Below are 44,060 nucleotides of genomic sequence, written 5' to 3'. Positions count from 1 at the left end.
GGGGCCCCCCCCCCCCCCCCCCAACACTCTTGGCGCAGGTAAACTTAGAAACCCAGTTTCCGAGTTCACCTGCATAGGGATACACAGCTTGAAGACATGAGTCCTGGAGATCGATCGCGGTTGAGATTGTAGTTCAATCCCCCAGCTTCATCCATCTGTGGAGTCAAATCTCAAATCTCAAATCGCCCAGCCTTGCACCCAAAGTGAATTTTCAACTGCATCAGGAAACCCGATATGTGCGATAAACTATCTATTTGACCAGTCCTAAAAGAGGTTTCCGATAAGATGAGTTCCCCAGCCACCGCTGCTTCCTCCGATATCGAGCCGCTATCGACTCAGCCACAAACAGTCACGAGTTTGGCTGTATCGCACAGTGCTTTGGTAGCCACTTCTCAACTGCCACAAAAATCTTGGACAATCGAAGATAGCGAGAAACTGTACCGCATTCAAGGTTGGGGCGAACCCTATTTTTCGATCAATGCCGCCGGTCACGTTACAGTATCTCCCAAGGGCGATCGCGGCGGTTCCCTCGACTTGTGCGAACTGGTAGAATCCCTGAAACAGCGAAATTTGGCTTTGCCGCTGCTGATTCGATTCTCTGATATTTTGGAAGATCGGATCGATCGCCTAAATTCCTGTTTTGCCAGAGCGATCGCCCGCTACAATTACAAAAATGTCTATCGCGGTGTCTTTCCAGTCAAATGCAACCAGCACCGACAATTAATTCAAGACTTGGTGCGTTTTGGTAAACCCCATCACTTCGGACTGGAAGCCGGCTCGAAACCAGAATTAATGATCGCTTTGGCGACCTTAAAAACCCCAGGCGCTTTGTTAATTTGCAACGGTTACAAAGACCGCGAATACATCGAAACTGCAATTTTGGCGCAGCGGCTCGGGCAAACTTCCGTGATTGTGCTGGAGCAAATTGAGGAAGTAGAACTCGCCATTGCCGCGAGCAAAGCATTAGGAATTAAGCCGATTTTGGGAGTGCGAGCCAAACTCACTACCAAAGGCGTTGGCCGCTGGGGAGGTTCCACGGGCGATCGGGCAAAATTTGGTCTGACAATTCCAGAAATTATGCGCGCAGTCAGAGAACTTGAAAAAGCTGGAATGCTCGACTGTTTGCAGTTACTGCACTTCCACATCGGCTCTCAAATTTCCTCAATCAGCGTCATCAAAGAAGCCATTCGAGAAGCCAGCCACATCTATGTAGAATTAGCTCAATTGGGAGCTAACATGAACTACTTGGACGTAGGCGGTGGGCTGGGCGTTGACTACGACGGCTCTAAAACCAACTTCCACGCTTCCAAAAACTACAATATGCAAAACTACGCAAACGACGTAGTAGCGGGAGTTAAAGATGCCTGTGACGAGCGGAAACTGCCAGTGCCAATTATCATTAGTGAAAGCGGGCGGGCGATCGCATCTCACCAATCAGTCTTAGTTTTTGACGTACTCGGGACTAGCGATGTCCCCAGAGAAATACCAGAACCTGTAGGCGAAACAGCACACCAAATTCCGCGAAATCTCTACGAAATCTACCAATCTATCACTCCCGAAAATTACCAAGAAGTCTATCACGATGCTATCCAATTCAAGGAAGAAGCAATCAGTTTATTTAACTTAGGCTATTTGGGAATTGCGGAACGGGCAAAAACCGAACAGTTGTACTGGGCTTGCTGCGATAAAATACAGGCGATCGCGCGACAAAAAGACTACGTATCGGACGATTTGGAAGACCTAGAAAAGGTGATGGCATCCATTTATTACATCAACTTATCTGTTTTCCAGTCAGTACCCGACAGTTGGGCAATTAACCAATTGTTCCCAATTATGCCAATTAACCGACTCGACGAAGAACCGACTGAGCGCGGGATTTTAGCCGATCTTACCTGCGACAGCGACGGCAAAATCGACCAATTTATAGATTTGCGAGATGTCAAGTCGGTTTTGGAGCTGCATACTCTCAAACCCGGAGAACCTTACTATTTGGCGCTATTTTTGGGAGGTGCTTATCAGGAAATTATGGGCAACCTTCACAACTTATTCGGCGATGCAAATACAGTTCACATTCAGCTAACGCCTTCTGGCTATCATATCGAACACGTTGTGAAAGGGGACACTATGAAAGAAGTCCTCAGCTACGTACAATACGATGCAGAAAGTTTGGTTGAAAGCATCCGCCGTCAGACAGAAGCAGCTTTGCAGCAAAATAAAATTACTCTTTCCGAGGCACAACTTTTGCTGCAAAATTACGAGCGGAGTCTGGGCCAATATACTTATCTTCAGTCCTAGTAAGTTGGCAGTTGGCAGTTGGCAGTTGGCAGTTGGCAGTTGGCAGTTGGAAGCAATTACCAATTACCAATTACCAATTACCAATTACCAATTACCAATTAGTCAGCATGGCCGAGAATTTCTGCGATCGCCCGCCGCTCTTCTCCCTGTACAGTTGGTAAAACTTGGCGAGCATCAGTAATCAGCCAATCGAGAGCCGCCGCTTGCAAATCGATCGACGCACCAGTTTTATCCACGCAGTAGCGCCCGAACACCAGTTTGTCAACCAACCGCACCTCCGGCCCCAAACGGGAATACTCAAAAATCACGCTGTTTTCGACTGTCGCGCCACTGCAAAGCCAACAATTCGGGCCGATCATTGTCGGGCCGACTATTTTTGCTCCGTCTTCAATAATGGTCATCCCGCCAATGTAAACAGGCCCAGTAATATCAACCTTGTCCCAGTTGACAGCTACATTCAAACCAGCGTAAATGCCGGGACGCACTTGAATTCCCGGAATCGAAACATTTTTAACTTGTCCGAGCAGCACGCTTTGAATTGCCCGCCAATAGTCAGGAACTTTGCCGATATCCACCCACTCAAAGTCCATGCTAATCCCGTAAAAAGGCGCACCTGCTGCTACTAGCGCCGGGAATAATTGGGAACCAATATCGTATTCCTCGCCCGAAGGAATGTAATTGAATATTTCCGGTTCAAAAATGTAAATACCAGTGTTGATGTCGGTACTCAGAGCTTCATCTACAGAAGGTTTTTCTTGAAATGCTTTAATTCTGCCAGACTCGTCAGTAACTACCACACCGTAACTGGGAACCTCATGGCGGGGAACCGATTTCATAATAATAGTAGCGATCGCCCCTTTTTCCCGGTGCCACTTCACAGCAGCAGTCAAGTCCAAGTCAATCAAAGCGTCGCCGCACAGCACCACAAAAGTATCGTCAAAAAACGGCGAGAAGTCCTGAATTCGCCTCATGCCCCCAGCCGAACCGACTGCTTCTCCAATCAGTTCTCCGTCCTCAATTCGCCCTTCAAAAGAATAGGCAATTTGTACCCCAAACTTTTGACCGTCGCGGAAATAGTTTTCAATCACGTCGGCCAAATGGGAAACATTGACCATAATCTGGTCAAATCCATGCTGGCGGAGCAATTCAACCAAAAATTCCATCACAGGCTTTTGCAGGATGGGAATCATCGGTTTGGGTATTGTATGAGTAATGGGACGGATGCGAGTGCCTTTACCTGCCGCCAGAATCATCGCTTTCATTATTAACTTCCTCAACCCTCTGTTAATTGATATCAACTCAACAATTAGATGCTAGCGGTTGCGATCGAATCGATCGATCGCAGCAAAATCCTGACCTGTTTATAGGCGATATCGTACCAGGCTATCAATCATTTAGCCCAATTTACCTGGATTTAAGCAACCAGGAATCAGAAATCATAAATAATCTCAAGTCCGGGTGAATGCAGCTACAATTGCCCTAGATGCCGGTTCGTCCGGCGACCTGTCAAGAGTTCCAGAGACTGGTCAACCCGCCCCGGAAGCCTATCTGATGCACATCCAAGCTCAAAGCGCCCGGATTTTGAGGTCTTGGTAGAATTCCTCTTGAAGCAACTCTACTTTAGACTGAGCCGATAGCAGCAACAACGCCCAAAAAACACCCACGCGGTCATGATGCGGCAAATGAACTTCCTCAGTCGATAGCGGGGTTTCTGGGTGAACAGAGGGGTGCAAACCGTTGTGATGCCAGAGTTCCAGCAATTTGTCCAAGTCAAGCCAACCCTCGTCAATTTCCTGACCCCGTTCTGCCAGAAATCGCTCCAGTTGGCTAGCAGTTTCCACCAAATTTTCTTGGTGAGCTAGCTCAAAGATAGCCTGGGCTGCTTGCGATCGCATTTTTGAACTCGGGCGGCGGCGGGGAGCAACTGTCTGCTCCATGGCTGCTTTCATGAGTTGCAACTGATCGATCAGCTCTGGGAGAGTCACGGGACGTTTTTGCGGTAGTTGAGCGACACCGCGGCGGCGCAATTGCCGCTCCAGATGCTGCGGCAAATGTCGCCCTCCCGAGTGTTCTGCGTCTTCGAGCGCGGCCTCGTCCGATTCTGGATTCGCCGGGGGTTCAGAGAGGACGATACTTTCTGCTTTGAGCAAAACCAGCATGGAAGCGTACAAAAACGCTTGGCCGGAGTGGGACAAATCGGAGAAATCCGTACTCTGATCGGCATCGCAGGCGTTGGTAAGCTTGCTCAAACAGCGATCGAACACTTCAATGACTTTAACGTCCCAAGGATCGATTTCTCCCCGTTCTGCTAAGTCAATTAAAATTGCGATCCCCTCAGAAATCGTTTCTAAACCATCTTGGTCTCGGGAAACAGCCATTCGATTTTAGATTTTAGATTTTAGATTTTAGATTTTTTCTCCCTCAGAAAGAGAGAGCCTCTCAATTTAATTAGTGGTTACTTCAGCAGTTTTTGTTTCAGCCACTGCTGTTTTTAGACTTGTCACTTCTGCACTTTCTAGCAAAGGTTGTTTCGCATCTACTTCTGCTTTATAGCGTTCGATATCTTGTTGTAACTCCTGAATTTGCTGCTCTTTTTCGCGAACTTGGCGCGCCTCTTGGCGGGAAGTGAGCATTCGCTGCATTCTCGACCACAGACTGAACAGCCACGCTAGAATTGCTCCAAATCCAGTTGCTATAATTAGTTCTACCGACAGTGGAGCTTTCACTTGAAAGCCTTTGATAATTTGAACGGTAGTCGGTTCTGTATTCTCAATGCTGAACAAAACTAGAGCCAAGCAAATCAGAAAGATGAAGAAGAAGTTTAATACTCGCATTTTCTCTGTTCCTAATTCTCAATTCCGGTTAAGCAAATTGTTTGCTATTTGTCAACTATTTTTTATCAGATGCTGCCAGTTTTTTTGATAAGATCAAATCTGGTCAATTAATCCTTGTATCCGGCGACTCAATTGATAAAAAAGGCGATCGCACTTTGAATCGCACTTTAAGAAATTGCAGTTGTACAACCAAATCTTGAGCCATCCAACTGCGACATCCAATCCTTTGAATGCTCTAGGTTTGGCCGATGTTTTGCGGTTTATTCCCAATTCCGAGTGCTGGCAATATTTGATATTTCAAAGCAATGCCCGCCGCCACAAATAAGGCAATAATCAGCGCCCCAATGCCTACGGGACTGGGAATCCAGAATGTCGCCTCCAAATAGTTAACTTCTCCGGGTTTCAGCTTCCAAACTAACTGCTTTCCCTGTTCGTAAATTTCGGGAACCAGCGTACCGGGGACAGTATTTTCAATACTTTTGGCGCCCCAAGGCGTGTTCAAGCTAAAGTCTAGCTCCAAAAGTGCCCCTGGACTCAGTAGCAGACTGCCGTTTGAGGAAAGCAGAGAAAGCGATCGCAAATCCAATTCCAAACTTAACCGATTTCGCAGCACCAATAACAAATTATTCTGCTTGACTCTCAGGTGAGATTCAAACTTGGGCAAATCGGTTTCTAGCGGACTTGCGGCCCGAGATTTTGCGGTTGGTGCGATCGTCGGATTGTAAAATTCGTTAAACTTGTCTTCTAACTCGGCGCCATTATTGAAAGGAATTGTCACTACAACTTCTCTCTCGGAAAGCCGTTTAGTTTTTCCATCCAGCAATCTCACCCGACTTTCTACGCTTTTCAACCAATCTGCAACAGTGTCGCTGCTGAAGCTGGTCAACCTTTCCCCCAGTTTAATGTGCTGCACGATTGCGCCGCGAGTTTGGCTGTCAAAGTTGACTCCGACATCGTACTGAACGCATCCAGTAACTAGAGTTAAAAGGCAAAAAACAAAAGGTAAAAGAAAGAAAAAGTTTTTTTTCCTCTTCCCAGTTCCATCCTTGACATTTTGCTCTTTCATTGTACCTTTTCCCTATTTTTTCCTATTTGCATGAATTAGCAAAGCCAGGTTTGTAGTGAGGACTTCAGTCCTTCTTGACTCAACTAGGATAAGAGGACTAAAGTCCTCACTACAAACCAAGACGTGAGTGTTAACATTTTGATAGCAGCAGTGTCGGAGTCACCTGAAATTAACCGCACTCAACTTATTGCCTCGAAGCTACACCCAACTGTTGAAACAGCATACTCGGCAAATATGCCGCACCGCCTACCCATTCGGCTTCGCTGCTTAAATCTGCCAAATTTTTAAAGGCTTCAAAAATGCTGCCTGCCACCATTGTATTCTTGACGCGACCGACAATTTTGCCTTTTTCTACTTTATAGCCTAAGTCTAAATTGACAGAAAATTCGCCAGCTAACTGATTGGATTGACCGGCACCTAAAACTTGCTCTACTATGAGACCTTCGTCCATGCTAGCAATCAAGTCTTGAGTGCTGGTATTTCCTGGGGAAATGCAGAAGTTAGTCAAATCTGGGCCTGGGCGAGACAATCCGCCACGAAAACCGTTGCCGGTTGATTGTACACCGGCGCGGGCGGCCCATCTACGATCCCAATAAAATCCGGTAACAGTTCCTTTGTCAATCAAGGTTTTGCGGGTGGTTGGTGTACCTTCGTCGTCAAAGGGACAAGCGGAAGGGCCCAAAGTTGGGTCTTCAAAAAATGTGAAGCGTTCGTCAAATAAGGTTTCGCCGATTTTGTCGGCTAGGGGAGAGGCTTTTTGGACTACTGTTTGACCTGACAGGATGGTATCAAACAAACTTCCTAATGTGCTGGCGGCGGCTCTGGGGGTAAATAATACTGGGTAGGAACCGCTGGTGATGCTGGCTGGATGTTCGGCGAGGCGGTATTTTTCGAGGAGTGATTGCAGGATGCTGTTGGTGTCGAGGGGGCGATCGCGCGCAACATCATAACTGTATGCTTGCATAAAGTCTTCTCCCTTGACCAAATTGCCTGCGATCGTCCCGCTGACTATTTGGCTGCACCTTTCGGCATACACGTCTCGCGTCGTGGCAATTTTTACGCGGCCGTTGCGGACGTGAAAGCCGACATCTACCATAATATCGGGATTGTAGGCGTGGACTTGCTCGATCAGGTTTTTGCCGTTTTCGACTAATTCTTGGGTTGTGGGCGGAGTGTAGGTGGTTTCCGGGCCTTTGAGGTGGAAGTCGGAGGCGAGTTCAAATTCTGCGGGATCGCCGATTTCGGCTGTTTGAATCGCTGCATCTACTAAGTCGTCTATGCGGCTTAAATCTGTGGAACTAGCAAAGCCGATTTTGCCTTTGTAAATCAGCCGGAGTGCTACGCCTTGCAGTGCTTTGGTTTGCAGGGATTTGAGGCGATTGTTCTCAAATTCGATCGGGGTGTCTTGACTCGACAGATAGTATACTTCAGCAGCATCAGCTCGCTGACTTGCCAATTTCAAAATCTGCTCTATGGTTGAATCGCTCACAATAATAATCACCTTTCAGGTTGGTCTTTTTTTTATTTTAGCTTTCTTCGCCGGCGGCCTGACGATTTGAGATTTGAGATTTGAGATTTTAGATTGATTGATTGCATAAATATTTGATTAATCAGTAAACCGCAGATACAAGGCAGATGCAACGCAGATTAACGGAGATAATTTCAAGATAATTTGTGAATGAATGCAATCTTGTCTATTCTTGCTTCTATCCTAGATAACTAAAAACTTCTTCCACCATCCGTTACATCCGTTAAATCCGTTACATAATCCGTTGCCGAACTTCCTTCTCTCGCGACGATAACTAAAAACTTTTTCTTCCACCCGTCCGTTACATCCGTGGAGCGACTTCGTTGCCGAACTTCTTTCTACTTAACTCAGCCAAGCTAAGCCTGCTAAAGTAAGAAATATCGCCATTAAGGCCACCCATACAAATTGATTGCCTTTGGTATTTACCTGACTTAAATCTACAGGTTCCTCTACGACGGGCTTTGGTTTAGCGTACTTGATATCAGCGTTGGGATTGGCTTGAAAACTGATTGATTTATTTTCATCTAAAGCTGCTAAATCGGGGATTTTTACCGTCCATTCATCAGGGATACTGAGTTTGGGGGCTTCGAGAATGAACAGCAAGCGCTTGGCTTGCTGGCGGGTTTCTTGGCGGGGATGGTGGGTGAGTTTGCGGCAAAGCTCGATCGCCCTTTCGGTATCGCCAGAGGCTTCGTAGGCTGTCACCAACCACATCTGCACCTCGCCGCCTAACCTGGAAGTGCGATCGACCAAACCGGTAGCTGTTTCTAAACTCTGGATAGCTTGAGCATACAGGCCGCTCTCAAAAGCTACTCGGCCCGCTTGATACTCAGTTTGAACTATTTCTAACTTTTCTGAAGTCACCAGCCCCCACCCAATTCACAAATATTAGTTCCCCAATTCCCCAAAAGCTAGAATTCGCTGCTGTTTTGCGACATACCGGATTCATTGTCACGCTTGGAACCCAGCAAGTCTAAGTGGTCTACTCTAATTACTGGCTTCGAGCGATTTGTTCCCGTATTGCGGTCTTGCCAGCGATCGAACTTCAAAGAGCCTGTTACTCCAATTAGAGAGCCTTTACGAACGTAGTCAGCAGCGACTTGCGCTGTTTTGCCCCAGATTTCCAGATTAAACCAGTCTGGCTGATCGCTGTTCTTGGTTCTGCGGTTGACTGCCAGCGTCAAATTACACACAACTTTACCCGACTCAAAATACTTCACGTCCGGGTCGCCGCCGACGCGGCCTACTAAAGTCACAACATTAAGACTCATAAACTTTTTCGGGAATGTGCTCGATTGGTGATGTAGTTAAACTCTCCCAGACGCGCGATCGCCTCCAAACTTAACTTGGAACAGCGCGAATCAGGGCTTCATCCTGATTTTACACCCACTTACCAGAACATATTGATTGTGGATGATTGGCGAGTCGGCGTTCAACTTATGCTCGACAATGTACAGTTCTGACTAGACTCAGGATGAAAAACGTAATAGAATCCACCTCGGTTACACTTTTGTAACAACATTATTGCACACAATACTATTTTAGTTTGGGGGGGTACAAATCAGTGGGTCTTCTCAATCGATTTTCCAGAGATATGGGTATCGACCTCGGTACTGCTAACACGCTCGTTTATGTATCCGGCAAAGGTATTGTTCTGCAAGAACCGTCCGTAGTGGCGATCGACCAAGACTTAAAAATACCGCTGGCTGTCGGAGAAGATGCTAAAAAAATGCTCGGGCGCACGCCAGGGAATGTCATAGCATTGCGCCCGCTTCGCGACGGGGTAATCGCCGACTTCGATACAGCCGAACTCATGCTCAAGACTTTTATCCGCAGGGTTCACGAAGGCCGAAGCTTAGTTTCGCCGCGGATTATTATTGGCATCCCCAGCGGTGTCACCGGAGTGGAGAGGCGGGCTGTCATTGAGGCGGCTACTCAGGCCGGTGCTAGAGAAGTGCGGTTAATTGATGAACCTATCGCTGCGGCGATCGGGGCTGGATTGCCTGTGGCTGAGGCAACTGGCAATATGATTATAGATATCGGTGGGGGTACGACGGAAGTTGCGGTTTTGAGTTTGCAAGGTACGGTGATCAGTGAGTCAGTCCGGGTGGCCGGTGATGAACTCAATGAGGCGATCGTCCAATACATGAAAAAAGTTCACAATTTGGTCATCGGCGAACGCACTGCTGAAGAAATTAAGATTCAGGTGGGTTCTGCATATCCAACCCCAGAAGATGACGATGTGATCATGGAAGTGCGCGGCTTGCACTTGCTCTCCGGTTTACCGCGAACTGTGACGATCAAAGGCCCAGAAATTCGCGAAAGTATGTCGGAACCGCTTTCAGTAATCGTGGAAGCTGTCAAGCGTACTTTGGAACGCACTCCCCCGGAATTAGCAGCAGATATTATTGACAGGGGAATTATGCTGGCCGGCGGCGGGGCGCTGATGAAAGGTTTAGATACTCTGATCAGTCACGAAACAGGAATTGTCACTCACGTGGCAGCCGATCCGCTGTGCTGCGTGGTTTTGGGAACTGGTAGGGTATTGGAAAACAAACAGTTGGAACGGGTTTTCAGCGGGCAGTCGTCGCGCAATATGTAGTTAACAAACTTGGGATTTTGGATTTAGAAATAGGTCTGCCATCTAAAATCTAAAATCCTGACATAACAATTTTACATTACTGAAATTATGCTAAAAAACACACTCCGCAGGTGGTGGGATCTGCGTCTGCCAATTGCTCTTTTAGGTTTAGCTGTAACTGCGGCTTGGGGAGTTAGACAAACACAAGGTGCTGCACTGTTTGAAGTTTACAATTGGGTAACTCGTCCGTTTCAAGCCAACGGCTCTGGACAAGAGCAACTCATCTCGGCGCGTACTCAAGAATTGCAAGCGCAGCTATTAGAATCAGAGACTCAAAATCAGAAGCTAAAAGAGCTTTTAGGTTACGTTTCTGCTAAGAAACCTAAAGGGACTGTCGCTCCAATTGTCGGTCGCAGCGCTGACCATTGGTGGCAGCAAGTAACCTTGGGGCGCGGTAGTAATGATGGCATCAAAACAGATTTTACTGTGATGGGCCCCGGTGGTTTGATAGGTCGGGTTGTCAGTGTTACTCCTAATACTAGCTTGGTGCTGTTAGCCAGCGATCCTACAAGTCAATTGGGTGTGGGAATTACTCGCAGTCGCAACATGGGTTTTATGCGCGGTAAAGGCGGTAATCAGGCTGTGATGGAGTTCTTTGATAATGTTCCCAATGTCAAGCCTGGGGATGTGGTTTCAACTTCTTCTTTTAGTCAGTTGTTCCCTGCTGGTTTGCCGGTGGGAAAAGTGGTTTCGGTGGATATGAATAAAACTCCGGCTCCTGAAGCTATTGTTGAGTTTTCTGCACCAATGAATTCTCTGGAGTGGGCCGTGGTTTACCCTCACGATAAGCAAGCGGAACTCAAGGCTGCGCCGGGTGAATCTCCTGCACCTTCGGGGGGAGCAAAGCAGCAATGAAGCGTTTATCTCGGTTGTCTTCGCGATCGCGCCAATTTCTCAACTTCAGCGTTACATTTGTTTCTGTGCTGCTGTGCATACTGATATTGCCCACTCGGTTCCCTGGAATGGAATTGTTGGGAATTGGCCCGAACTGGCTGTTAATTTGGTTGGTAGCTTGGAGTATTAAGCGGAAACGCACAGTTTGGGGAGCTGCTAGCATGGGCTTGGCTTTGGGGTTTCTTCAAGATGCGATGACTGCTCCTCATCCCACCCACGCTGTGAGTCTAGTTGTTGTAGGAGTCTTAACAGTTGTTTTGCTGAAAACCTGGTCGATTCCGGCTGATATTGTTGAGAGAGATCCGATTCCGATCGCGTTAATTGTGTTTGGGATGGCGGTGGTAGCGGAAACGGTGATGGGGCTGCAATTTTTGGCTATGGGCGATCGGGCTTTACTGGAAATTTGGAGCGATCACCAGCGAGTGGCTTTGTGTTCTGCTATTCTCAGCAGTCTGTGGGCTCCGGTGATTTATTTTCCCCTCAATCGCTTGTGGGAAATGACCAGGAATTTAGAAAAATCTTAGTCATTAGTCATTAGTTAACTGTTGACTGTTAACTGTTGACTGTTGACTGTATAGAGGTTCTCAAAAAAGTGAGGTATACGGGCGATGCCCCATGCCCCATGCCCCATGCCCTATGCCCTATGCCCAATGCCCTATAGTCATTATAATATTACTTGTTGCCCCAAACCTAATAAGTGATGAACGGCAATAATTAAGTCGCTGAGAATGAAATTAGGCTGGTGCTTTTGCAGTTGATGGCGGCTGCGAATGCCGCAGGTAACGGCAATTGTGGGTATTCCCAATGCTTGTCCTGCGAGAATATCTGCTTCGGTATCTCCGATCATCCAAGCCGAACCCAAGGATGACTCAAATTCTTCTGCAACTTCAGCCAACAATTCGGTTTTTAAGGCTGTATAGTTGTGATAGGCGGCATCCGGCATCTGAGTGCCGCGAATGCTAGTAAACAGTCTGGCTAAACCGTAATTTTGCAATAGTTGAACGGCTTGATTTCTCGGCCGCAGGGTGACTAAAATCAGCCGCACGCCACGAGAGTGCAAAAGTGCGATCGCCCATTGCACTCCCGGCTGGATGCGATCTAAGTGCAATAAGTCTGGCTGATTGACAATCCGACTCACGCATCCCAGAAAAACGTGAATTTCTTCTCCCCACAAGCCGGAACTTTTGGCTATTTCAGCATCGGGCACTCGGTTTTGTTTCATTTGCCAAAACTGCTGTTTGCTGAGGATTTGGAGGTTGAGGTTGATTCCTCGGCTGCGGTAGACTGCTTGAGTGTCGGCTAATCCCTGTTGATAGGTGGCGTAGTAGCGATCGGACACATCGACGATCGGCCCGTCTAAATCGCAAAATACCGTCATCCGGGGGGACGAGTCAGCTTCTGATGGTAGCTTGTACTGAGAGTTTTGGGAGTCCGGGGCGACAGCAGTTAACATATAACGTTAAGTAAATCAAGGGAGCCATACATTTCTTGACTTTAGCAAGATTCTATAAGCTATAATACAAAATTTTAAGTCAAATTATTAAAAAAACCTATTAAGATTTTGAGGATTGGTGTGAATAAGGGCGATCGATCGAGCAAAGTGTTCATAAAATCAAGGAAAAAGTGATTTTTGTAGCTGTTGATATGTGCTTTAGCCATTAAAGTTTAGAATTAACTTTTTAGTCTTTTGTAATCTACCCATGCTCAAACAAAGCGATTTTGTTAGGAATCCAGACACTAATCGAGTAGAGGTGCTGTCCGAAGCACTGCCTTACATCCAACACTTTGCCGGCCGCACGATTGTGGTCAAATATGGCGGTGCGGCGATGAAAGATAGCACTCTCAAAGACAAAGTAGTTCGGGATATTGTACTGCTAGCTTGCGTGGGGATGCGTCCGGTTGTGGTTCACGGCGGCGGCCCAGAAATTAATATTTGGCTGGAAAAATTAGGAATTGAGCCACAATTCAAGGATGGTTTGAGAGTGACTGATGCCGCGACGATGGAAGTCGTAGAAATGGTTTTGGTGGGCAAAGTAAATAAGGAAATTGTTTCGTTAATCAACCAAGCTGGCGGCAAAGCAGTAGGATTGTGCGGCAAGGATGCGAATCTAATTCAAGCTCGTCCAGATGGCCGGGAAGGAATTGGGTTTGTTGGTGAAGTTAGCGGCGTAAAAATCCAGATTTTGGAGTCTTTAGTAAACAGCGGTTATATTCCGGTGGTGTCGAGCGTGGCGGCGGATGAACACGGTCAATCTTACAACATTAATGCTGACACGGTGGCCGGGGAAATAGCGGCTGGTTTGGGAGCGGAAAAGTTGATTTTGATGACTGATACTGCGGGAATTTTGGAGGATTATCACAAGCCGGAGAGTCTGATTGCTAAATTGGATATTCAGGAAGCGAGAGAGTTGGTTGAGTCGGGAGTTGTGTCTGGGGGGATGATTCCGAAGGTTAATTGTTGCGTGCGGAGTTTGGCTCAGGGTGTGAAGGGCGCTCACATTATTGATGGGCGAATTCCCCATGCTTTGCTGCAAGAAATCTTTACGGATGCGGGGATTGGATCGATGATTGTTGCTTCTGAGTTTAGCGGGGCAAAGTTAAGGCATAAGTAGGGCTTAACTTTTAGCTTGGGGCGGGTAAGTGAAGGATAAATCCTTGTTTTACCCGTCCTGAGAATCGCTTTTGAGTTTGCCAGTAGGACTTGTAGGAACTATTGTTGAAGTGTATGATACGGGCAATAAATGTCAGTATTTAGTGGAGTTTGCTGATAGTCAAGGGATTGAATATGCTATGGCTATTTTGAAAGCAGATGAAATTTTAGTTCTGCAATATGAACTCGCATTTGCTTAGTAATGTGAGGGGAATAGAAGTTACATAAAGGCGATTCCCTACGGGATAGCTACAGCGCGTACTTTTGGAAGGAAAGGGATATCGCCCGCGTGAGATTTAGGATGGGATAGGGGCGATCGCGATTAAGCCGATCGCTTTTTCAGCAAGCTTTGAGCCTAAGTTATAATAAAGATCCTTTGATAAGGAGCAATTAGATGAATATTGTCCTAAAACCAGAATATGAAGAGTTTATTCAAGCGCAAATGCAAAGCGGGAAATATGGCAGTGTTGAAGAAATTATTGGAGAAGCGATCGCGCTTTTGAGAGAACGAAAACGACAGATCGAAGAACTGCGCGAGAAAATAGCAGTGGGAACTACACAAATTGCTAAGGGACAAGTGACTGATGGGGAACTTGTTTTTGCCAGACTGCAAGAAAAGATCGATCGCATAGAACAGTCAGAGGTATGAACAGTTACACATTTTCTGATGAAGCTGTGCGAGACTTGAATGAGATTTGTGACTACATTGCTCGAAATAGTTCTAAGGCTGCCAGCGAGCTTTTTGATGCCATCCGTCAAAAATGTAAACTTGTGGCAGAATTTCCCAATATGGGCAAACGTTATGAGATATTTGACCCCAATTTGCGCGGATTTATTGTTAGGGATTACTTAATTTTTTACTACCCCAGATCGGACGGGATTGATATTGCTCGCGTGGTGCGTGGCGATCGAGATTTGGTATTATTGTTTTCAGAGTTAGGGGAAGATTAATCGGCGTTGGATGGATCTGAATGGCGATCGCGCTTTTGGAATGAAAGGGATCTCGCTCGCGTGAGATTTAGGATGGGATAGGGGCGATCGCGCTGAATTTATTATAATATGAAATGACTTAAATATTATCTTTTATGAGCGATGAATTGCGAGAAAAAATTTCAGAGATAGCTAGTAAATTTAAGCTGTTTGAATGTAATACTTGTGCTTTAAGTATCCAAGAATTTTTAATTGAAAGGGGCATTTCCGCAAAAAAGGTAAAAATTTACACTGGCAGTGCCAAGGGAAAGTATGGTAATATTTATCATGATGACCTCGGACAAAATATTGCTACGAATGGAAGGCATGAAGCGATTTCAGTTAAAATTAATGGCGAGGAATTAATTTTTGATAATATCCACAATCAAGGAATTTCTAAACAAGAGTGGTTGGGAAAGTTTTATTGTTTGGCGATCGAGTTGGGCGGTGAATTTGAGATTGCGGAAATTGAATTTTAGCTAAAAGGAAATAAAAGGATGTTAGATTTGTATGATTTGCTAGGGAAAATCAAGAAAAGATCGTCTTTATACTTGGGGAATCGATCGCTTAGTCATCTTCATGTTTTTTTGGACGGTTATACCTTTGCCCGCCGTCAACTTGGCATCCCTCTCACAGAAGAAGAAAAAAAGTTTGAGGATTTTCAAGAATGGATAGAGATTCGATTTAACCAAGCAGATACTCAATCTTGGAGTCGGATTATTCTTTTCTATTCTGAGGATGAAGCAGATGCACTGAAACGTTTCTTTGATTTGTTTGAAGAATTTGTGAGTTGTGAAAAGTTGCCACAAGATGATGCAACAATAAATTACGAAATGCCGGATGAGTTGAGTGTTGTAGCTGGAAATATTTGAGTTTGATATTGATAGGGATGGGATAGGGGCGATCGCGCTTTTGGAATGAAAGGGCGATCGCCCGCGTGAGATTATAGGATGGGAGACGGGCGAGATCACTTTTGGAAGCAAAGGGCGATCGTACTGAATTTATTATAATATGAAATGGCTTAAACATTATCTTTTATGAGCGATGAATTGCGACAACAAATTTCAGAGATAGCTAATAAATTTAAGCTGTTTGAATGTAATGCTTGTGCTTTAAGTATCCAAGAGTTTTTAATTCAAAGGGGCATTTCTGGAAAAAAAGTAAAAATTTACACTGGCAGTGCCAAGGGAAAATATGGTAATATTTACCATGACGACCTCGGACAGAATATTGCTACAAATGGACGGCATGAAGGGATTGCAGTTCAAATAGATGGGGAGGAATTAATTTTTGATAATATCCATAATGAAGGAATTCCTAAACAAGAGTGGTTGGGAAAATTTTATTGTTTGGCGATCGAGTTGGGCGGTCAATTTGAAATTGCGGAAATTGAATTTTAGCTGAAAGGAAATAAAAGGATGTTAGATTTGTATGATTTGCTAGGGAAAATCAAGAAAAGATCGTCTTTGTACTTAGGGAAGCAATCGCTTAGCCATCTCCATGTTTTCTTAGATGGCTATACTTTTGGCCGCCGTCAACTTGGCATCCCTCTCACAGAAGAAGAAAAAAAGTTTGAGGATTTTCAAGAATGGATAGAGATTCGATTTAACCAAGCAGATACTCAATCTTGGAGTCGGATTATTCTTTTCTATTCTGAGGATGAAGCAGATGCACTGAAACGTTTCTTTGATTTGTTTGAAGAATTTGTGAGTTGTGAAAAGTTGCCACAAGATGATGCAACAATAAATTACGAAATGCCGGATGAGTTGAGTGTTGTAGCTGGAAATATTTGAGTTTGATATTGATAGGGATGGGAAAGAGCGATCGCACTTTTGGAATGAAAGGACGATCGCCCGCGTGAGATTTAGGATGGGATAGGGGCGATCGCGCTTTGGGAAGAAAGGACGATCGCTCGCGTGAGATTTGGGATGGGATAGGGGCGCACTTTGGGAATGAAAGGGCGATCGCTTAGCATTATTCCTCTTACCGTCGCGATTAAAAGTTGATGGGCGGCAGAGGAATCATAGGTATGGATGGGACTGGAGGTATAGTAGGCTCTAAGGATGAGGGTACAGACTGCACCCCACTACCCGCAAAGTTAGCTCTTGTGATGCTGGAACCTTCAACATTATTCAATTGAGCGAATGATTCACCTGTACTTTTCACAGTAATCACTGCATTACCATCTGTACTTTGAATGGAGATAGCATCAAAATTTAAGCCTGTTGGTAGCTGGATTAAATCAATGCCATTCTCAAAGTCGGTGATGATATCTACACCCCCACCTGTTGACAGTGCAAATGTATCTCTTCCCAGTCCGCCAGTGAGTGTATCGTTGTCCCTATCACCTGATAGAAAATCATCTCCAGCATCGCCAAAAAGTTGATCTTTGCCTCTACCACCAAATAAACTATCGTTTCCGTCTCCGCCTCTGATGGTATCGGAATCTTGATCGCCTTTGACTAAATCGTTCCCAATGCCTCCATCTACAAAATCGCTATCTTTGCCACCGCTGAGAGTGTCGTTACCAGCACCGCCTGAAATGCTATCTAGACCCTCGTTTCCTAGAATCAGTTCATTATCAGCAGAACCTATGACTGTATCGTTACCACCGCGAACCCAAACACCGTCAGGAATATTTGTTAGTGCTCCAGGTGATAGGGTAATAGATTCTGAGGTGTTATCGCCAATCAAGCGAAATAGACCATTATCATTGGTAAATCTTAATGCCATTATTATTTGTTCTTAACAGTGAATTGGACTGAGTTTGAGTGAGGAAATATTGAAGACAATCGCGTATGAGAAAGGAGGAGGATTGCACTTATACAAAAACGGATAGTATCAGCTTGTCCATGCTCGTCCATCATCTTTGAGATCGTTGAACCCACCAGTTCTGTTCACATATTCTAGACTCTGTATGATGGTTCCGTCTGACTGAGCGACTATTCTGCCTTCATTCCTCCCATTCCGAAGCTGAGCGACATTAGCATTGTCATCATAGGAGTTGGGCCTGAGATCATTGGGTAAAGCTAAGTTTTGTTCCAACTTTAAATAGTTCTTTTCCAAAGCTTTTTGGAAAATCCTGACAGGAGCAATGTGATATGATCCGGAATATTCCGTCGGCTTTAACGGATTGAAAATAGCATCAGTAAGGTCAACAACAAGAGAATCCTGAGCTCTTGCAGCTCCCTCGTTAGAACCTGCTTGACCTCCTATAGTTAGTGCACCCTCTTTGCCAACAAGTGCTATACTTCTTTTAGCAAAATCCCATTCTTTCTTCACATTTTGAATGCCTGGTGTGTTTCCGTCGATGTCATAAGCATCTATAGGATTAGCCGGATCTAGTGCAACAAAGTTCTTGATCTGCCCTAATTTTTCATTGTTTCCATTATTATCTTCATTGAATAGGCGTCCAATTTCCGTACCGACATAAGAACCTAAACTATGACCGAAAATACTGAGTTTATCGGGATTAATTCCCAGATTTATGAGTGCATTCACAGCCCATTTAGCTACTGGTGTAATTGATTGAGCAGCCCTGAATGGCACTAGACCATCTCCTATGTTTTTACGATCCGTGGAGCTTATTGCGGGAAAGCGCCAATCTAAAGCAAGCACTTGATAATTGGGATATTTCTTAGCAGCGGCTTCTCCTAACGATTTGATTGGGCTTGGGTTTCCGTCGTCATCTGTATCAGTGCTATCCTTCCAGCCATGAATGACTACAATAGTATCTTTACCAGGTTCAATAGCTAGATCGTCTTTGCGTCCATTTTGGTCAAAGCGATATAAGTTTACCCCATTGGTATAGTTTTTATCCTCCTCCCTTCTTGTAATTATCCCCCTCTCTGTAACGAAATCAGTTATCTTTACCTGAATATTTCCAGTGAGTTCAGTAATCCGCAGTTTGTAATCAGTTTGTTCTGCCTGGTAGGGAACAACTTTGACATAATAAGTCCCCGGCTGCAACTCACGGCTGATAGCGTCAAGACTTGTAAATGACCTACGAGATTCCGCTATAAAAGTGTTATCACCTCTAAATAGCGCTATATCTGCATCCGCTGTTAAGTTGTCCAACGCAATGTTAATTCGTCTAGTTTCATTGAGTGAGAACTTGTAGTAGTCAGCAGAATCCTTGCCATAGTCGTAGTTACGACCGATATTTTCAGTCTCAACAATCCCACCATTTTTACCATTACTTAGGCTTTTTCCTTGAAGAACTAAAGGTTTGGCTTTGTCAGGCGTTCCATCCGGGTCTGGGATAGGATTCGATAATTTTGCAGAACTGATTGTATAACTGCCTGTGTCACCTGGATAATAGCTGGTAGCGCGTACTATATAATTGCTATTTGGTTGTACAGTAAAGCTCAAGCGAGAGTTTCTGTTGCCACCAGCATCATCATCACCAATAACTTGACCAGTTCTTTCATCTACCAGTTGCAGATAACTATCAAAGTCATCTGATTTCAAATCGAGTTGGAATTGTTGACCTGGACTGAGAGTATCGAAACGGTAGTCATCAGCGAACGTGCCGTAACGGGTGGGATTGTTACTATCGTTTCTAGTCAGTTCTCCACCTAGAAGAATGCTTGATCCTGCCTGTACTCCCAGTATTGTTCCCTGCGATCCACCAGAGAGCTGCTGCTCTTCTATCTCAATAATCTTTCCATCTATAGTGACAGTCGCACGATCGTCCTCACTCTTCAACGCCTGAAGCTCACCCTGACTCAACTCCTTACCCTGAACAACCGCCGCAAAAATCGCTCCCTCATCACCCGGTGAATCCGTAACATTCAACCGCGCATCAACAGAATGCCCGATCTCTTCCAACAGCACATCCGCCACCGCCGCAGGATTCGCGCCATTCTGAGCTAAAAATTCCTTGGATAAATAAATCGTATCCGTCGCCGCAGCAAAAGCCCCATTCGCCCCACCAATCTCAGCAGACGAGACAACTTTCACCGGGGGAATCGCACTAAAATCGCGATTAAACCATCCTTCAGCTAAGGCTTTCCCACCCGCAGCATCCCAGTTTTCCCCAAAAGCCACATTCATCTCAGTCACGAAATCAGGTTCAGCCGCAAACTTACTCAGATCCTCATATACCTCTGACATCGCCTGACCGGTCAGCAAATCGACAGAGCTATCCTGTAAACTGGTGTTGGAGTCGGTTGTCAGCGCCTTAGCCATCAGAGTGGGCACAGCATCAGGCAAAATGATATTGTCGTAGGTGTTTGGCGTTAAAGTCGGGATATTAACCTCTTGACCAACACCCCCCGTTAGGGTGCGGTTAGGATCTAATTTTGGGATAATTCCTGGAGTTGCTTCTAGGCTGGTATTCCAAGGTGCGATCGCACTTTCGTTATTAAATTCAGGCGTTAAAAAATTAGACACGTTATTTCCTCGTGTTGAATCGGGACAAGTACAGAGACTTACCGCGTGTTTGCTTGTATTAAATAAATGATTTCTCATCAAAAACGATCGCGCCGATTGCTGACTCTGAGTATTCCTACTCCGGGCTACACCGCTTTAATAAACTCAACTATGCCTGATGTATGCAACAATACACTAAGTACAGCTAACATACAACTAACAAACGCTAGCAACTTCGGTTATGCTAACGTTAGCCACATCTCACAACACCGACAATGGCCTCAAAAGAAGACTTATTTGCCGAAGCCGCCAAACACTGGGACTTAGAAAGACTGTACCAAGCTTTCGCAGAAGCTAAACGGCAAATCTCACCCCGATCGCGCAGAGGACTCACAGACACTGAAAAGCTTTATCTCCGAGGACTACTTTCCGGTTGCAGTCCCGCTGAAATAGCTAAAAAAATGTTTCAGACTCCCAAAAGTGCAGAGGTTTATCTGTGTAAGACTTTATACCAATATGTGAAAAAACTCGCAGATTTACCGAATGAATCAGTGGGAAATTGGAGAAATGTGTGCGATCGGCTACAGGAAGCAGGATTTAAAACTCTGTCTTCTTCTGAATTTAAAATGAATAATTCTTTACCAACAGAAGCATTGGTAAAAATAGTTAATATAGGCTTTAAAGAAAGTACAGTATCAATTGATATCAACATTCGACTAGAATTCCCCTCAACTTCAGAAACTCCGAAAAAAGAAGACTTAGATAAAAACGATTAGATGTGCGATCGCACAACCCAAGCAAATACCAATCAATTCTATATTCTCTTGCGTCCGCGGAGGCGGACATCGTTTGTGTAGCGGCGGTTTCAACCGCCGAGGCTTCTTTGATATACGCTTTTATATACGCGCAATTTCAACCGCCGAGGCTTCCTTTATATAGGCGCGGTTTCAACCGCCCAGGCTTCTTTGATATACTATCCAAAACATCAAGAATCGTTCGATCGCACTTGCTCAAAATCTTCCGAATCCCCCGGCAAACCAGAACCCTCGCCATTCCTCAACCGTGGCGATTCCCCATTACCCGCAGCCGCACCATAACCCCCAGAATACCTGTCATCCAAACCCGAATCCCTCATCGCAATCGCACTTCTTTGACTCGCCGACAATCTATCTGTCGATCGGCGATTTGTCCCAGAAATCGGCGGCTTCCGAGTTAAAGTTTTCCAAGCAGCCTTAATCCCCGTCACCACGCTGCGAGTTGTCACCTGCACATTTTGCGCCTGCTTCTTCGCACTACCAAGACTGCGATCGACTTGTTTGACAACCTCCCCCGCACTTTGCACCCCATCGCTGACATCATCCGTCAACTCGCTAATTTCCAGCCCCGTCAATCGAATCGCCTCCAAAGTAGGCGGAAACTCGCGCGAAAGTGTGTCAGCCAGCTTTTCCACGCTGCGCGCTGCCCTTGCTAGCGCTTGCACCGCAGGTATTAAAGTCACTAAAACAGCAGTTAGGCTAACTGCCACTAGCAAAATCGAAAGTCCTAGCCAGAATATGGGATCACTCACTTGAATCTCGGATTTGGGGTTTGGGATTTCATAGGCTGCTGTATATCTAATTTTACAGTTAATGCGTGATGAAATTCTTGTGGGATGGGCATCTTGCCCGTCCCGAAGGCTGAATATTCTTGTGGGATGGGCATCTTGCCCGTCCCGAAAAGCAATAAGCGATGGCTGACAGTGGATGAGTTAGCGGACAGGAGGGCGCAACGGGGGACTTACTTCGACTTCAGTTTCCGACAGCGTTTGACGTTCCCGCTGAGTCGCTTCTAAACCGGCTGCGATCGCCTCTTTGAGTCTAACCAAAGTTTCGTCCCAATTGCGGATTGCAGTTTCAGAAAGTCGATCGGCTTGCAATTGGACGCTAGTCGATAAATCCTCCGCCAACTCCGGCAAAGCATCGGCCGATTTTTTCAATATCTGCCGCGTCTCCTTGCCCGTTCGCGGTGCCATCAGCAACCCAGTCACGGCCCCGATCGCAGAACCCACCAACAAACCGCCAATGAACAATCCTGAACGTTTAGTTGACATTTTTATAACTTCTCTCCATACAGTTTTAGGATAGCTTACCTCAAAGGTCGATCGCGCCTGCGCCAAAGCATCCGCCCTAAACCCAGCAATCCCAAAAGTTGCTGAACCTGTTGCAGTTGCAATTCCAGTTGTTGATAATTCCGCCGTAATTGGTGAGCACCTTGCTGCCTTTTAGCAAAAAAGTTGGGCGATTTTCCGAGGACATTGCTGCTGCGGCGCTCGATTGCTGCGATCCGCATTTCAAAACGCGCGATCGTCCGCTTGATTTTCCACACTCTAGCAGCTATATAAAAACACACCACAGATATCATTAAATTAATAATTACAACAGCCGTCAGCATTTCTCACCTGTTTTCAACTAATAACATATTCCACGTTTTGTGGCGGAAGACCGGGCGGTTAAAACCGCGTCTACACAAACAAAACCCGCCTCCGCGGGTTGAAGAACGGGCGGTTAAAATTACGTTATTTTATTCAGTCCGCGGAGGCGGACATCGTTCGTATAGACGCGGTTTCAACCGTACGTCCGATCTTCAGTCCGCGGAGGCGGACATCGTTCGTGTAGACGCGGTTTCAACCGCCATTTGATCTTCAGTCCGCGGAGGCGGACATCGTTTGTGTAGACGCGGTTTCAACCGCCGTCTTAGTGTCCGGCAAACAAACCTTAGTACCGCCCAAACCGCAATAACCATTCGGGTTTTTAGCAAGATACTGCTGGTGATAGCTTTCTGCGTAATAAAACTCAGGAGCATCAATGATTTCAGTAGTAATCTTACCGTAACGGGCCGCCGTCAAAGCTGTCTGGTAAGCATCCCGCGAAGCTTCAGCTAGCTGCATCTGGCTGGCTGAATACGTGTAAATGCCCGATCGATACTGAGTACCCGAATCATTACCCTGCTTCATTCCTTGAGTCGGATTATGGCTTTCCCAAAAAACCTTTAGCAGCGTTTCGTAACTAATTACTTTCGGATCGAACACAACCAAAACTACTTCATTGTGTCCCGTCATCCCACTGCAAACTTCGTTGTAAGTAGGATTCGGAGTAATCCCAGCCGCGTAGCCCACAGCCGTCGAAAAAACACCTTTTTCCTGCCAAAATTTGCGTTCCGCACCCCAAAAACAGCCCAGGCCAAACACGGCAGTCTCCATGCCGTTTGGAAACGGAGCTTTGAGCGGATTGCCGTTAACAAAGTGAGTTGCCGGTACCGACATCGACTCTGCCCGTCCTGGCAATGCCTCTTGGGAAGAGGGCAGGCTCGACTTTTTGCCAAATCCAAATAGCGCCATAAGTTTGTAAGGGGATCTTTGATAAACGTCTTTACCTTACTTAATAATATCAGATATTCACTGAAAATAGTGGGCCTCTTGAAGGTAGACGGTAAAGGGCACAAGGCAGAATTGTTTTTCGGAGGCTTTTTGGTGATACTGCTCACTGCAAATGCAGTTTTCAATCACATTAGGCAGTGCTATCTGTCACCAAAAAATGCCTAAAATATCACCTATTGTTGAGGTAGAAATCACGGGGATCGCAGGCAAAACAGCCGATTATTAAAGGTGTGGTGTTGTAGCAGTTATTCAAGACAAGTTATAGGGAGTGTGTAGATATGGCGGTTAAAGCTTGCAGTGAACCTTTAAAATCTAATCCGTTTATTACTTACCGCGATCCGATTACAGGTAAGTGGATGGTGGTAAATCAGAATTTGCCGAAAGCAGCGGAACAACCACAGCTAGCAGCTTGAGCTTTACTATTAATTTTACAGGAAAAATCAACAATGTTCTGTAACTTGTAGGGTGCGTCAGCTCTGAGCTTCGGGATTATTAACCAAATAACGCTCTACTGACGCACGCTACTTTTAAACATTGCTCATCTCTTTTTGTAGTTCCAAATATCGATAGAGATATTCCGAAATTATCCCGTGCAAAAACAAGTCGCGCGCTGCATTAAACGGACTGTTTGGCGCTAGCGGATGGCGGTTGACAATTACATGATTCCAGTCGCAATTTCCGGTAATCTCGCTGACGTATACTCCGAAGTTTTCATCTAACTGAAGCGACATCACTGCTCGCGCAAATTCGTCGCTAGTCAAACACAGAGAATAAAATACTTTAAACAATTCGATCGCAGATTCTAAATCCAGAATTTTCAGCCACCTGCGTCTTTCAAAATCTATTGCAACTTCCACAGGTTGAATGCTATCATAATTAATACCCCGTTTTTTAACAGCCTGCAACCAGTTGGGATTTGTCAGCATTGCCTGGTTGTAATCCCAGACAAAGTTATAGAGAATTAAGTCGTGTTCCAGAAACGCATTTTCAGCTAAATCGCTAACTGTGCGCGGATAAAGTTTTGACTTTTCAATCTGGGTGTCGGGGCCGTTATCAATCAAGAAGTTGATAATGTTGGAGCCCGCGCAGATATGTCGCACAATTAAATAACAAGCTTCTGGCGAGACAAAGTTATTTAGAAAAAATGCAGCAGATTTGTGCATTAAAGTGTAAGCGCAAAATTGAAAGGGCAACAGGCGCTTTGTGGTCATAATTACCGCCAACAACAAGTTAGCAATTACTTTGATCGGGATGAGCAAATAATTGCGAGTCCAGCTTTGCAAATCCCGGATCATGTATGCTTTTGCGACTAAATCTACGGGAATTGATCGATCGCAAAACAGCACATCCCAAACATTCGGATCGCGGCGGTTGTAGGGTTTCGTAACATAAGGGATTTTCCGCTGAGCTGGGATATTTTCGATATCTTGTTTTTGCAACTCTTGCATTAGCGGATTTCCTCCAATTGCAGCAAATATAAACGAGCAGTAACGCGAGCAGTTTTGACAATGCGGCGGGCGATATCATCCGTCATCCATTCGGCATTAATCAAATTTTCTAATTTGGCTAAATGGGACTCATCATTCGCTCCGTGGTACGCTAAAAATGATACTTGTTCGTCTTGCAAACCGAGAGTTTCCTTAATTTCTTTTGCCCACTTTCCCGCCAACCGATTTCCCAATCCTTCGATAATAAACATACTACCAATTAAATCGACCGGATTTTCTCGCGATGCTTGCTGGAAGATAAAAGCTGACAGTGCTTCGCTACCAATATTCTTATCATATTCTACGATTTTTGACAACTCACCGCCGACAGAAACATAATTTCTTTCTAGCATTTGATAGTCGCGGTGTTCGTCTTGGGCGTGGCCGATAAAAGTCGATCGCAGGCGAAAGTCAGTCATGTTAGAAGCAGCGCGCGCAATCCAGCGAGCTCCCTCGACAACTTGCGGGCGGAGATTGCACAGCAAAGCTTGATAGTCTTCTATTGTAAACTCTCCCCGGTACAATTTGCGGACAATGGGAACAGAACGAATTTCGCGATCGAACTTCAGCCAAATCCAGGCTAACTCCCGCAACAAATAAGCTTGCGGAGAGTTGGGATGTTCCGGTTTAACGTGGGCCAGAGGAGACGATTCGGGAATTTCAACGGAGTTATAACTTTGAGAAATCATTGATTTCTTGGTATTTTCCACAGCCGTTAACATGATGTACGCCGTTGTAAATCGCCCGCTTTCCGGAACAAAACAAAAGATTTTTTGTCCGGGCTGCAATTTGCCTGAATTGAACAACTCCTCTAACATTAAATAAATCGAGGCACAGCCTGTATTTCCCCGACTGTACAAGTTGGTAAACCATTTTTCTTCAGGAATCATGCAGCCTGCTTGTTCCAGAAGTTCGACAATTTGTCCCCGGAAAAAGTGAGACGAATAGTGGCACAGCAGCCAGTCGATTTCCTGCGGACAAACTCTCCCTGTTTTAATCAAGTGCAGCCAACCTTCTACGCCTAATTTCATTACATTGTCTAGCAAGCGAATGTTTTGCCGCAAGTCAAAAGCTCCGGCTGCGGCTGCATCGAGGTAGGAAGAATAGTCTAACCAGCTTTTAGTGCTGTTTTCATTTTCCAATCCTGAATACATACAAACTGGATAAGCATTGGCGTGGGAAATCAATTCAATCCATTCTATTTTTAAACTAATTCCTGTCGCGTTGGGATGGTTTTGGAGCAAAAATGCTCCCGCACCGTCAGAGAGCATCCAGCGCAGAAATTCTGTATCGAAAGGCAGGGGTTTTCCCGCTTGTACTGAAGTTTCTGCTTCAAATTTGGTGTTTTTGAACAGGCGCGAGGGAAATTCGGAAGCTACGGCGATTGCTGTTTGTTTTTTGCAGAGTTCGAGTTGAGATGCGGCGTAATTTAAGGCGGTAACTCCGGCACAGCAAACTCCTTGAGTTGAAACTATTTCTAGGGGAGATAATTCGGAAAGTTCGCCGTGTACTGTGCTGGCAAATCCCGGTACTAATAAGTCTGGTAAAGTGGTGGCGCAGGCCAGTAAGTCGATCGCCCCTGGTTCCAGATTTGCCTGGGCGATCGCGTCGCGGACAGCCAACGCTGCCATTTGGCTGTTAGAATACAGTGTTTGCTGCTGTTTGTCGATCGCGTAATATCGCTGTTGAATGCCGTTGCTGTTGAGAATTCGCTGTCTGACTCTTGAAGGGCGATCGGCAATTTTGCCCAAATACTCCTCCATCTCATCATTATTAATCGCTTCCCCCGGCAAAAACTTCCCAATCCGATTGATATAAGCGCTGTGCATACCGTCAACCTCTAAAAATGCTAATTTAGTCGAGTTCGTTGCTTTATTAAATCCAGCCAGAAAACATCTAAAATTGATTGTGCTTTGTGAAGCAGTGAACTTGCAAGGAGCAACCAGCTATATTGTAGAGTCGGGGGAAATCAGGCAAGTTGAGCAACAGCGACAACAAGTAACCTGAAGCAGGGTGAAGTTTTTTGGAAAATTGAGCCAATATGTAACTAGAGTTCCTTCGCTGCTTCCCGACTGAAATGGATATTGAAAAACTAGATGCTTGGTATTCTCAATCTCAACGCCGCGCGGCTGTTTCGCTGTTGATGAAACGAGTAGGCGTAACTCGCACTAGGGCTGAATGCTTTGTCAGGCTTTGGATTTACTTATCAGTGAAACAGCTTCAGGAAAGCCAGCCCCGCCTCAAACCGCCGCTGGCTAAACTGGAATTGCTACCAACAGAAGTCCAGTGTACTCACCGAGAAGCAGCAGAACTATTTTACTCCGATTCCGATCGCGGGAGCGATCGCGCCGCCGGAATGATGTTAGATAAATTAGCAGCACTCGGATTAATCGCAAAACACTTTGACGGTAACGCCACAGCAATTGAAATTCAACCAGTTTCCGAAATTTTAGATGTTGCACCGCCCGAAAATCCGGTAAAACTCAAATTAGATGATTTTAACCCTCGATGCGACGCAATTCCCGTAGCAAATTTACTAGCAAGCTATTATAACTGGATGAACCGCAGCACGAACGCAGTTCCGCAAAAGATTGCTAAAGTTATTCGACTTTCGGCTGCTCAATATTCAAAAGGAATACGAGTTTTGCGTCGCTGCGACAATCTCAATCCAGTCGGATTTTATTTACTTTATCCCGCCGCTAGCGAATCAGACGTTAATTTTTTTAGTGCTCCCAGCAAAAGCCTACATTTGAGTTCTGTTTCTGAGATCGATCCTTTCAACATGGCACTACCAGGAGATGTGAATTGCCAGTCAATATTTGTTCGCTGTTGGGTTATCGATCCTAAATACTTAGAAGAATACCGGATTACTTTGATTGAAGATGCACAAAAAATTCTAGTTGAAATGCAAACAGATTTTCCCAATATTTGCGACTTGTACACGCTAATTCTTCATCCCAGTTATGAAAAAATGTCTCATGCTGTGGGTTTCCAAAAGACTAATAGTGATGCTCAGTTATCTGTTTATTGGATGTATCTGGCATTGGATAGATTTTTGGCGCTGGATGTTAAGGAAGCGCTAAAAAATTTGTGAGTGAGTAAGAAAGAAACCCCGTTTGAGTCGGCGGTTGAAACCGCGTCTACACAAACAATGTCCGCCTCCGCGGACTGAAGAAGATCAAGTAATTTCAACCGCCGAATCTTCAACCCGCGGAGGCGGGTTTTGCCTGTATAGACGCGGTTTCAACCGCCGTGTCTTCCCAGTTTACAAAATTTCACGCCCGAGATAAGGTTGCAGCACTTCCGGCACTTTTACCGTCCCGTCTGGCTGCTGATAGTTCTCCAAAATAGCAGCCATTGTGCGGCCCACAGCTAAACCGGAACCATTCAGCGCGTGCACGAATTGAGTGCCTTTTTTCCCCGCTTCTTTGAAGCGAATATTCGCCCGCCGCGCTTGAAAATCTGCGACATTGGAACAACTCGAAATCTCGCGGTATTTGCCCGCAGAAGGCAGCCAAACCTCCAAATCATAAGTTTTTGCCGCCGCGAAACCTAAGTCGCCGGTACAAAGCTCGATCGCCCGATAAGGCAATTTCAGCGCCTGCAAAACTCCCTCAGCATCCTGCACAAGCTTCTCGTGCTCTGCCTCAGAGGTACTCGGATGCACGAGTTTCACCAATTCCACCTTATTAAATTGGTGCAGTCGAATCAATCCCCTCGTATCTTTGCCGTAACTGCCAGCTTCTCGGCGAAAACAAGGAGTAAAAGAACAGTGATAAATTGGCAACTGTTCTGCTGTCAATATTTCACCTCTGTACAAATTAACCACCGGAACTTCGGAAGTAGGAATTAACCACAAATCGTCTTGATCGCACTTAAAACTTTCTTCAGCAAATTTGGGAAGTTGCCCGGTAGCTGTGAGGGATTCAGTGTTAACTAAAAGTGGGGGAATTACTTCTATATAACCAGCTTTTGTGTGGCGGTCGAGCATAAATTGAATAATCGCTCTTTCCAGGGCTGCACCGGCTCCAATTAAGGTGACAAATCGGGGTGAGGCGATTTTTACTGCCCGTTCAAAGTTGATAATTCCTAATTTTTCGCCGATTTCCCAGTGCGGCAAAATATCGGGAGTTTGGGGAATGAATTCGTCTCCCCAGCGCCGGATTTCGACGTTTTCATCTTCATTTTTGCCCAGGGGCGTTGATGAGCCCGGCAAGTTCGGTAAGGGCAACAAAAGAGCTTCTATTTGAGCTTTTAGGTCTTTTTCCTCTGCTTGCAATTCGTTTGACTGCGTGCCGACTGCGTTGCCTTCTGCTTGCAAAGTCTGAATTTCGGGAGATTCGAGGGGTAAACCCGATTTTCTTTTTTGACCGATGAGTTTGGCTATTTCGTTGCTGCGGGCTTGCAGTTGCGATCGCTTGCCTTCGAGATCCCGCTGCTGTTTGTCTAATTGCAAAATCGGCTCGATTTCATAGTTGCCTCCGCGAGTGTTGAGGCTTTCTTGCACGGCTTGCGGGTTTTCTCGGATTAATTTGAGGTCTAGCACTGATTTATTCTAAATTTTAAATTTTATAGGACTGGCGATCGCAAACCCGGTTTCGTGGAAAATCTTGGCTTTCGCAAGCCTAAATCTACGCATCAAGCGGGTTTATGAGGATTCTTGCGTTTGTCTTATCTTAGGTTAACAGGGACTATATCCTCGGACATACAAGCTTTGACAATCATTGAGCGCCTCTATGATAACTTATTCTCATCAAAAAACTGCGTTGGTGTCACCCATGATGGGTGACACCCCACAAAATGATGCTATACTAAGCACATTAGTAGATGCACCCTGATAATTTTCTCCCCGAACCAGCGATGGTGAGGGGCTTTTTGTTTTTGGGGCCCACATGAAAGCCGAGAATGGGTTGTTGACACGGGCCATGCGCTTGCACCGGTGCGTCGCTGTAAGATTGTCGATATTTAGCTAGAGATTTTTCATGGCGACGCACCCTACGACTTCTGGTATTCAACCCGCGTCGGCGGGTTTTGTTTGTATAGACGCGGTTTCAACCGCCCAGTCTTCTTACCTATTCTGTTTCCTAGAGATATTTTCCAGCGAAGGCGGCATTCAATCCTACATTCAAGACATCCTGAAAGCTTACCTGTCAATAACCGCAGCACAAAAATTTCCCCCGCCAGCAGAAGTTTTGCTGTTGCGAGATGCGCCAGATTGTCAAAATCCCTTCGAGTCAAAAAATCAGGACTTACGCACCAATATTCAAGAAACCGGGTTTTTTAACCGAGTTCTAGGGTTAGAAGCCAATATTTCCCCAAAAAAACCCGGTTTCTGCACCACTCCAGATTGCCAGAATCCCTTCGAGTCAAAAAATCTCAAATTTTATTACCTAAAAACTCATCCCGCTTGGCTTGGCCGTCTTAAGTTTGCCGCCAAATTGCTAACCTGCTTGCTGCAAAAACGACCGGAACGGGTTTTCTGCGGTCACATCAAACTCGCACCGCTAATTAGAATGTTATGTCAGCCGCTGGGAATTCCCTACACTATTTTAACTTACGGCAAAGAAGTTTGGGAACCGCTGACGCCAAAATATCAAATAGCAATGACACAAGCCGATCGCATTTGGACGATTAGCAGGTACACACGCGCGCGCACTTGCGAACTGAACAATTTAAATCCCGACAAATTCCAAATAGTGCCTTGTACTGTAGATGAAAATATATTTACTATCGGCTCCAAAAAAGCGCATTTATTAGAAAAGTACGATTTGGTAGGTGCTAAAATATTGATGACCGTAGCTAGATTGCGATCGCACGATAGTTACAAAGGCGTCGATGTCACAATTCAAGCTTTGCCGCAGATAGCAAAAACCTTTGCCAATGTGAAATACTTAGTAATTGGTAGAGGAGACGATCGCCCTAGATTAGCAAAACTCGCCCAAGATTTGGGAGTTAGCGAAAGAGTGATATTTGCGGGTTTTGTACCGACAGCAGATTTAGCAGAACATTACCAGTTGGCGGATGCTTATGTAATGCCCTCCCAGGAAGGCTTCGGTATCGTTTATTTGGAAGCTCTAGCTTGCGGAATACCCGTGCTCGCGGGGGACGCGGACGGGTCGGCAGATCCGCTGCAAGATGGTAAACTGGGATGGCGAGTTCCTCACCGAGATTCGGCAGCAGTAGCGGTTGCTTGTGTGGAAATGCTGCGAGGAGAAGATAAAAAGTGCGATCGCGCTTGGTTGAGAGAACAAACTCTGACAAGATTTAGTTTTGCATCGCTTTGTCAATCCTTAGAAGGAATTTTTGAATCCTCAGACTCAGATCGACTTATGCCGTAGAGAGCGGTTGATGCGTGTACAATGGGAATATTAACTCGATCGACCGCCTGAATTTCTGAGTAGGATAGAGTTATGCCTACCTGCAAAGACACCCAAGGAGACCACCGTGAACCAAGGCACGCCCAAAATTTCTTTAAAGCTACCCCGTATTAGCAATTGGCTGATACTGTTGGGTATTGCGTGTTTGTTAGTGTCAATTGGTTTGGGTTGGGTAGTTAAATCATTTTTGATTGTAGTAGGTTTTTTGGTACTGACACCTGTGGTCGCATTTTTCGCGCTTCAGTGGTGGCTGAAACGCAATTTAATTGAAGACAAATGTCCAGTTTGTCAATACGAATTTACAGCTTTAAATCAAACTCAGTTTCAGTGTGCCAACTGCGGCGAACCTCTGAAAATAGAGCAAGGTCATTTTAGCCGCATGACGCCGCCCGGTACGATCGATGTTACCGCCGTTGAAGTATCATCAGTTCAACAGTTAGAAGAATAGTTAGTTGTTATTGGTTATTGGTTATTGGTTATTGGCTGTCGTAAAAAGAAATAGCCAAAGACTAATAACAAGTAACAACCATCAACTGCCAACCACCAACTGCCAACTGCCCACTGACAACTGCCAAAAATTACTTTTCCAAGCGCACTGCGTACCACTGCAAAAATTTTCCAGGCCCGACATCTAATTCACAATAAGTATCAATTAAATACTTAGCTTGAGCTTCCACAGAAGGAAATTTCAGCACATCGGCTGGCAAATCTTCGTGTTCCTGAGCTAAGACCGCTTTCAGCTTTTGTAATAGTTCCGCCGCAGTCAAAAACTGCTCCGGCTGGTTTGTTTCTAACACCACAAAGGTGTCTTCGTCATACAGTGACATAGTTTTAAAGGTTGAGGTTAATTATTTCTAAAGTTTCCGGCAGTTAAGCTAGCGAAAGTATAAACTCTTAATTACAATTTTCAGACCCCAGCTCGATCGTGTTACAATTAAACAACATCAGAATTCCTACCGGATTACCGTTATTAACTTAGTTGTTAACCGAGTTGTCAACAAATCCGACACAGCATTTCTGAGGAAATTTGTCAAGTGCAAATTTGTCAAGTGTCAAATTGTCAAGAAATATTCGATCGACCTTTATCTAATTATAACTGGCACTACACATTCCCATGATTACATCTACGACTTCAACCCCTGCGGCGCGCAAGCCCTCAAAATCAGAAGGTCTCAAAGAACGCAGCAACTACTTGCGAGAACCCGTTGCGACTGAACTGTTACAAGACACAACCCACTTCACCGAAGACGGGATTCAGATTCTCAAATTTCACGGCTCGTACCAGCAAGACAACCGCGACAATCGAGTTAAAGGACAAGAAAAAGACTATCAGTTCATGCTCCGCACCCGCAATCCTGGCGGCTTAGTTCCACCCCAGCTATTCTTGGCATTAGACAAGCTATCAGAAGAATACGGCAACCACACGCTCCGCGTCACAACGCGCCAAGGTTTCCAAATTCACGGCGTGCTCAAAAAAAATCTTAAAGCAGTGTTTTCCTCAATTATTCAAAATATGGGGTCAACCTTGGGAGCTTGCGGCGACTTGAACCGCAACGTCATGGCACCTCCAGCACCGTACAAAAATCGCCCAGAATACCAGTATGCGCTGCAATACGCCAACAATGTCGCCGATTTGCTGACACCGCAAACCGGTGCTTATTACGAAATTTGGCTCGACGGCGAAAAAGCTGTTTCGGCTGAGGAAGACCCCGCTGTCAAGGCCGCCAGACAGCAAAACGGCAACGGTACAATTTTTAGCGACGACAAAGAAGAACCGATTTACGGCGAGCATTATATGCCGCGTAAGTTCAAGTGTTCTGTTACCGTACCGGGAGACAATTCAATTGATTTGTACTCTCAGGATTTGAGCTTGGTGGTAATTACCAATGAAGCTGGCGAGTTGCAAGGTTTTGACGTGTTTGCCGGTGGCGGTTTGGGACGCACTCACAACAAAGAAGAGACTTTTGCGCGGCTTGCTGACGAGATTTGCTATGTTGCCAAGGATGATGTTTACAATTTGGTCAAGGCAATTGTAGCAACCCAAAGAGATTTTGGCGATCGCACAGACAGACGGCACGCCCGACTCAAGTACCTGATTAATGACAAAGGCGTCAAGTGGTTCCAAGAAAAAGTCGCAGAATATTTTGGCAAACCGCTAGAAGCGTTTAAACCGCTGCCTGATTGGAAGTATTTTGATTTCTTGGGCTGGCACGAACAAGGCGACGGCAAGCTGTTTGTCGGCATTTCCGTCGAAAATGGCCGGATTAAAGATGAAGGCTCATTTCAGCTAAAAACCGCTTTGCGCCAAATCGTGCAGAAGTACAACTTGCCGCTACTGGTGACGGCGCACCAAAACGTGATGATTTACGATATTTCGCCGGATATCAAACAGGAAATTCAGGGAATACTCTCGCGCAGCGGCATTCTGGCGGAAACGGCGATCGATCCTTTGGTGCGCTACGCTATGGCTTGTCCGGCATTCCCGACTTGCGGGCTAGCGATTACCGAGTCAGAGCGCATAATTCCCAGCATTTTAGAGCGGATTCGGGCGAGTTTGACCAAAGTTGGCTTAGAAGACGAGCATTTTGTGGTGCGGATGACGGGTTGCCCCAATGGATGCGCCCGCCCTTATATGGCAGAATTGGGGTTTGTCGGGAGTTCGCCGGAATCCTACCAGATTTGGCTGGGCGGTTCTCCCTCACAAACGCGGCTGGCAAAACCAATTGAGGAAAAGCTGCACGTCAACGATTTTGAAGCTTTTCTGGAGCCAATTTTTGTTTATTTCAAGCAAAAACGGCAAACGAGCGAGAGTTTTGGCGATTTTTGCGATCGCGTTGGGTTAGAATCTATCCGTCAATTTGTAACCAATCACCAATCTGCTGACTCGATGACAACTGAGATTAATGATTTAGCTGTTACGTCTAGTAACGACGATGAAAACGAGACTGCCACTGCTGGCGGTGGCAAAGTCCGCCGTCGCATCAGCGTCCGCGATGAAATCTACAACGAGCTCAAAGATGAAGCAGCCCGTCAAGGCAAGCCAATCACGCAGCTAGCGACAGAGGCAATTTCGACTTATTTGAAGAAGATTAAGGAGGAAGGATAAGCCGATTTTCGATTTTCGATTTTCCTTCGCATCCAATAGAGTTCAGGCAAAAGTAATATAAGGGCAGAGCATTTGCACAAAAAAACTTGGAATTTGTAAAATAATTCCGGTTGTAAATGCTTTGCCTTTAATATTTATGAACAGCTTTCTTTGTAGATAAAAACGGCGATTGAAATCGCTTCTATACAAACGATGTCCTAGATGAAAACGGCGATTGAAATCGCTTCTATACAAACGATGTCCGCCTCCGCGGACTAAGAAATAAATGGGGTAAACAGTCTATCTCCTCTCTTCCTCTCTTCCTCTCTTCCTCTGCGCTCTCTGCGCTCTCTGCGGTTCAATAAAAAAATCTAATAGAAAACGAGCAATCTAAAATTCAATGGCTCAATTACAAAGATTAGCAGTTACTGCCGCCCAAATTTTAGCTAACAAAATCGACTTAACTAAGGAACAGCAGCATTACTTAAATCGGGTGCTGCGGTTGCAAGCGGGCGATCGATTTATAGCGATGGACGGCCGAGGGCATTGGTGGTCTGCCATCCTAGAGGTGCGGGAAACCGGGTTATTTGCCTCCATAACAGAGGAGATTGCCGCTAACAGGGAGCTACCTGTTGCCGTAACTTTGATGGCTGCTTTGCCCAAGGGAAACGGCTTTGACGAGGTTGTCAGGCAGGCGACAGAGTTGGGGGTGGCAAGTATTGTGCCGGTGACGAGCGATCGCACTTTGCTCAAACCGAGTGCTCCAAAGGTCGATCGCTGGAGAAGGATTGCTGCGGAAGCGGCGGAACAGTCGGAACGTCAAATTGTGCCGACTATTTTAGAACCTGTTTCGTTTGATTTGGCTGTGAAAGATTGCAGTCAAAAGCATCGATTTATTTGTCTTGCTCGCGGGGACAATCGGCATTTGTGGGATTGTTTGATTGGTTTAGTACCCCCCCAGCCCCCCTTGCTAAGGGGGGAGCAAGAACCGGAATCGATCGCGATTGCGGTTGGCCCGGAGGGCGGCTGGACTGATGGTGAGGTGCAAAGGGCGATCGAGTTTGGTTTTGAACCTGTTTCTTTGGGTAGTAGAATCTTGAGGGCGGTGACAGCGCCGATGGTGGCTTTATCTTTGGTGGGAGCCGCTTTTGAGAAGTGCTAATTACCCAAAAATAGTTCGGAGATTTGCTATATCTGGTAAGGAAAGCTAAAATGTGAGTTAGTTATCATAAAAAAACTAAAATGTTAAAATCAGTAAAGGGTATATATCGAGATGGCAAAGTTGTGTTATTGGAAACTCCGGGTGACTTAACAGAAGGGAAAGTTATCGTTACTTTTCTGGCAGAATCAGGATTAGTAGAGCTGCAATCTCGCGGTATCGATCGGGAGCAAGCAGCAGATTTACGGGTAAGGTTGAGCAGATTTGCCGAGGATTGGGAACGACCGGAAATGGATGCTTACGATGCTTTATAGTCTAGGATGGATAAAAGTAAGAGATCAAACCTGCGAATTTGAAGTTTACAAAAATCGCGGCGGTACTGGCTATCAAGGTTTCCTCAATGAATGTTTGGAGCGCCTGACAAAAGTGCGGACTGCGGAATTAGAAAAATATTTAAAACAGACATAAAACACAATTACTCCGCGTATTGAGTACAACACCTGAAAACAATCCCTAGAGGCAAATATTTTATGAAAACCCTCCCCTTTACCATCACCCTAATCTCAGCAATTATAACCGCGATCGCACCAGCAGTCTTCGCGCAACCGCAGCCATCAGCTAACGAAATCTACATCGATAAAAATTGCCGCCGCAACCAACAACTACCGCAAATCGAAAGATACACTATCTTTAGCAGAAACGAATTTACAACTAACGGTCAAAAATATTGGTTCTACGCAGCCCGCTATCAAGATGGAGCCGCACTTTTCTGTATTTCACAACCCAATTTTAACCAACCAAAAGTTCTAAACGCAGAAAAAATACAAAGACAATTTATTGACAAAATAGCCAGAAACCCCAACAACAAAACAGCCTTTATCATCGCAGTTAGAGAAGGAAATGGCCTAGATGTACCAGTGACAAATTATGGCTTAGATTTGAGCAATGTCGATCAACCAAAAGTAACTCCCCTTTCCATCCTACAGCAGCGAGGAACCCTCAAAGACGGAGATCCCAGCCTTCCCAACGGCAGCTTTTACCGCGAACACAGCTTCCAAGGACGTGCAAATCAATCCATCACCATCGACCTCAAAAGCAGATCGTTCGAGCATTTCGTAACACTCATCGCTCCCAGCGGCGATAAAATTGTAGATATCAAAGCTGTTCGCGTGAATAATAGAGAATCCCAAATAACCGTAAAATTGCCCAGTAACGGCACTTACAAAATAGTTGTTCAAGGACTCGATCGCACCAGCAAAGGTTCATACACCTTAAGCATTAATTCCAATCAACTTTAACAAACACCAGCCAAAATATTATATAGCACTTCTCAGAAACATACTCTACACATCCGCGTTCATCCGCGTTCATCTGCGGTTAAAAAATCCAAATCTTATTTTTGGCAAAAGCCTAAAATCACACACTAACAGAAAAGCAAAAGTTGTTAACCACTGGCGGAACCCACAAAACATCAGCCAAGATAGAAACACACCCATTCTCCCAACCGCCATGACAGACATCAACCAAATAGCCGCAGCCCTCGATAGCCAAAACTACAAACAAGCCGCCCAACTCATCAAACAACTCAAACAAGAATCCCCCGAAAATCCCTGGGTGAAATACTACATGGCGCGCTACTACGAACTCACCAACAACGCCGACAAAGCCCAAACAACCTACAAACAAATACTCCGCGACATCACCAACCCCAAAATCGTCTCCCAGGCCCGCCAAGGCATTCAACGCATTGAAACCGCACAACAAAACCGACGCCAACAAGCCATCGAAACCGCCAAAAACGACCCCAGCAGCCTCGAACCCGGACTCCTGATCCTCGAACCCGTGAGTCCCGAAGACAAGCCCGCAGCCGTACAAAATATCAGCAGAATCTTCAACATCGACGCCTACACAACCCGGATGCAAATCCAAAGCCGCGGCTGGAGACTTTACAAAACCGGCCCCATCGCCGAACTGCGAATTTACGGCCAAGAACTTCTCAACGCCGGCATTCCCGTATTTTGGGCAACCCTAGCCGACATTCAAAAAATCCAAATCTTCCGAGTGCAACACTTCCAGTCTCTCTCTTCCCCAGCCGTGGTTTGCAAAGATAACCTAAATAGACTCGGTTCTATAGAATTTAACTGGTCAGAAGTCAGCCAAAGAATAGAAGGCTTGTTGCCAATTTTCATCGAAATCATGGACTACTCGCCCAACCGCAGAACCGAGCAATTTCGCCACAAAGAAATCACCCAAGATTACGCTCAAATCTGCGACTTGCACATTCCCAGCCGCAACTGCATTCTCCGAATTTGCGACCAAAGTTACGAATTTCAACAAGGCGTTGACTTCACCAAAATCTCAGCAACTAGCCCAGCTTCACCCTCCGCAAAAAACAAAACTTCCCGAGTCAAAAAATCCCCACAAATCCCTCAAAGTACCACCCGAATTAACTGGAATCACTTACTGGAAATATTTGACCAACAGCTTGACGTTACAGTTTGGTCGGAATTCACTTTCTTTGCCGAGACAGTTCTCGATTACACGCATATGTTGAGCAAAATCGAATCTCATGTAGAGGTCGATCGCAAATCCGAAACTCCTTGGGACCCAGCGTTCCAGCTATACAGCGGATTAGCCTTTCTCAGGAACCAAGGAAATAGGGAATAAAAAAAGAGTTGAAAAATTAAAAATGGCATTCGTCATTTTTAATTTTTAACCCCAGCATTTGGAATTATCCAATGCCCAATTCCCTATGACCAATTCCCAACTTCCTATTTGGTTTTCACCTGGCGGGCCATTTCCCGGAAATTGTTCATGCTTGGGCCCGGGCTGCGACGAGTTCCAGTCGGTATCGGCATTAAATTATTAGGAGCAAAAGTCCGATTCGGTTCAGCTTGACTCGGCACTTTCCCGTTAGTTGCAGCAGGTACATTAGCCGGTTCCGCAGTCTTAGCAGCAACGCTAGCGACTGGCTCTTTTTCTTTTTCTTTCTTAGACTTTTTCTCTACCTTAGCCTTCTTAGCCGGTTCAGACTTCTCAGACTTAACAGGCTCAACTTTTGCCGGTGCGGCTGCAACAGGCTCAGGCTTGGCCGGTGCAACTTTAGCAGCCTCGACCTTCGCAGGTGCAACTTTAGCGGGTTCCTTCGCCGAAGATTCCCCCAAATCTAGGAAATATTCAGACTTTTTCAAGCCCAACAGTCCGGCGAAAAAGCCGAAAATACCGCCGAAGAAATTTTTGATAAAACCAAACATTAGACTTACTCCTTTTGTTCTTTTAGAGAAATTTGTACAAGCTTGTCAACAAAGTCAGACTACGAGTTAAGGCAACCTTTGTCTACATTTATTCATCAAAATTTACATTTTTTGATGAATAACGCAGAGCTTATAGTAATTTTTACTCAGTAATGCCAGTCTTAACTTTGCACTTATTTACGATTATCTCAGAATTTATGACTGATTTCCTAATTTGCCCGCAATACCTTGATCCGATTCGCTAGCTGTCCCACCAGGGGTCAAACTCCCTAGGGGAGTGATTTATGCTGTAATCGGCAAGCAATTTTCTTTTCAAATGAACAGTTCGCTCGATCGCAATCCCGTCATCCTGATCCACGGCATCTGGGACACAAAGACTATTTTCAGCAAAATGTCCGCCCACCTCACCCAACTCGGATGGTGTGTCCACAGCCTCAACCTCACCCCCAACGACGGTAGCCTCGGCCTCGACTCACTAGCCAAGCAACTCGCAGACTACATCTCTGAAACCTTCGATCCACAACAGCCTTTAGACATAGTAGGCTACAGCATGGGTGGCATCGTCAGCCGCTACTACGTCCAGCGACTTGGAGGAATTAACCGAGTCGAGCGTTTCATCACCATATCTTCCCCTCACAAAGGAACCCTCACCGCCTATTCCCTACCTTTACCAGGATACCTGGATATGCGCCCCGATAGCGGATTGCTGCGCGATTTGAATCAAGATGTTACCGTGCTCAAACGCATAAACTTTACATCAATGTGGACGCCATTTGACATAATGATTGTACCGGCGAACAGCTCTCAAATGCCAGTAGGTAAAGAAATTAAACTCAACGTAATGCTGCACCGCCAAATGATAACAGAACCTCAAAGTATTAACGCATTAGTTGAAGAACTAAAAGCACCAATTAAAAATAAAATTCCACTTAAAAATGAATAGCAATTGCAGTCGCAACCCAGCTCCAGAACAACCTTTAGATCTAGATCGGACGTACGGTTGAAACCGCTTCTTGTCTAACGAAGTCCGAGCTCAGAGGGACTGAAGAAAAGAACGTAATACCAATTTGAAGAAATCTTGCAGAATCAGAAATTAGAGGTTTTCACCTGTAGGGAAACGGTAATGCCGTGTCCGGTCGGGAGTTATGACTTCGGACAGATAATTTCTCTACGGTTAATAACCATATCAACAATTTTTCACGCATGGTATAATTTAAACCGCCCGCTCTTCAACCCGCTCCCGTCGCGTGAGTGTTTGACAAGAAGCGGTTTCAACCGCCCGCTGTTCTTCTCAATTACTAAACTGTATCGCCGACTTCAGCGTATTCGCTGCGACCAAAAATTGCCTCAGCTTCGCAGTAATACTTGAACTCCAGTATATTGTGGAAAGGATCTTCTAAGAAGAAAGTGCGGTGCTCGGTAGGCAAACCGACAAATCGCCTTCTCGCTTCTTGATAGAAATTCAAGTTGTTTTGCTGGGCTTTTTCTAATAATCCTTCCCAGTCAGCTTCGTTCGTAAAAATTAACCCAAAATGCCGGGGATAAATGCCTCGCTGAGGCGTCAAAGGTTCGTGGCTGACGTGGGCGACAATTTGATGGCCGCACAAACCCATAATTGCCGAATTCGGCGATTCGCGACCTAGTTTGCAGCCGAGCCCGTCTACGTAGAAGGCTTTGGTTTGGGCAATATCGGTCACGGGGAAGGCAAGATGAAATAATACTTGGCTCATGGAGGTACTAATGCAGAATTCAGAATTGTTCTTTAATTATTTATCTTGGTCTAATCCTTGGTTGGTGGCGATCGCCCTCAATACATTTTTACTCGCGATCGCCACACTTGCTCCTAAAAAATTACTCACACCCGCTGGGCAATTTCACGGCTGGGCCCTGGGTGTCATCATCTGGGGCTGTTTGGGATGGCAAGGCTATGCGGTGGTGATGTTTTACTTTCTTGTCGGATCGGGAGTTACCCGCATCGGCAAAGCCCAAAAAGAAGCTGAAGGCATTGCCGAAAAGCGATCGGGCGCACGAGGCCCGGAAAATGTCTGGGGCTCGGCTTTAACCGCTACTGTTTGTGCTGTGGGAGTTTTGGCATTATCTATTTTGGGAGACACAGGCGGTATTTTAGGAGAGACAGGCGGTATTTTAGGAGAGACAGGCAAGATGCCTGTGTCACAAGATGTGATTTCCCTGTTATTGCTGGGCTATGCGGCGAGTTTTTGCACCAAACTTTCCGATACCTGCGCTAGCGAAATCGGCAAAGCTTACGGGAAGCGGACTTTTTTGATTACTACGTTACAGCCTGTACCTAGGGGTACGGAAGGGGCCGTAAGTTTGGAAGGAACGATCGCAGGTATTGTCGGCTCGATTCTGATTGCGCTTGTGAGTTGGGCTGTGGGTTTAATTGACTTGACAGGAATTATTTTTTGTGTTATGGCAGCTTTTATTGCTACCAACATCGAGAGCGTGATTGGCGCGACGGTGCAATCACAGTTTGAATGGCTGACGAATGAGGTAGTGAATTTTTTTAATACGCTGATCGGGGCGATCGCAGCGATCGTCTTAGTTTCTGTGTGGAAAGCTTTTTTAGCTTAGTCAATCCTGGACGCGATCGCGACCCAAGAAACCGGATTTTTTACGATAATTCAAGGCATTAACGCCGTATGTTCGGTAAAAAATCCGGTTTCTGCCTCCAAGACTATTAGTTATTCATCATTAGTCATTACTGTCAAGCGATCGACCAATGACCAATCACCAATGACCAATCACCAATGACTACTGACCAATCACCAATGACCAATCACCAATGACCAATCACCAATGACCAATCACCAATGACCAATCACCAATGACCAATGACCAATGACTAATAACTAATCATCGTCTTTCGGCCCAAAAACCATTTGTACAATCATTGTTGGTTCGCCCCGCTTGTGATAGCGATCGGCCCAATTGCGAATAATTTCATCTAATTCCTCAACAGCCTGTTCTACCCGTTCCGGCGGGATATCCAAAGTTTCCATAACTCGCATTACTTTCGGTTGTTTTTCCGCCCAATCCTGCATCAGCCGGAAATATCTAGCCGTATCCTCCACCATCGTAAATGTCCGTTCTTCCTGCTCTGCTGGAGAGTAAGTTGCGCGGCTGAGGGCATAAAAAGGCATTCCCCAAGGAGAATCTATGCGAGTCACCGTTCCGGAATAGATCAAGCGGCGCTTGATGTGTTCTGCTAGAGCTTCGCTCAAAGGCATTCGCCTTTCTGGAGGCATATCTTCTTGCGATCGCCTGTGCAGAAACTCGATCAGCTCCATAAACTGAAAAGAATTGATCAGTTGAGCGTCAGGCGGATTAGGAGGAATCTTGCCTTCGAGATATTTTTTTTCATCCGCAGTCAAGCTGTTTCCCGGAATCCGAGGCCGTCCCGGAACCCAAGCATATTGTTCCAGCCAGACATAGGGAAACTGAATCAAATATCTAGGTTCTTGGGAACCCAACATTTTCAGCAATTTTCCTTTAGTCAGAGCTTCCCGGACTTCCTCAACGATCACCTTCACCCGTTTAGGCTCAATGTGATGCAAGTGTCCGGTCATCCGCAGGTTGTTGTCCTGCTCCATATAAGTCATATAAATGGCACACTTAGCCGCCGTTGCGGCCGCGTCTAGAAACGCCCCGTGCCTGTGCCCACTGGTTCTCATGGCGCTAAACGCCAGATATAGCATGATCTGATCCATTGCACTAGGGCTGAGGCTTTTGACCAGATCCAAAGAGTCATTTTTCATCACAATCTCCGAAATAGTAAAACCTGGAGGCATCTGGTCGTCCTCCATTTAAAAATTATTGCGAGAGCGCCGAATCAAGCATAGCTGAATCTCACCGGAAACCTTGCCACCTACCCTAATATTCAGGCCGGTTAATTTTCCTGATGTCACTGGGGTATTGACTCGAAGGCGATCGACACCGAATAAGTGGTTCTTATTGGTGAATTTAAGTAGAGTGTTGCACCCTCTGCACTCAGGGGTTTACCTATATATAAGTTAGTTATCGCAGGTCAATTATAGTGCAGGCGTTGAAAATCAAACCCCACCTGCGGGAGGAAAACGTAAAGAATTGTTGCGATGGAGGAATTTGAGGCGGCTCCGATCGCAACAGTTGTTGAATACTCGTGGACGGCGACACCAGGTTCGATCAACTAAAATACGGGGTTGATGCCCTGGGGAATCGGTTGAAAAACCCGGATGATCAGAGACCTGTGGGTAATTCCTATTTAATTGAAGCGTTTTCAATACAAAACCGCCACCTACTATAATCTATCTCTAGGTAGATGGCAGCTCCAAATTGATATGCTAATTTTAATATTAAAAAAAATCTCGTAATAACTGTCAAATAACTGTCAACAAAAAGTGCAGTTGGCTGACGAACCAGAAAAATTAGAGTCCCAGAAAATTAGTTGGCTCGATCGACACGGGCGGCCTCGAAACCAGCCTCGAAATAAGTCAGTTGCGGAACTAGGTTTCTGGCAATGCGATTAAAATTGCTATAGTGGCTGAATGTCAGTGCGGGACTCCATAAAATCACGCCGTGGCCGACGTTCTTTCCTGGGCTCGCGCTCTCCTCTTTGTTGAGTTTGCGCTGACAACATATATTGATGAGCGGTGGCAGTTTCTAGCTGTTCGACTGGGGATTCAAGGGATAGAGCGCAGGTAGCACTCAAGCTAAGGCCCAACAGGCTCAATAAAGCAATTGCTGTGTAGTTTTTCATGGGTAGTATCCGTGTGAGTGTCTATTTAGAGATACGGACTTTTCCCTTGCTCATCAGGATTGATTTCCCAGAAATTGCCAGATTATCCAAAAAACATGATGCGAGAATTATTTAACTTTTAAAATTGTGTCACTCACAGTAAATTTTAGTTGCCTAACTTGACAGGGTGAAATGTATCTAAAGCCTTGAATATACAAAACCGCCAAATACAAGACTAAATCTCTCGATAAATGGCGGTTGAAGCTTGATATTCTATCATTTTTTACACACAAAA

At 45.6% G+C, this 44,060-nt stretch carries 49 protein-coding genes; 26 read left to right on the top strand and 23 right to left on the bottom strand.

Annotated features, from left to right (window positions below):
- The first annotated feature begins 285 nt into the window (after positions 1-285).
- Positions 286-2,295, top strand: a complete 2,010-nt coding sequence (gene speA, locus QUB68_RS09455) for a biosynthetic arginine decarboxylase (RefSeq protein ID WP_332991605.1) — start codon at positions 286-288, stop codon at positions 2,293-2,295.
- 98 nt (positions 2,296-2,393) lie between these two features.
- Here speA and QUB68_RS09450 read toward each other — a convergent pair whose 3' ends face one another.
- Positions 2,394-3,557, bottom strand: a complete 1,164-nt coding sequence (locus QUB68_RS09450; protein ID WP_332991603.1) for an NDP-sugar synthase — start codon at positions 3,555-3,557, stop codon at positions 2,394-2,396.
- 26 nt (positions 3,558-3,583) lie between these two features.
- Here QUB68_RS09450 and QUB68_RS09445 point away from each other — a divergent pair, with 26 nt between their 5' ends.
- Entirely contained in the window at positions 3,584-3,757 is a 174-nt protein-coding gene (locus QUB68_RS09445; protein WP_332991601.1) for a hypothetical protein, read from the top strand.
- 103 nt (positions 3,758-3,860) lie between these two features.
- Here the strand turns inward: QUB68_RS09445 and QUB68_RS09440 are convergent, their stop codons facing one another.
- From QUB68_RS09440 to QUB68_RS09415, 6 genes are all read right to left on the bottom strand, one after another.
- Entirely contained in the window at positions 3,861-4,673 is an 813-nt protein-coding gene (locus tag QUB68_RS09440) for a segregation/condensation protein A (RefSeq protein WP_332991600.1), read from the bottom strand.
- 66 nt (positions 4,674-4,739) lie between these two features.
- A complete protein-coding gene (locus QUB68_RS09435; protein WP_332991599.1) occupies positions 4,740-5,129 on the bottom strand; it encodes a LapA family protein in 390 nt (129 codons plus the stop codon).
- A gap of 235 nt (positions 5,130-5,364) precedes the next feature.
- Positions 5,365-6,195: a DUF3153 domain-containing protein gene (locus QUB68_RS09430; RefSeq protein WP_332991597.1), complete on the bottom strand. Its 831-nt coding sequence runs from the start codon at positions 6,193-6,195 to the stop codon at positions 5,365-5,367.
- Positions 6,196-6,379: 184 nt separating this feature from the next.
- Positions 6,380-7,684, bottom strand: a complete 1,305-nt coding sequence (locus tag QUB68_RS09425; RefSeq protein WP_332991596.1) for a TldD/PmbA family protein — start codon at positions 7,682-7,684, stop codon at positions 6,380-6,382.
- Between the two features lie 381 nt (positions 7,685-8,065).
- On the bottom strand, positions 8,066-8,587 hold the full coding sequence (locus QUB68_RS09420; protein ID WP_332991594.1) for a tetratricopeptide repeat protein: 522 nt from the start codon (positions 8,585-8,587) through the stop codon (positions 8,066-8,068).
- Positions 8,588-8,634: 47 nt separating this feature from the next.
- A complete protein-coding gene (locus QUB68_RS09415) occupies positions 8,635-8,994 on the bottom strand; it encodes a single-stranded DNA-binding protein (RefSeq protein ID WP_332991592.1) in 360 nt (119 codons plus the stop codon).
- 293 nt (positions 8,995-9,287) lie between these two features.
- On the opposite strand from QUB68_RS09415, the gene QUB68_RS09410 reads away from it, so the two are divergent.
- The 3 genes from QUB68_RS09410 to mreD all read left to right on the top strand — a co-directional run bounded on the left by QUB68_RS09410 (position 9,288) and on the right by mreD (position 11,782).
- Positions 9,288-10,325, top strand: a complete 1,038-nt coding sequence (locus QUB68_RS09410; RefSeq protein WP_332991590.1) for a rod shape-determining protein — start codon at positions 9,288-9,290, stop codon at positions 10,323-10,325.
- An 87-nt stretch (positions 10,326-10,412) separates the two neighbouring features.
- Positions 10,413-11,219, top strand: coding sequence for a rod shape-determining protein MreC (mreC, locus tag QUB68_RS09405; RefSeq protein ID WP_332991588.1), 807 nt, complete (start codon positions 10,413-10,415; stop codon positions 11,217-11,219).
- Positions 11,216-11,782, top strand: coding sequence for a rod shape-determining protein MreD (gene mreD, locus QUB68_RS09400; RefSeq protein WP_332991586.1), 567 nt, complete (start codon positions 11,216-11,218; stop codon positions 11,780-11,782). Before mreC ends, mreD begins: the two co-directional genes overlap by 4 nt.
- Positions 11,783-11,922: 140 nt before the next feature.
- Here mreD and QUB68_RS09395 read toward each other — a convergent pair whose 3' ends face one another.
- On the bottom strand, positions 11,923-12,711 hold the full coding sequence (locus QUB68_RS09395) for an HAD family hydrolase (RefSeq protein WP_332991584.1): 789 nt from the start codon (positions 12,709-12,711) through the stop codon (positions 11,923-11,925).
- A 74-nt stretch (positions 12,712-12,785) separates the two neighbouring features.
- The gene (locus QUB68_RS09390) at positions 12,786-12,917 is read right to left on the bottom strand and encodes a hypothetical protein (RefSeq protein WP_332991582.1); all 132 of its coding nucleotides are present in this window, start codon (positions 12,915-12,917) and stop codon (positions 12,786-12,788) included.
- A gap of 41 nt (positions 12,918-12,958) precedes the next feature.
- On the opposite strand from QUB68_RS09390, the gene argB reads away from it, so the two are divergent.
- The 8 genes from argB (at position 12,959) to QUB68_RS09350 (ending at position 16,670) form a co-directional block, all read left to right on the top strand.
- Positions 12,959-13,870 (top strand): acetylglutamate kinase, encoded by a 912-nt coding sequence (argB, locus tag QUB68_RS09385; RefSeq protein WP_332991580.1) that lies wholly within the window; start codon positions 12,959-12,961, stop codon positions 13,868-13,870.
- Positions 13,871-13,940: 70 nt separating this feature from the next.
- Positions 13,941-14,108, top strand: a complete 168-nt coding sequence (locus QUB68_RS09380) for a DUF4926 domain-containing protein (protein ID WP_332991577.1) — start codon at positions 13,941-13,943, stop codon at positions 14,106-14,108.
- Positions 14,109-14,302: 194 nt separating this feature from the next.
- Positions 14,303-14,557: a type II toxin-antitoxin system ParD family antitoxin gene (locus QUB68_RS09375; protein WP_332991575.1), complete on the top strand. Its 255-nt coding sequence runs from the start codon at positions 14,303-14,305 to the stop codon at positions 14,555-14,557.
- Complete coding sequence (locus tag QUB68_RS09370; protein ID WP_332991573.1) at positions 14,554-14,859, top strand: type II toxin-antitoxin system RelE/ParE family toxin; 306 nt, start codon at positions 14,554-14,556, stop codon at positions 14,857-14,859. Before QUB68_RS09375 ends, QUB68_RS09370 begins: the two co-directional genes overlap by 4 nt.
- 134 nt (positions 14,860-14,993) lie before the next feature.
- Positions 14,994-15,356 (top strand): papain fold toxin domain-containing protein, encoded by a 363-nt coding sequence (locus tag QUB68_RS09365; protein ID WP_332991571.1) that lies wholly within the window; start codon positions 14,994-14,996, stop codon positions 15,354-15,356.
- Positions 15,357-15,374: 18 nt separating this feature from the next.
- Complete coding sequence (locus QUB68_RS09360; RefSeq protein WP_332991570.1) at positions 15,375-15,749, top strand: hypothetical protein; 375 nt, start codon at positions 15,375-15,377, stop codon at positions 15,747-15,749.
- Positions 15,750-15,914: 165 nt separating this feature from the next.
- Positions 15,915-16,277, top strand: coding sequence for a papain fold toxin domain-containing protein (locus QUB68_RS09355; protein ID WP_332991569.1), 363 nt, complete (start codon positions 15,915-15,917; stop codon positions 16,275-16,277).
- Positions 16,278-16,295: 18 nt separating this feature from the next.
- Positions 16,296-16,670 (top strand): hypothetical protein, encoded by a 375-nt coding sequence (locus tag QUB68_RS09350; protein WP_332991567.1) that lies wholly within the window; start codon positions 16,296-16,298, stop codon positions 16,668-16,670.
- A gap of 202 nt (positions 16,671-16,872) precedes the next feature.
- On the opposite strand, the gene QUB68_RS09345 is transcribed toward QUB68_RS09350, so the two are convergent.
- Positions 16,873-17,610, bottom strand: a complete 738-nt coding sequence (locus QUB68_RS09345; RefSeq protein WP_332991565.1) for a calcium-binding protein — start codon at positions 17,608-17,610, stop codon at positions 16,873-16,875.
- A 108-nt stretch (positions 17,611-17,718) separates the two neighbouring features.
- A complete protein-coding gene (locus QUB68_RS09340) occupies positions 17,719-20,271 on the bottom strand; it encodes a pre-peptidase C-terminal domain-containing protein (protein WP_332991563.1) in 2,553 nt (850 codons plus the stop codon).
- Between the two features lie 254 nt (positions 20,272-20,525).
- Between QUB68_RS09340 and QUB68_RS09335 the strand changes: the two genes are divergently transcribed.
- Positions 20,526-21,026 (top strand): helix-turn-helix transcriptional regulator, encoded by a 501-nt coding sequence (locus tag QUB68_RS09335; protein ID WP_332991561.1) that lies wholly within the window; start codon positions 20,526-20,528, stop codon positions 21,024-21,026.
- Positions 21,027-21,235: 209 nt separating this feature from the next.
- Here QUB68_RS09335 and QUB68_RS09330 read toward each other — a convergent pair whose 3' ends face one another.
- The 4 genes from QUB68_RS09330 to msrA all read right to left on the bottom strand — a co-directional run bounded on the left by QUB68_RS09330 (position 21,236) and on the right by msrA (position 23,626).
- Entirely contained in the window at positions 21,236-21,817 is a 582-nt protein-coding gene (locus tag QUB68_RS09330; protein ID WP_332991559.1) for a DUF948 domain-containing protein, read from the bottom strand.
- A gap of 180 nt (positions 21,818-21,997) precedes the next feature.
- On the bottom strand, positions 21,998-22,339 hold the full coding sequence (locus QUB68_RS09325) for a YtxH domain-containing protein (protein WP_332991557.1): 342 nt from the start codon (positions 22,337-22,339) through the stop codon (positions 21,998-22,000).
- A gap of 35 nt (positions 22,340-22,374) precedes the next feature.
- Positions 22,375-22,680 carry a hypothetical protein gene (locus tag QUB68_RS09320; RefSeq protein WP_332991555.1) on the bottom strand — a complete coding sequence of 102 codons (306 nt, stop codon included), beginning with the start codon at positions 22,678-22,680 and terminating at the stop codon, positions 22,375-22,377.
- Between the two features lie 250 nt (positions 22,681-22,930).
- Positions 22,931-23,626 carry a peptide-methionine (S)-S-oxide reductase MsrA gene (gene msrA / locus QUB68_RS09315; protein WP_332991553.1) on the bottom strand — a complete coding sequence of 232 codons (696 nt, stop codon included), beginning with the start codon at positions 23,624-23,626 and terminating at the stop codon, positions 22,931-22,933.
- 317 nt (positions 23,627-23,943) lie between these two features.
- Between msrA and QUB68_RS09310 the strand changes: the two genes are divergently transcribed.
- Positions 23,944-24,078 carry a hypothetical protein gene (locus QUB68_RS09310; protein ID WP_332991551.1) on the top strand — a complete coding sequence of 45 codons (135 nt, stop codon included), beginning with the start codon at positions 23,944-23,946 and terminating at the stop codon, positions 24,076-24,078.
- A 114-nt stretch (positions 24,079-24,192) separates the two neighbouring features.
- Here the strand turns inward: QUB68_RS09310 and QUB68_RS09305 are convergent, their stop codons facing one another.
- Both QUB68_RS09305 and QUB68_RS09300 read right to left on the bottom strand, forming a co-directional pair.
- Positions 24,193-25,113, bottom strand: coding sequence for a DUF6999 family protein (locus tag QUB68_RS09305; RefSeq protein ID WP_332991549.1), 921 nt, complete (start codon positions 25,111-25,113; stop codon positions 24,193-24,195).
- Positions 25,113-26,981 carry a 3-oxoacyl-[acyl-carrier-protein] synthase III C-terminal domain-containing protein gene (locus QUB68_RS09300; RefSeq protein ID WP_332991547.1) on the bottom strand — a complete coding sequence of 623 codons (1,869 nt, stop codon included), beginning with the start codon at positions 26,979-26,981 and terminating at the stop codon, positions 25,113-25,115. Before QUB68_RS09300 ends, QUB68_RS09305 begins: the two co-directional genes overlap by 1 nt.
- 248 nt (positions 26,982-27,229) lie before the next feature.
- Here QUB68_RS09300 and QUB68_RS09295 point away from each other — a divergent pair, with 248 nt between their 5' ends.
- Positions 27,230-28,246, top strand: coding sequence for a hypothetical protein (locus tag QUB68_RS09295; RefSeq protein ID WP_332991545.1), 1,017 nt, complete (start codon positions 27,230-27,232; stop codon positions 28,244-28,246).
- 171 nt (positions 28,247-28,417) lie between these two features.
- On the opposite strand, the gene serS is transcribed toward QUB68_RS09295, so the two are convergent.
- Positions 28,418-29,698, bottom strand: coding sequence for a serine--tRNA ligase (gene serS, locus QUB68_RS09290; RefSeq protein ID WP_332991543.1), 1,281 nt, complete (start codon positions 29,696-29,698; stop codon positions 28,418-28,420).
- Positions 29,699-30,134: 436 nt separating this feature from the next.
- On the opposite strand from serS, the gene QUB68_RS09285 reads away from it, so the two are divergent.
- Both QUB68_RS09285 and QUB68_RS09280 read left to right on the top strand, forming a co-directional pair.
- A complete protein-coding gene (locus QUB68_RS09285; protein WP_332991541.1) occupies positions 30,135-31,490 on the top strand; it encodes a glycosyltransferase family 4 protein in 1,356 nt (451 codons plus the stop codon).
- Between the two features lie 106 nt (positions 31,491-31,596).
- Positions 31,597-31,977 carry a hypothetical protein gene (locus QUB68_RS09280; protein WP_332991540.1) on the top strand — a complete coding sequence of 127 codons (381 nt, stop codon included), beginning with the start codon at positions 31,597-31,599 and terminating at the stop codon, positions 31,975-31,977.
- A 130-nt stretch (positions 31,978-32,107) separates the two neighbouring features.
- On the opposite strand, the gene QUB68_RS09275 is transcribed toward QUB68_RS09280, so the two are convergent.
- Positions 32,108-32,356, bottom strand: coding sequence for a chlororespiratory reduction protein 7 (locus QUB68_RS09275; RefSeq protein WP_332991538.1), 249 nt, complete (start codon positions 32,354-32,356; stop codon positions 32,108-32,110).
- Between the two features lie 287 nt (positions 32,357-32,643).
- On the opposite strand from QUB68_RS09275, the gene sir reads away from it, so the two are divergent.
- From sir to QUB68_RS09245, 6 genes are all read left to right on the top strand, one after another.
- A complete protein-coding gene (gene sir / locus QUB68_RS09270) occupies positions 32,644-34,635 on the top strand; it encodes a sulfite reductase, ferredoxin dependent (protein ID WP_332991536.1) in 1,992 nt (663 codons plus the stop codon).
- A 379-nt stretch (positions 34,636-35,014) separates the two neighbouring features.
- Positions 35,015-35,776, top strand: coding sequence for a 16S rRNA (uracil(1498)-N(3))-methyltransferase (locus QUB68_RS09265; protein ID WP_332991534.1), 762 nt, complete (start codon positions 35,015-35,017; stop codon positions 35,774-35,776).
- 80 nt (positions 35,777-35,856) lie between these two features.
- A complete protein-coding gene (locus QUB68_RS09260; protein ID WP_332991532.1) occupies positions 35,857-36,087 on the top strand; it encodes a hypothetical protein in 231 nt (76 codons plus the stop codon).
- Positions 36,077-36,241: a lysozyme inhibitor LprI family protein gene (locus QUB68_RS09255; RefSeq protein ID WP_332991530.1), complete on the top strand. Its 165-nt coding sequence runs from the start codon at positions 36,077-36,079 to the stop codon at positions 36,239-36,241. The genes QUB68_RS09260 and QUB68_RS09255 overlap by 11 nt, the downstream gene beginning before the upstream one ends.
- Before the next feature lie 62 nt (positions 36,242-36,303).
- Positions 36,304-37,071, top strand: a complete 768-nt coding sequence (locus tag QUB68_RS09250) for a PPC domain-containing protein (RefSeq protein ID WP_332991529.1) — start codon at positions 36,304-36,306, stop codon at positions 37,069-37,071.
- Positions 37,072-37,282: 211 nt separating this feature from the next.
- On the top strand, positions 37,283-38,440 hold the full coding sequence (locus QUB68_RS09245; RefSeq protein ID WP_332991528.1) for a tetratricopeptide repeat protein: 1,158 nt from the start codon (positions 37,283-37,285) through the stop codon (positions 38,438-38,440).
- Between the two features lie 104 nt (positions 38,441-38,544).
- Here the strand turns inward: QUB68_RS09245 and QUB68_RS09240 are convergent, their stop codons facing one another.
- Entirely contained in the window at positions 38,545-39,027 is a 483-nt protein-coding gene (locus tag QUB68_RS09240) for a hypothetical protein (protein ID WP_332991525.1), read from the bottom strand.
- A 316-nt stretch (positions 39,028-39,343) separates the two neighbouring features.
- Between QUB68_RS09240 and QUB68_RS09235 the strand changes: the two genes are divergently transcribed.
- Complete coding sequence (locus QUB68_RS09235; RefSeq protein WP_332991523.1) at positions 39,344-39,970, top strand: esterase/lipase family protein; 627 nt, start codon at positions 39,344-39,346, stop codon at positions 39,968-39,970.
- Positions 39,971-40,325: 355 nt separating this feature from the next.
- Here QUB68_RS09235 and QUB68_RS09230 read toward each other — a convergent pair whose 3' ends face one another.
- Positions 40,326-40,757 carry a VOC family protein gene (locus QUB68_RS09230; protein ID WP_332991520.1) on the bottom strand — a complete coding sequence of 144 codons (432 nt, stop codon included), beginning with the start codon at positions 40,755-40,757 and terminating at the stop codon, positions 40,326-40,328.
- Positions 40,758-40,767: 10 nt separating this feature from the next.
- Here QUB68_RS09230 and QUB68_RS09225 point away from each other — a divergent pair, with 10 nt between their 5' ends.
- The gene (locus QUB68_RS09225) at positions 40,768-41,622 is read left to right on the top strand and encodes a DUF92 domain-containing protein (protein ID WP_332991518.1); all 855 of its coding nucleotides are present in this window, start codon (positions 40,768-40,770) and stop codon (positions 41,620-41,622) included.
- A 278-nt stretch (positions 41,623-41,900) separates the two neighbouring features.
- Here QUB68_RS09225 and hetR read toward each other — a convergent pair whose 3' ends face one another.
- Both hetR and QUB68_RS09215 read right to left on the bottom strand, forming a co-directional pair.
- On the bottom strand, positions 41,901-42,806 hold the full coding sequence (gene hetR / locus QUB68_RS09220; protein WP_332991939.1) for a heterocyst differentiation master regulator HetR: 906 nt from the start codon (positions 42,804-42,806) through the stop codon (positions 41,901-41,903).
- Positions 42,807-43,561: 755 nt separating this feature from the next.
- Positions 43,562-43,786, bottom strand: a complete 225-nt coding sequence (locus QUB68_RS09215; protein WP_332991516.1) for a hypothetical protein — start codon at positions 43,784-43,786, stop codon at positions 43,562-43,564.
- Between the last annotated feature and the right edge of the window lie 274 nt (positions 43,787-44,060).

Source organism: Microcoleus sp. A006_D1 (genome assembly GCF_036702805.1).
Classification (GTDB): domain Bacteria; phylum Cyanobacteriota; class Cyanobacteriia; order Cyanobacteriales; family Microcoleaceae; genus Microcoleus.
This window is presented reverse-complemented; position numbering and strand designations above follow the sequence as displayed.

Bases quoted from the DNA above. Each gene is read 5' to 3' on its own strand.
- mreD (WP_332991586.1), top strand. From the start codon at position 11,216: ATGAAGCGTTTATCTCGGTTGTCTTCGCGATCGCGCCAATTTCTCAAC.
- hetR (WP_332991939.1), bottom strand. From the start codon at position 42,806: ATGAAAAATGACTCTTTGGATCTGGTCAAAAGCCTCAGCCCTAGTGCA.
- QUB68_RS09390 (WP_332991582.1), bottom strand. From the start codon at position 12,917: ATGGCTAAAGCACATATCAACAGCTACAAAAATCACTTTTTCCTTGAT.
- QUB68_RS09245 (WP_332991528.1), top strand. From the start codon at position 37,283: ATGACAGACATCAACCAAATAGCCGCAGCCCTCGATAGCCAAAACTAC.
- QUB68_RS09310 (WP_332991551.1), top strand. From the start codon at position 23,944: ATGGCGGTTAAAGCTTGCAGTGAACCTTTAAAATCTAATCCGTTTATT.
- QUB68_RS09440 (WP_332991600.1), bottom strand. From the start codon at position 4,673: ATGGCTGTTTCCCGAGACCAAGATGGTTTAGAAACGATTTCTGAGGGG.
- QUB68_RS09225 (WP_332991518.1), top strand. From the start codon at position 40,768: ATGCAGAATTCAGAATTGTTCTTTAATTATTTATCTTGGTCTAATCCT.
- QUB68_RS09355 (WP_332991569.1), top strand. From the start codon at position 15,915: ATGAGCGATGAATTGCGACAACAAATTTCAGAGATAGCTAATAAATTT.
- QUB68_RS09450 (WP_332991603.1), bottom strand. From the start codon at position 3,557: ATGAAAGCGATGATTCTGGCGGCAGGTAAAGGCACTCGCATCCGTCCC.
- QUB68_RS09255 (WP_332991530.1), top strand. From the start codon at position 36,077: ATGCTTTATAGTCTAGGATGGATAAAAGTAAGAGATCAAACCTGCGAA.
- QUB68_RS09275 (WP_332991538.1), bottom strand. From the start codon at position 32,356: ATGTCACTGTATGACGAAGACACCTTTGTGGTGTTAGAAACAAACCAG.
- QUB68_RS09260 (WP_332991532.1), top strand. From the start codon at position 35,857: ATGTTAAAATCAGTAAAGGGTATATATCGAGATGGCAAAGTTGTGTTA.
- sir (WP_332991536.1), top strand. From the start codon at position 32,644: ATGATTACATCTACGACTTCAACCCCTGCGGCGCGCAAGCCCTCAAAA.
- QUB68_RS09240 (WP_332991525.1), bottom strand. From the start codon at position 39,027: ATGTTTGGTTTTATCAAAAATTTCTTCGGCGGTATTTTCGGCTTTTTC.
- QUB68_RS09265 (WP_332991534.1), top strand. From the start codon at position 35,015: ATGGCTCAATTACAAAGATTAGCAGTTACTGCCGCCCAAATTTTAGCT.
- argB (WP_332991580.1), top strand. From the start codon at position 12,959: ATGCTCAAACAAAGCGATTTTGTTAGGAATCCAGACACTAATCGAGTA.
- QUB68_RS09345 (WP_332991565.1), bottom strand. From the start codon at position 17,610: ATGGCATTAAGATTTACCAATGATAATGGTCTATTTCGCTTGATTGGC.
- QUB68_RS09305 (WP_332991549.1), bottom strand. From the start codon at position 25,113: ATGCAAGAGTTGCAAAAACAAGATATCGAAAATATCCCAGCTCAGCGG.
- QUB68_RS09295 (WP_332991545.1), top strand. From the start codon at position 27,230: ATGGATATTGAAAAACTAGATGCTTGGTATTCTCAATCTCAACGCCGC.
- QUB68_RS09335 (WP_332991561.1), top strand. From the start codon at position 20,526: ATGGCCTCAAAAGAAGACTTATTTGCCGAAGCCGCCAAACACTGGGAC.
- QUB68_RS09430 (WP_332991597.1), bottom strand. From the start codon at position 6,195: ATGAAAGAGCAAAATGTCAAGGATGGAACTGGGAAGAGGAAAAAAAAC.
- QUB68_RS09250 (WP_332991529.1), top strand. From the start codon at position 36,304: ATGAAAACCCTCCCCTTTACCATCACCCTAATCTCAGCAATTATAACC.
- QUB68_RS09365 (WP_332991571.1), top strand. From the start codon at position 14,994: ATGAGCGATGAATTGCGAGAAAAAATTTCAGAGATAGCTAGTAAATTT.
- QUB68_RS09370 (WP_332991573.1), top strand. From the start codon at position 14,554: ATGAACAGTTACACATTTTCTGATGAAGCTGTGCGAGACTTGAATGAG.
- QUB68_RS09235 (WP_332991523.1), top strand. From the start codon at position 39,344: ATGAACAGTTCGCTCGATCGCAATCCCGTCATCCTGATCCACGGCATC.
- speA (WP_332991605.1), top strand. From the start codon at position 286: ATGAGTTCCCCAGCCACCGCTGCTTCCTCCGATATCGAGCCGCTATCG.
- mreC (WP_332991588.1), top strand. From the start codon at position 10,413: ATGCTAAAAAACACACTCCGCAGGTGGTGGGATCTGCGTCTGCCAATT.
- QUB68_RS09375 (WP_332991575.1), top strand. From the start codon at position 14,303: ATGAATATTGTCCTAAAACCAGAATATGAAGAGTTTATTCAAGCGCAA.
- QUB68_RS09395 (WP_332991584.1), bottom strand. From the start codon at position 12,711: ATGTTAACTGCTGTCGCCCCGGACTCCCAAAACTCTCAGTACAAGCTA.
- QUB68_RS09415 (WP_332991592.1), bottom strand. From the start codon at position 8,994: ATGAGTCTTAATGTTGTGACTTTAGTAGGCCGCGTCGGCGGCGACCCG.
- QUB68_RS09230 (WP_332991520.1), bottom strand. From the start codon at position 40,757: ATGAGCCAAGTATTATTTCATCTTGCCTTCCCCGTGACCGATATTGCC.
- QUB68_RS09285 (WP_332991541.1), top strand. From the start codon at position 30,135: ATGGCGACGCACCCTACGACTTCTGGTATTCAACCCGCGTCGGCGGGT.
- QUB68_RS09435 (WP_332991599.1), bottom strand. From the start codon at position 5,129: ATGCGAGTATTAAACTTCTTCTTCATCTTTCTGATTTGCTTGGCTCTA.
- QUB68_RS09320 (WP_332991555.1), bottom strand. From the start codon at position 22,680: ATGCTGACGGCTGTTGTAATTATTAATTTAATGATATCTGTGGTGTGT.
- QUB68_RS09360 (WP_332991570.1), top strand. From the start codon at position 15,375: ATGTTAGATTTGTATGATTTGCTAGGGAAAATCAAGAAAAGATCGTCT.
- QUB68_RS09350 (WP_332991567.1), top strand. From the start codon at position 16,296: ATGTTAGATTTGTATGATTTGCTAGGGAAAATCAAGAAAAGATCGTCT.
- QUB68_RS09215 (WP_332991516.1), bottom strand. From the start codon at position 43,786: ATGAAAAACTACACAGCAATTGCTTTATTGAGCCTGTTGGGCCTTAGC.
- QUB68_RS09300 (WP_332991547.1), bottom strand. From the start codon at position 26,981: ATGCACAGCGCTTATATCAATCGGATTGGGAAGTTTTTGCCGGGGGAA.
- QUB68_RS09325 (WP_332991557.1), bottom strand. From the start codon at position 22,339: ATGTCAACTAAACGTTCAGGATTGTTCATTGGCGGTTTGTTGGTGGGT.
- msrA (WP_332991553.1), bottom strand. From the start codon at position 23,626: ATGGCGCTATTTGGATTTGGCAAAAAGTCGAGCCTGCCCTCTTCCCAA.